Origin of the sequence: Arthrobacter sp. G.S.26 (assembly GCF_050847375.1) — a bacterium.
Classification (GTDB): Bacteria; Actinomycetota; Actinomycetes; order Actinomycetales; family Micrococcaceae; genus Arthrobacter.
The window spans coordinates 902,466-959,603 of the sequence record NZ_CP193752.1 but is presented as its reverse complement, the minus strand read 5'-3'; the positions used below and the strand labels follow the sequence as shown (position 1 = coordinate 959,603).

Genomic DNA, 57,138 nt, shown 5'->3' with positions numbered 1-57,138 from the left:
CAGGCGGGAGGACCAACGCCAAACCCACCGCAAAGATGGGCGAGAACGGCTGGATGGCAGTACCGAAGGCTCCGAAGAAGACCGCGATCGAAACCCCAGCGGAAACCAGCATGGACACAAATCCCACCGGGTTCACTGCGTAGAGCATGCCCCGGCGGAACTCCGGCACCTTCGGGGAGATCTTGAGCAGGTACTTATTGATGGCAATGTCGGACGCCACGGTGACCACCCAAGCCATGGCGCAGTTCGCGTAGAAACCGAGGATGGTGTTGAGGAAGCTGAACATGTTGGCTTCCATCAGCACCAGGGCGATCAGCAGGTTGACCACCACAAACACCATCCGCCCCGGGTACGTCTTGGTGATGCGGGTGAAGCTGTTGGTCCACGCGAGGGAGCCTGAGTAGGCGTTGGTGACGTTGATCTTGATCTGCGAGATGACCACCAGCACCACGGCCAAGGTCATGGCGAGCCAAGCCGGCATCATCTCCTGGTACACACCAAGGAACTGGTGCACGGGCTCGTTGGCTGTCGCGGACGCGGCCGGGTCCAGCGACGCAATCAGGTAGATGGCAATGAACATCCCCACAATCTGCTTGATGGCCCCAAAGATGACCCAGCCCGGTCCGGCCAGAATCACTGCCCGCCACCAGGCGCCCTTGTTCGCGGCGGTTTTGGGTGGCATAAAGCGGAGGTAGTCGATCTGCTCGGCGATCTGGGCCATGAGCGACAGGCACACGCCGGCAGCCAGCATCACGGACGCCAGGTTGGGCCCGCCGTCGCCCGACGCCCCGGTGTACGCGAAGAACCCGTCGATGCTCTCAGGGTGTGACATCAGCAGGTACCCCACCGGCACCACCATCAGCAGCAGCCACAAGGGCGTGGTCCACACCTGGAGCTTGGCCAGGGTGTTCATGCCATAGATCACCAACGGGATGATGATCACCGTGGATGCCGCGTACCCCAGCCATTGCGGAATACCGAGTCCCAACTCAAGGCCCTGGGCCATGATCGAGCCCTCCAACGCAAAGAAGATGAAGGTGAAGGTGGCGAAAATGATGTTGGTGACCACTGAGCCGTAGTAGCCAAAGCCGGAACCGCGGGTAATCAGGTCCAGGTCAATGTTGTAGCGCGCTGCGTAGTACGCCAGCGGAAAGCCCGTCGCGAAGATGATGATTGCAGCTACCGCGATGCCAAAAATGGCGTTCACAGTGCCGTAGGCGATGCCGATGTTGGCGCCGATGGAAAAGTCGGCGAGGTAGGCGATGCCGCCCAGCGCACTGGTCGCAACCACGCCGGCGCTCCACTTCCGGTAGGACCGCGGCGCGAACCGAAGCGTATAGTCCTCCAAGCTCTCTTTCGTGGCATTCAGCGCGGCCGCGTTCGTTACGGTTTCAGTCGCCGGTGAAGGCCCGACGCCGGAAGGTCCAGGAGGCATCACTGGTTCCAGCAGTTGCGTATTGGGTTTATCGCTGGTCATATTGCGCGTCGCTTTCGTCGCCGGATTGGGTCTGCTGCGACGTTATCCAGCGCGGGATACGGGCTGGTCACAGGCCTGTTTCGGCCGCGTTAAGAACTTCCGGGACGGGAGTCTCACTTTTGAGGGGCCCCGCAAAACAACCCAGGCGCTGGATTCGAATTTCATCAAAACCCTAGCCAATTTCTACAAGTCGTAGAAGAATGGGGGCATGATGTTTGAACATAAGGATGGCAATCCGGTCCTGGACCTCACCGACGACCAGTCCTGGCATCTGGTGGACAACACCAGGCACGGGCGGCTGGTGGTTTCCGTTGCCGGCGAACCAGATATCTTCCCCGTGAATTACGTGACCGCCGCGAGGAAGATCTACCTGCGGACCGCCCCGGGCAATAAGCTCGCCCAACTCACCATCAACGACGCCGTACTTTTTGAAGCCGATGGTGTCCTCTCCGACGAAGCCTGGTCCGTAGTGGTCCGGGGCAAGGCAAGGGTGCTGAACACCTCCGCCGACCTGGCTCCCGTGGAAGAGCTTGGCCTCCAGTCCTGGGTGCCAACACTGAAGGATTTCTATGTCGAGATCGTGCCGGCGTCCGTGAGCGGCAGGCATTTCCAGCTCGGCCAGCAGCCGGAACGAGAGATCTAAAGCCCCGTGACCACCTAACGGACTGGCCATGTCGGACAAGCTCACACCCCAGCAGCGCAGCTGGAACATGTCCAGAATCCGCGGCAAAAACACCAAGCCGGAGTTGCTGGTACGCCGGCTGGTGCACGCCAAAGGCTACCGGTTCCGTCTCCATGGGAGGTCCGGGTCGGTCCGGCTCCCTGGCAGGCCTGACCTTGTATTCGCAGGCCGGCGCAAGGTCATCTTCGTCAACGGCTGCTTCTGGCACTTCCACGACTGCCGCGTGGGCCAGCACGCACCGAAGGCCAACGCCGAATTCTGGGCGGCCAAGCGGTCCCGGACACGGGAGCGGGACGCGGAGCAGCGGAAACAACTCCAGGAGGCGGGCTGGGATGTCCTCACAGTGTGGGAATGCGAGCTCAGGGACAGCTCAGCGCTGGAGTCAACACTGGAGAATTTCCTGGATTCCCGGACCTGACGCCGCAATCTTGAGCCAATCTTGGGCTCCGGCGCCCAGGTTCTTGATGCGTGCCGGACACAATGGTGCTTGTGGTCCTGCGTGGGGATCACCAACCAGAGTCCGGAGCCCCGTAATCCCAGTAATCCCCGAGTGCCGGCTAGCTCCTTCGAGCCACGAGCGCGGCTTTCAGCGCAGTCGCCGACGATTCACTGCTGTTGATCCGCCAGTCCGCTTCCTTCTGCAGATGGAACCACACAAATCCCATAACGTCCGGCTGACTGGCAAGGTACGCCACCAGGTCCCTGTTCCAGGCCGCTTTGGAACCACCCAACTCACTGGCTGCAGTCTCCGCTACAAGTATCTGACTGCCCGGCGCCAACGTCCGGAGCTGGGCAATACCCGGGCTGAACAGGTCCTGCGGCGAGACCCAACTGCTCCAGGCGGCGGACGTCCCCCAGTTGTAGCCGTCCAGCGCCACAACGTCGACGTACCCGGCTCCCGGATACAACCCGGTAAGGTCCGTGGAACCCCAGTAGGGAACGTTGGGCGACCAGACCCATTGCACGTTCGCCGCACCCTGTGCCGCCACCACGTCATGGACGTGCCGCCACGCGGACACGTAGTCGCCGGCCTGATTGCTGTTGACGCCTTCAGCCCATGGGTACCAATTTCCGTTCATTTCGTGGGCGAACCGCAGCATCACCGGTTTGCCCCACGAGGCCAGCGACTGTCCCCATGCACGGATGTGGGCGTCAAAATCTCCCGCGGTGATCCGGTCGAGGGAAAAGGCGGGCTGCTCAACGCCGCCGCCCCAGGCCCACGGTTCCCAGGTGAGCAATGCCGTGGCGCCGCGGGCCGAAACCGCATCCAGCTCGGCCAGCGGCGGTGCCTGCAGGAAGTCTTTGTACATCAGGACCATGGAGGGGCTCTCCCCCGCCAGCACGCCCACAGCATCGAGTTCCGCCCCGGCGGAGGCCCCACCCTGAGTCGCCACACCAAAGCGGAGTTTCGCCGAGCTGATCACAGGAGGTTGCGGCTCGGTCACCACCGCGGGCTGCACAACAAACAGCGCCGACGCTTTAGTGGCCGACGTCTTGGCGGTGACTGTGAGGCTGCCGGTGGCTCCAGCGGGGATCACAATCCCCGTGCTGAATGAGCCTGTGCCGGATGTCTTGAAGGAAAATGAGCTGGCGCCCGCTGTGACGGTTCCACTGGTGGAGGCTTTGAAGCCCGTCCCGGTCGCCGTAACCGCGGAGCCGGCAGGACCGGACCCCGGACTTAGCGTGACCTGGGCAGCCGGCGCCGCAGCGGCCGGCGCGATGCCGGACACCCCGGACACCACCAGGACCGTCCCGGCAAGCAAGCCAGCAACAACGGTTTTCAGCGATCGGATCATGGCAGTTGTCCCCAGTCAGCCGGCAGCAAAAAGCCGCCATTTTTGGTGCGGAAAGCACTGGATTCGATATTAGGGGTAAAAGCCGCAGTCTTATCAAGAAACCCACAATTATTCGCTGAAAACCTGACCCGCCAAGGCCATCCACCTAACCTGAAGAAGAGCAAATGACACCATTGATTCCCTGGTTTCCCCGACGCCGACCACCACCGGAAAGGACCGTTTTGAGCACCTCAGATGACACCCCGCGGCCACTGGTGGACCAGTCCGTACTGGACCGGCTGCGGGAAGAGCTGGAGGACGACGGCGGCTACAGCAAGGTCTTTGTGGGCCACTTCATCGAATACCTTCCCCAGCGGATAAGCCGCCTGCGGCTCGCCCTCACCACGGGAGACCTCGAGGGCTCAGTGGACGCGGTCCTCAGCCTCAAAACGTCCAGCCAGATGGTGGGCGCGGAACGCCTGGCAGGACTGGCGCTGGACCTCGAAGGCGAAATCCGGCGGGGCGCCCGGAGCGGCGACATCGCGGTGGTGCTGCCAAACCTGGCAGCGACGTTCCTGCGGCCCATCGACCACTGCGGCCGGCAGACCATCCACAGGCTGCAGTCTCAGTGCTCGCCGGGAGCCAGGCGGTAACCCACACCGCGGACAGTTTGGAGCCAGCGCGGGCTTTGCGGCGAATCGCCCAGCTTTTTGCGCAGGTTGCCCATGTGGACTTCCACGGATCGTTCGTCGGATTCGCTGATGTAACTTCCGACGTCGTAATCCTCGTCCCGCAGCCGACGCACCAGATCCGCCTTGGTCCGGACAGTCCGGCCGGCTTCCAGCAGCGCGTGCAGGAGTTCGAATTCCGTCCTGGTCAGGTTCATTTCCGTCCCATCCACCAGCACAGTCCGGGACGCGTAGCTTAGGTCAAGGCCGTTGTGGCTGAAATTGCCCCGTTCGGGCCGCACGTGGTTGTTGGCGGACACCTCAGGCGCTGACGTGTCCGTTGCCTCCGCTGCGGACCTGGGCCGGCGCATCATCGCAGCAACGCGGGCCCGGAGCTCGCGGGGCCGGAACGGCTTGGTGAGGTAGTCATCGGCGCCGGATTCCAGGCCGATCAAAGTATCGAGTTCCTCGGTGCGGGCCGTCAGCATCACGATGTAGGCGTCCGAGAACTCACGGATCTGCCTCGACACTTCGAAACCGTCGATGTCGGGCAGGCCCAGGTCGAGTGTAATCACGTCGGGGTTCAGGGTTTTAGCCACCAGGACGCCTTCTGCGCCCGTGCTGGCTACCGTCACCTCAAAGCCGGCCTGGGTCAGCACAGTGCGGACCAGTTCCCGGATATCGTGATCATCCTCAATGACAAGTCCCACACGTGCTTCACTCATAGTGTCCCCTCAGCAGCCAACGTCTGAAGTATAGCCCGGTGCGGATATATCCTGCTTGTATGGTCCTGCAACTCCTGCCCCAGAAGCCCCACCGCCATGTCTGACCGCGAGCTATGGTCCGCCGGGCGCTTTTGGCGGCTTAGGCGGCCCTTCCATGAACTCCGCCTGACGGACCGCGTGGCCATGAGCCAGATGCCGCTGTTCATCACCACGCTGCTGACGGTCTTCCTGGTGTGGGCCTTCTTCCCGGGCACCATGGACAACCTGCTGTTCGGCTCCTTTGTCATCTCCCAGCTCCTCATCATGGCCCTCTGCTACCTGGTGCCGTGGGACCGGCTGCCGTACACCAGCTTCCTGGTCGTACCGCTGCTTGACTTCATTTCCATCGCGGTGGGCCGCGAAGGCGGCCAGGACAGCCTGACCGGCATCAGCCTGCTGGCGGTCTTCCCGGTGATCTGGCTGTGCGCCTCCAGCTACTACCCGAAAACGTCGGTCTGGCTCTCCTTCCTGGCGCCCCTCGCCATCATCTGGGTGCCGCTGTTCCTTAAGGGCGATGTGACGCCCCAAGGCCTGACCCGCGCCCTGCTGCTTCCGGTCATGATGCTGGGTATCGGTGTGTCCGTGAGCGTCCTGACGCGCAGCATGATGCGCCAACAAAAGGAGCTGCAGGACAAGGACGCGCTTTTGCAGGCCAACCTGAGGACCAGCCAGCGCCAGGAAGCCCTGCTCAACACGGTCCTGGACACCGTCCACCTGGGCGTACTCGCCGTGGACGCCGACGGGCACGACATCCTGATGAACCGCAAGCAGCGCGCCAACCATGAACTGGCCCGGCCCAGCACCATCGAAGACCCCAACGAGTCCCAGCTCCTGGTCTACGCGGCGGACAGGACCACCCTGATTCCCGTGGAAGACCGGCCGGTCCGCCGCGCTGTCCTCGGCGAGACCTTCACTGACTACCTCGTGTGGCTGGGCGAGGGAGCAGCGCAGCGGGCCTTTGTGACCACTGCCCGCGCGATGAAGGACGAAGACGGCAAATTTGCCGGTTCCGTCATTGCGTTCGGTGACGTCACAGACCTCGTCAATGCGCTCACGGCAAAGGATGACTTCGTCTCCAGCGTCTCCCATGAATTCCGTACTCCGCTGACATCCATCCTCGGATACGTTGAACTGCTGCTCTTCGACGAGCCGGACGAGTCACAGCGCGAAATGCTCGATATCGTCCGCCGGAACTCGGAGCGGCTCCTCACCCTGGTCTCGGATCTGCTGGCCAGCCGCAACGGGCAGCTGATTGTCACACCCCATGCGGTGAACGTGGCTGAGCTGGTGCGCAGCAGCGTCTCATCGGCCCTGCCCAAAGCCGCCGCCTCGGGTATTGTCCTGACGGCGGACGTCCCGGACACCCTGGAAGCCCACGTGGATGGCGCCAGGATCTCACAGGTCCTGGATAACCTGGTGTCGAATGCCATCAAATACTCGCCCGACGGCGGCAGCGTCCGGGTCAGCCTCGTGGAGGAGGACGGAAACGTGGCCTGCAGGGTCACGGACACTGGCATGGGGATGACCCCTGAGGACGCATCCGAGGTGTTTGCGAAGTTCTTCCGCACCAGCAACGTCCGCCGCACCGCCATTCCGGGCGTCGGGCTGGGCCTGCCCATCAGCAAGGCAATCGTGGAAGCCCACGGCGGTTCCATCGACGTGGACAGCACCCTGGGTGAGGGAACGGTGTTTACCTTCCGGGTACCGGTGTAACCCGGCGCCCGGAAGGGGCGGCCGCCTGGCTTAGAGGCCCGCAGCCCGTTTCCGGCCGAAGATGAAGTAGCCGGTAGGCCCGATGAAGTTCACAAACGCGGCCAGCCGCCAGGCCGCTTTGGGTCCGTTGATGAGTTCCGCGGGGCGGCGGGAAATGTCCCGTTGGGCTGCCAGGAGCAGCGCCACCTGCGCCACACCCACCACAATGGTTCCGGCCTTGCTGGCCGGCGACATTTCTTTCCAGGTCTTTTTCTTTGCCATGGTGCTCCTTCAGTGGATGGGATGGGGGTGCGGCTGCTAGTGCACGTAGGGCGCCAGCCGTTGCCGCTGCTCGGGAGTGAGTCGCTGGACCCGGCCGGTGGCCTCGTCCACAAACGCCAGGTGGCTGCTTGCCTTCACGCAGTCCTCGCCCGTCACCGGGTCCAGGACAAGGTAGTGGATATCAAAGCTGGCGCCCTTGACGGCGCCGATCCACACCTGGACCACGGCGGGGATGTTGCGGTACTCCAGCGTCCGGACATAACGGATTCTGTGGTCAACCACCAGCGCCATGGTGCCGTCCGGGACGTCGTTGAAGAGGGAAACCTGCGGGTCAACGCCTGGCTGGCCGGCTCCCCGGGGAGGGCCGAAGGCGGCGATCCGCGCCTCCTCCAGCATCCTCACGATCTGGACGTTGTTGATGTGCCCGTAAGCGTCCATGTCGCCCCAGCGCATGGGCACCGGGACTTCAATCCGGACCGGGGCTGCGGTGCCGGCGCTCAGCTGTGGACCGCCGTCGAGTCATCCACCGGGATTTCCCCGGCGTCCGAGCCTGCGAACTGCGACTGGTACAGCCGGTAGTAGGCGCCCTGGGCGGCGAGCAGCACCTTGTGGTTGCCCTGCTCCACGATCCGGCCGTTTTCCATCACCAGGATGGTGTCGGCGTCGCGGATGGTGGAGAGCCGGTGGGCAATAACGAAGCTGGTCCGGTCCGTCCGCAGCGCAGCCATGGCCTTCTGCACCAGCAGTTCGGTACGGGTGTCCACGGAGCTGGTGGCTTCGTCGAGGATGAGCAGCGATGGGTTGGCCACAAAAGCGCGGGCAATGGTGATCAGCTGCTTCTCGCCGGCACTGACGTTGTTGCCTTCCTCGTCGATGACCGTTTGGTAACCGTCCGGGAGCGCCCGCACGAACCGGTCAACAAACGTGGCTTTGGCCGCGGCGATGACTTCTTCCTCCGTGGCGTCCAGGTTTCCGTAGCGGATGTTGTCGTAGATGGAGCCGCCGAACAGCCACGCGTCCTGGAGCACCATGCCCACCTTGGACCGGAGCTCGGCCCGGCTGAGGTGCGTGATGTCCACGCCATCGAGGGTGATGGCGCCGGAGTTGAGCTCGTAGAAGCGCATCACCAGGTTCACCAGGGTGGTCTTGCCTGCACCCGTGGGACCCACGATGGCCACGGTATGGCCGGGCTCCGCGGTGAAGGACAGGTTCTCGATGAGTTTTTTGTCTTCCGTGTAGCTGAAGGTCACGTCCTTGAAGTCCACGTGTCCGTCAGTCTTTGGCGGCAGGTGCTCGGTGGCGGTCTCGCTGTCCTGCTCGTCAGCGTCCAGGAACTCGAACACCCGTTCCGCCGAGGCCACGCCGGACTGCAGCATGTTGGCCATGCCTGCCATCTGGCCCAGCGGCTGGGTGAATTCGCGGGAGTACTGGATGAAGGCGGTGGCATCACCCAGGGACATGGAGCCGGACGCCACCCTGAGGCCGCCCACCACGGCGATGCCCACGTAGCTGAGGTAGGAAACAAACTGCATGACCGGGAAGATGATGCCGGAGACGAACTGGGCGCCGAAGCTGGCCTTGTACAGGGCTTCGTTGCGTTCCTCGAAGCGGGCCAGCATATCGGCGTCGCGGCCGAAGACGCGGACCAGGTCGTGGCCGGAGAAGGACTCCTCGATCTGGCCGTTCAGGGCACCGGTGTTTTTCCACTGCGCGGCAAAGAGCTTCTGGCTGCGGACGCCGATGATGCCTGCGGCCACACCGGACAGGGGCAGGGCCACCAAGGCGATCAGGGCCAGCTGCCAGGACACGATGAACATCATGATGACGATGCCGATGACCGTGAGCAGCGAGTTGATCAGCTGCGCGAATGCCTGCTGGAGTGCCTGCTGGACGTTGTCGACGTCGTTGGTTACCCGGGAGAGGACGTCGCCGCGCTGGCGGGTGTCGAAGTAGTTCAGCGGAAGCCGGTTGAGCTTCTTTTCCGTGTCGTCACGGAGCCGGCGGATCACCTTCATCACGATCACGTTGAGCACGTAACCCTGCAGCCACAGGAAGATGTTGGCCACGAAGTACATCAGCAGGACCATGGCGATCAGCATGGTCAGTTTGTCGAAATTGATGCCCGTCCCGGGTACCAGCTCCATCCGCGAAACCATGTCCGCGAAATTGGCGTCCCCCGCCTGGCGGAGGCCCGCGACGAACTCGTCCTTACTGGCGCCGGCAGGCAGTTGCTTGCCCACCACACCGGCAAAGATCACGTCCATGGCCTGGCCCAGGATCTTGGGGGCGATGACATTCAGGACAACGGCGACCACCACCAGGGCCACCACGAGGTAGATGCCAAGGGCCTCCGGGCGCAGCAGCCCCATCAGCCTCTTGGCGGAAGGCCAGAAATGCTGGGCCTTTTTGGCGGGTATGCCGCCGAACATGTCCCCGTCGGCCTCTGACGGGGTGAATTCCTCTTCAACAAAATCGTCGTCATCCAGGTCCGGGGCCGTCACGGCCGATTCCGGCGCAGCCTGGTCTGCGGCGGTGGAGTCCTTTTTCCGGGGGCTCATGCCATTTCCTCCACGCTCAGCTGGGATTCAACAATTTCCTGGTAGGTGGGTGAGGTTTCCAGGAGTTCCTCGTGCGTGCCGCGGTCCACAATCCGGCCGTTGTCCAGGACCAGGATCTGGTCCGCTTCGGTGATGGTGGAGATCCGCTGGGCGACGATGATGACCGTGGCGTCCGCGGTGGTCTGTTTCAAGGCTGCGCGGAGCCGCGCATCCGTTGCCACGTCCAGTGCGGAGAAGGAATCGTCGAAGAGGTAGACCCTGGGTTTGGTGACCAGGGCCCGGGCGATGCACAGCCGTTGGCGCTGGCCGCCGGAAACGTTGGTTCCGCCCTGGGAGATCCTGGCGTCCAGCCCGTTCTTTTTCTCCCGCACAAACGATTCGCCCTGGGCCACGCGCAGCGCGTCCCACAGATCCTGGTCCGTGGCCTCGGTCTTGCCGAAGCGCAGGTTGTGCTCGATGGTTCCGGAGAAGAGGTAGGGCCGTTGCGGGACGAGGGCTACCCGCTTGGTGATTTCCTCCCGGTCCAGGGCACTGACGGGCACCCCGTCCAGGAGCACCTCGCCCTCGCCGGCGTCGTAGAGGCGCGGCAGGAGGGACAGCAGGGAGCTCTTGCCGGAGCCGGTGGAGCCGATGATGGCGATGGTTTGGCCGGGCCGGGCGGTGAAGCTGATGTTGCTCAACACGGGCGACTCGGCACCGGGGTAGGCGAAGGTGACGTTGCGGTACTCCACCACGCCTTCCAGCGCTGCCGGGGCTTCCGGACGTTCGGGATCGTGGATGGAGGGTTCGACGTCGAGCACCTCGCCGATGCGGTCCGCGCACACGGAGGCGCGCGGGATCATCATGGCCATAAACGTGCCCATCATCACCGCGACGAGGATCTGGAGCAGATACTGCAGGAACGCCGTCAAGGCGCCCACCTGCATATCGCCGGAGTCCACCCGCTGGCCACCGAACCACAGGACAGCGGCGGTGGACAGGTGCAGGATCATGCCGATGGCGGGGAACATCAGCACAAACAAGGCGCCGATTTTCAGGGAAACGTCGGTAAGTTCCTTGTTGGCTGCCCCGAAGCGCTCGGTTTCGTAGGGTTCGCGGACGAAGGCGCGGACCACGCGGATACCGATGATCTGTTCGCGCAGGACAGCGTTGATCCGGTCGATCTTCTTCTGCATGGAGCGGAACAGCGGCATCAGCCGGACCACCAGGTAGCCCACCACCACTGTGAGGAGCGGTACTGCGACCCACACCAGCCAGGACAGGTTGAGGTCCTCCCGGACCGCCATGATGATGCCGCCGATGCACATGATGGGGGTGGCCACCATGAAGTTCAGGCCCATCAGCACCAGCATCTGGACCTGCTGGACGTCATTGGTGCCGCGGGTGATCAGCGTGGGCGCGCCGAAGGTGCTGACGTCCTTGGCGGAGAAGCTGGTGACCTTGCGGAACACGGCCCGGCGCAGGTCGCGGCCGATTGCCATGGCCGTTTTGGACCCGAAGTACACGCCGGCGATGGCGGTGCCCACCTGCACAAAGGCTACGGCGAGCATCACGGCGCCGGTCCGCCAGATGAAGTCGGTGTCCCCGCGGGTGACGCCCTCATCGATGATCTGGGCGTTCAGGCTGGGAAGGTACAGGGCAGCCATGGTGGACGCCAGCTGGAATACAATGACGGCCACAAGATACGGCGTGTATGGCTTGGAAAACCGCCGTATGAGGGTGAGGAGCATGCCCACGGGTCCTTAGGAAGAATGTGAAAAGCAGGAGGCTTAAGTAGTAGCAGCCGGGGCTGACATCCTTAGCCTTCCCACTCTACGAAACTCTTTCCCGGGGCGGAACCGCCCCGGGAAAGATCATCCGACGGGAGTACCCGCGCGTGCGGTCAGTGCTTTGCTGCGGCGGGTTCCGGCGTTGTGCCCTAATCCTTGGCGGTGGCATCCGGCTGGATGTCCACGGTGCGGCGGAGCGGCTTCTCCTTGATGAACAGCACGGAGAGCAGCGCCAGCACCGTGACGCCGGCGGAGATCAGGAAGACCTCGGCCGTGGCGTCGCCGTAGGCCGCCCGCATGATCTCGCGGACCGGTTCGGGCATGTGGGCCAGGTCCAGGCTGCTGCCGGCGCCGCCGCCGGCCACCGGGATGCCGGCCGCGGCCAGTCCCTGGGAGGCGAGTTCGCTGACCCGGTTAGCCAGGACCGCGCCCAGCACCGAGACGCCGATGGCGCCGCCGACGGAGCGGAAGAAGGCCACGGAGGCGCTTGCCGTTCCGATGTCCGAGGCGCGGACGGTGTTCTGCACGGCCAGGACCAGGTTCTGCATCAGCATGCCGAGGCCCAGGCCCAGGACGGCGGTGAAGACGCCTGCGTGCCAGAGTTCCGTGGTGTGGTCCATGGTGCCCGCGAGGCCCAGGCCGCCGATCAGGAGGATGGATCCGGCCACCAGGAAGCCCTTCCATTTGCCGGTGCGGCTGATGAGCAGGCCCGATGCCACGGAACCGATCAGGTTGCCCGCGATCATGGGCAGGGTCAGGAGGCCGGCTTCGGTGGGGGTGGCACCGCGGGCCACCTGGAAGTACTGGCCCAGGAAGGTGGAGGAGCCGAACATGGCCACGCCAACAGCCACGGAGGCGATGATGGCCAGCGCGGTGGTCCGCTCGGAGATGATCTTGAGCGGGATGATGGGCTGTTCCACCTTGGATTCGACCAGGACCAGCAGGGCCAGCAGGAGGACGCCGCCGCCCACCATCAGGGCCGACTGCCAGGAGAACCAGTCGTAATAGTCCGCCTTGCCGGCGAAGGAAACCCAGATCAGGAGCAGGCTGACGCCCGAGGTCAGCAGGATGGAGCCGAGCCAGTCGATTTTGGCGTGCCGGCGGACGTGGCTGATTTTGAGGGTGACCTGCAGCAGGATCAGGGCGACGACAGCGAGCGGCACGCAGACGAAGAACGTCCAGCGCCAGCCCAGCGGGCTGTCCACGATGAATCCACCCAGCAGCGGGCCGCCGGCGGTGCCAACGGCCATCACGGCGCCCATGTAGCCGGAGTATTTGCCGCGGTTGCGCGGCGGGATCATGGTGCCGATGATGGCCTGCGCCAGGGCGGTCAGGCCACCCATCGCCACACCCTGGATGACGCGGGCGCCCAGCAGCAGCGGAATGGTCTGCGAGAGACCGGCCATCACGGAACCGGCAACGAAGATGATGATGCTGAGCTGGACCAGGACCTTCTTGTTGAAAAGGTCTGCAAGCTTGCCCCAGATGGGGGTGGTGGCGGCGTTGGCCAGCAGTGCTGCGGTGATGACCCAGGCGAAGTCCGTCTGGGTGCCGTGCAGGTCGGACATGATGGTGGGCAGCGCGTTGGCCACGATGGTGCTGCTGAGGATCGCGGTGAAGAACGCGGCGAGGAGGCCGGTGAGGGCCTCCATGATCTGCCGGTGCGTCATTTCCGGCGCGGCTTCGGTTGCTCCGGCAGGCGACGGCGGCTGGCCCGCCGGTTTGGTCTGGGTGGCAGTTTGGCTTGCCATGGATCTGCTCCTAAAGGGTGTTGATGGTGGTGCCGGCCGCCGTTGCCCGGGCTGAGTTCTTCAGTGATTGTGTGAGTTTGTGCAAGGTGGTGGCCGTGGTGCCGGCGTCTTCCTCGCTCCAGTCACGCAGGAGGTCCTGCAGCGCTGCTGCCCGTTGCTCCTCGATGTGCCGGAGCTTGTCCGCCCCCTGCGGGGTGAGCGCCACAAGCTGGGCCCGGCCATCGTCGGGATCCGGCCTGCGCACCACAAAGCCGTGGTCTTCGAGGTCGGCGATATGCCGGCTAAGGACCGGGGCGCTGACGCCCAGCCGCTCGGCAAGCCGCGTGGCCCGGGATTCCCCCTCCCCCACAAATCGCAGGACGCCCTGGAGCGCGACGCCTGTTTCCTGCCCCCGCACGTTGGCGGTGGCGATGCAGCGCACGGCCCGCTGGAGGTCGAAGATCTGGTACACCAGATCCGCTGCCGTGTCCGGAGCTACAGCCATGACTCGATTACTCCCTAGTTGCTTGCCTCAAGCAACCATATCTTAATTTGGTTGCTTTGGGAAACTATCATTGTGGGCTGCCCCGGAAATGCCGCAGGACCCCTGCCATCGGCAAGGGTCCTGCGGGGGTGGTGGGGAGCGTCAGTCGCCCAGGTGCGTCGGGGCGAACATCTTCAGCAGGGTTTCAACCACAACGACGTTGGGCCCGTCCCCGGCGAAGGATGCCTTCAGCGCGTCCCCCACATCCCCGGGGGCAACCCGCCGGGCCGGGACGCCGAACGCTTCGGCGAGTTTGACGAAGTCCGGCCGGGCCAGCTCGGTGGCCGTGGCCTGGCCGAATGCACCCACCATGTACTCGCGCAGGATGCCGTAGCCGCCGTCGTCGACAATCAGCCAGGTGACCGGCACGTTGTGCTGCTTGGCGGTGGCCAGCTCGGAAATGGAGTACATCGAGGAGCCGTCGCCGGATACCGCCAGGACCCGTGCGGGCCGGCCCAGCGTCTGCAGGCCCACGGCGCCGCCGATTGCCGCCGGGAAGCCATAGCCCAGTCCGCCCGCGCCCTGCGCGGAGTGGAACTGGCCCTCGCGCGCATCCCAGCAGCTCCAGCCCCAGTAGGCGGAGATGGTCATGTCCCAGAACGTTTGCATGTCCGCGGGGACAGCCTCCCGGATACCGGCCATAAACCCCAGTTCCTTGGCCAGGTCCTGGGATTCGAGCCGGGCCCGCACCTTGGCCAGCGCGTCCTTCACCACCGACGCCGGAGTTGCGCCGTGCCAGTTTGCCGGTACGGACCGGCCGGCGTCGAAGGCGGCGTCCAGGGCGGACAGCGCCTGGCCGGCGTCCGCCCGGATGCCCAGGCCGGGCCGGTTGGACTCCAGGACCCGGGGTTCCGCGTCGATCTGGATGATCCGGCCCCGCGGCGCGAACGTGAAGTAGTTGGAGGTGACCTCGCCCAGCGATGAGCCGATGACCACCAGGACATCGGCATCCTCCAGCACGTCGGTCATGTGCCGGTCCTCGATCCAGGACTGCAGCGACAAGTCATGGTTCCAGGGGAAGGCGCCGTTGCCGCCCGGCGTGCAGATCACCGGAGCCTGCAGTTTTTCGGCGAGGGACAGCAGCGTGGCCTCGGCCCGGCCGCGGCGCGTCCCGCCGCCGGCGATGATGGCCGGCCGTTCCGCAGCTTCCAGCCATTTAACGGCTTCCCGGACCAGCTCCACGCGGGGCGGGTTGTCGGCTGCCAGTGCCAATGCGTCCTCCACAGGCGGCACCATGATGGGGTCCAGCAGCACGTTCTGCGGGATTTCCAACCACACCGGACCCTGGGGGGAGGAGATCGCCTCGGTCCAGGCATCCTGGATGGCGGACGGGATGCCTGACGCGTGCTGGATCAGCCGCTGGCTTTTGGTGACGTTGGCTGCTGAGGCCTTCTGGTCATCGAGCTGGTGCAGCATGCCCTTGCGGCGGGCGCCGAGCCCTTCCAACGGAATCTGGCTGGCGACAACCACCATGGGCACTCCGGTGGCGTATGCCTCCTGGAGCCCGGCAAGTGACGTCAGCGCGCCGGGCCCGGTGGAGAGGAACAGGACCCCCACCTCGCCGGTGGCGCGGGAGTAGCCGTCGGCGGCGAACGCCGAGTTGTTCTCCACTCGGGACGAAACGAAGTGCAGGTTGCCGCGGCCCATGGCATCAAACAGGCCCAGCGCGTGCTGGCCCGGGATGCCAAAGACGGTTTTGGCGCCCAACGCTTCGAGGGTTTCCACCACCAGGTCACCGCCGTTGCGCACCGGACCGGGTGGCACGCCGGCAGCGTCAGCCGCCACAGCGGCTGGTACCCCGGCGGGGGTTGAACCTGCGGCTGGAAGCGTGGATCCGGCGTCGGCCATTGCCTTACTCCTTGCCGGCTGCAGCGAAGCCGGCAGGCTGGCGGGGTTCGCGGCCAAGCGCCTGGGCCGCGTAACCGGATTCCGCGCCGAACCGGTTGCCGGCCACGGTGTTGTCCGCCATCAGGGTCACCAGCTCGAAAGCCACGTGGCTTGCGGCCACGCCGGTGATTTCGGCGTGGTCGTACGCCGGGGCGACCTCGACAACGTCCGCGCCCACCAGGTTCATGCCGCGGAAGCCGCGGATGATTTCCAGGAGCTCCCGGCTGGTGATGCCGCCGGCCTCGGGCGTGCCGGTGCCGGGGGCGTGCGCGGGATCCAGGACGTCGATGTCCACCGAGATGTAGAGCGGGCGGTTGCCGATCCGGTCGCGGACCTTGGCCACCGTTTCCAGGACACCCTGGTAGTAGACGTCTGCGGAGGTAACGATGCCGAAGCCGAAGCGGTGGTCGTCGTCGAGGTCCTTTTTGCCGTAGAGGGGTCCGCGGGTGCCGATGTGGCTGATGGCTTCCGTGTCCAGGATGCCTTCCTCCACGGCGCGGCGGAACGGGGTGCCGTGGGTGTATTCGGCGCCGAAGTAGGTGTCCCAGGTGTCCAGGTGCGCATCGAAGTGCAGCATGGCGATGGGCCCGCCGGCGCGTTCGGCAGCCGCGCGCAGCAGGGGCAGGGCGATGGTGTGGTCCCCGCCCAGGGTGACGAGCTTGCTGCCGCCGGCGGTGAGGTCGAGCGCGTTCTGCTGGACCGTTTCGATGGCCTCGTTGATGTTGAAGGGGTTGACGGCCATGTCGCCGGCGTCCGCCACCTGGATGTTTTCGAAGGGGCTGACGTCCCACGCCGGGTTGTACGGGCGCAGCAGCCGGCTGGCCTCGCGGACGTGGTTGGCGCCGAACCGGGCACCGGGGCGGTAGGAGACGCCGGAGTCGAAGGGAACACCCACAACGGTGACATCAGCCTTGGCCACTTGGTCCAGCCGTGGCAGCCGGGCATAGGTCGCGGCGCCGGCGTAGCGGGGAATTCGGGATGAATCGATGGGACCAAGGTTGCCGTTGGCTTCGATGCGCAGCTCTTCCATGGGAGGGGCTCTCCTTCGCGGAGTTGGGGACTGATGTGATTGCCATCATACGCCACAGTTGTCTAATGGGCATCAAGTGTTTACAGAAAATTGGCTAAGCGTCCGACGACGGCAGCCCCGGAAACGGAAATGGCCGGGGCGGGTGCCGCAGCACCCACCCCGGCCATGGCCGGATTTTTCCGGCGTCGTCAGCCGGCCTGCCGGGCCCGCGAGCGCCACAGCAGCCAGATGAAGTACGGCGTGCCCAGTACGGCAGTGAGCAGCCCGGCGCCCAGTTGGGCGGGGGCAATGACGGTCCGGCCCAGCACGTCCGCGGCTCCCACCAGGATGGCGCCCAGCAGGATCGCCGTGAACAGGACCCGCGTGTGGCGCCGGCCCACCAGGGCCCGGGCGGCGTGCGGCGCGATCAGCCCCACAAACCCCACGGCCCCCACCGCCGCAATGGACAGCGCCGTGAGGATCACGCTGACCACCAGGAACAGCAGCCGGGCGCGTGCCAGCGGGACGCCCAGCAGCCGCGGGGTGTCCTCGTCCAGGCTCAGGATGTCCAGTTCACGGTGCCGGAACGCCGCCATCGGCACAAAGACCAACAGCCCGGCGGCCAGGGGAAGGACGTCCAGGAAGGTGCGACCGTAGGTGGAACCGGCCAGCCAGGTGAGGGCCTTGGTGGCGTTGAACGGATCCGTCAGCACAATCACCAGGCTGACCAAGGCCAGGGTGCCGGCGGAGACGCCCACCCCGATCAGCACCAGCCGGTTCTGCTGGTAGCCGCCCCGGGCTGCCAGCCCGAACACCAGGGCCGCCGCGAGCGCCGCCCCGGCCAGCGCCGCCAGGGAAATTCCCCATGGGCTGACCAGGGGGACGGTGGAGACCACCAGGACTGCGGCCAGTCCGGCGCCCCCGGAGACTCCCAGCAGGCCCGGTTCGGCCAGCGGGTTGCGGGTGATGGACTGGATCAGCGTTCCCGCCAGGGCCAGGGCCGCTCCCGCGGCCATGGCTGCGGCCACGCGGGGCGCCCGGGTATCCAGGACAAAGCCCACCATTTTGCCGCTCTCCCCCGCCAGCCAGTTCAGGACATCCCCGAGCAGCAGCTTGGCATCGCCCAGCAGCAGGGAGCCTGCCAGCACAGCCAGGGCCACAGCAGCCAGGACGGCGACCGTCAGCAGGTACCGCCAGCGCGGCGGCAGGGGGTGGTGGTCCGTAGGGGTCACGGACCCGGAGTCCTTGGCCCGGAAAGCCAGGACGATCAGGAACACGGCCCCCACCAGCGAGGTGATGACGCCCGTGGGCACCCGCACCGATGCGTCGGCGCCCACCACCGCGCGGAGCGCAACGTCCGAGGCGAGGATCAGGTTGGCGCCCATCAGGCCGGCAAGGGGCAGGAAAAAAACAGCCCGGCCCAGCCGCTGGACCCGGTTGGCCAGGGGCCGGACCAGGGCAGGCGCGCACAGCCCCACAAAACCGATGGGCCCGGCCAGGGTGACGGCCGCGGCCGACAACAGGACGGCGAGCAGGACTGCGCCAACCCGCGTGGACCGGACGTTGACGCCCAGGCTCCGGGCGGCGTCGTCCCCCAGGCCCAGCGCGTCCATGCGCCGGCCCAGCAGGAGCAGCCCGGCCAGGCCGACCACCAGCAGCGGCGCCACCTGGACCACGCCGGAGGTGCCGCCCTGGCTGATGCTGCCCTGGCCCCACTGGTAGAGGCCTTCGGTGGCCTGCGGATACAGCAGGAGCAGGGCGGACGTCATGGAGCCGAGGCCCAGGGCCAGGGCGCTGCCGGCCAGGACCAGCCGCAGCGCACCGGTTCCCAGCCCCGAGAGGCCCAGGACCACTGCGGCGGCTGCCAGGCCGCCAACAAAAGCCACTGCAGAGGATGCCAGCAGCGGGAGGCTGAAGCCGGTGACGGAGGCGATGCCCAGGGCAAAGTAGGCGCCGGCGTTGACCGCCAGCGTGTCCGGCGAGGCCAGGACGTTGCGGCTGATGGACTGCAGGGCGGCGCCGGCCACGCCCAGGGCCAGGCCCACAACGATGCCTGCCAGCATCCGCGGGAGCCGCGAGGCCATCACCACGGCGGCCGAATCCTGGTCCGCCGAGCCCAGGAACACGTTCCAGAGTTCCACCGGACCAACGGCCGCGGTGCCCTGGGTGAGGTCGATCAACGCGAGCGCTGCGCACAGGGCCAGCGCGCCGGCCAGGACCCCGGCCACGGCCCCGTTACCGCCGGAGCGCCGCCGGACGGGCGCCTCGGCGGTAACAGCGGCGCTCATGCGATCACTTGGTAAGGGCCGTAATGGCAGCATCGACGTAGGCCGTCATGGACGCCGGGCCACCGAACATCCAGATGCCGTCGGACAGGCGGTGGACGTTGCCGGCGGTGACGAACGGCAGGGACTGCCAGATCGGGTTGGCGCCGAGGACGTCGGCGAACGGGTCGCCGTCCACCTTGTTGGTGATGTAGAGGAATTCAACGTCGCTGAGGCTGGTCAGGCCTTCGACATCGGTGGATGCCAGGCCATAGTCCTTGTCGCCTTCCAGGGTCCACGCATTGTCGAGGCCCAGTTCCGCGGTGACGTCGCCGATCAGGGAGCCCTTGGTGTAGGGCCGGATGCCTACCTGGTTGCCCTGGGCGTAGCCGTCAGCGAAGGCGACCTTGGCTCCGGCGAGCCCTGCGGCCGCGAGCGTTTCGCGGCCCTTGGCCACGGCGTCGTCGAATGCTGCCTTGACCCCGGTGGCTTTGTCCTCCGTGCCGGTGGCCTTGGCGATCAGGTCCAGGTTGGTGTTCATCTGGGCGATCTGGCCTTCGCCGTTGGCGGAGCGGACCTGCAGGACCGGGGCGATCTTGCGCAGCTGCTCGACGGCGGCGGCAGGCAGGTCGGTGGTGGCCACGATCAGGTCGGGCGCCAGGGACGCGACGGTGTCCACGCTGGGCTCACCGCGGGTGCCGATGTCCTTGGGCTCGTTGTCGAGGGGAACGGCGGCGGCCCAGGCGCTGTAGCCGGGGACATCGGCAACACCTACGGGGTCAACGCCGAGGGAGACGAGGTTTTCCACGACGTTCCATTCGGTGCCCACCACTTTGGTGGCGGGGGCGTCGAGGGTGATGGTGGTGCCGCTGGCGTCGGTCAGCTCGATGCCGGCTCCGGAGGCCGAGGGGTTGTCGGCAGGTTCCGTGGTTCCACAGGCGGAGAGGGCCAGCGCCGCTGCAACAGCGGCGGAGGCCAGGATTGGCTTCTTCATGGGGATGTAACCAGTCTTTCGGTACGGGTGTGGTGCTTGCCGATGGCGCGGGTGCGCAACCGGCCGGTGCTTGGATCGGTGTCGACCTCGATCCGGATTCCGTAGACCCCGCTCAGAAGCGCGGAGGTGAGAACGGAGGCTGGTGTGCCGGACGCAATGACACGCCCCTGGCCCAGTAATACGACCCGGTCGGCGAGCGCCGCGGCCTGGTCAAGATCGTGCAGGACCACGCCCACGGCGATGTCCTGCTGGTCGGCGAGGTCCCGGATGAGGTCCAGGAGTTCCACCTGGTAGCGGAGGTCCAGGTAGGTGGTGGGTTCGTCCAGCAGCAGCACGCCGGTTTCCTGCGCCAGGCAGCTGGCCAGCCAGACGCGCTGCAGCTGGCCGCCGGAGAGCTGGTCAACGCCGCGGTCCGCCACTCCGCCGGTGCCGGTCAGGGCCAGGCACTTATTCACGACGGCGGCACCGGCCGGATCGGCCTTGCCCCAGCGGCCGCGGTGCGGGTAGCGGCCGAACTCGACAACGTCGCGAAAGCTCAGGACGGCGGGCGTGGGCCGGCTTTGGGTCAGGAGGGCCACGTGGCGGGCGAACTCGCGCGCCGAGAGGGAGAGTGCGTCGGCGGCTTCGTCACCGGGGCTCCCGCCCAGGGTCAGCGTCCCGGTCCTGGGGTCCTGCAGGCGGGCCAGCGTGCGCAGCAGGGTTGACTTGCCGCTGCCGTTGGGGCCCACCAGGGCGGTGACCTGGCCGGGCACCAGGGTCAGCGACGCATCGTGGACAACATCCGTGCCGCCATAGGCAACGGTGATGCCGGCGCCCTTCAAGGCGTGCGGGATCGCGGGGCTGGACTTAGGGTTCACATACTAAGGCTAGCCTATCCTTAGGGTCCACCCGACCACGTTACGCGGAGTTGTCCCTGTTCAGCGGCTGGCCGCCGGGACCAGCACCCAGAGGACCTCGACCGGCTGGTCGGTGGGGTTCACCCAGGTGTGGGGCTCGCGGCCCGGGAACGTGACGGTGTCCCCCGCATCGAGGTCGTATTCCTCATTGGTCAGGATGAGCCGGATGCTGCCGCTGATCACGTGCAGCACGTCGACGTCGCAGTCCACGGCATACAGTTCGGACTCGCCGCGGCCGTGCGGCTCAATAACGGCCTGGATGATCTGGAGGCGGCGTTCGGACCGGGCCGTCAGGAGCCGCTCAACGATGCCTTGGCCGCCCAAGGAAATCCGCGGCCCGTCGTTGCGTTTGGTCAGGTGCGTCTCGGGGGCCGCAAAAAGCTCGCCGATGGAGATCGACAGGACCTGGCACAGGGTGACCAGCGAGGCCACCGACGGGGAGGTCAGGTCGCGCTCAACCCGGCTCAGGAAGCCCTTGGTCAGGCCGGTGGCATCGGCCACCTGTTCGATGGTGAGCCGCTGGGACTGCCGGGCCGCCCGGATCCTCGAGCCGATGGCCACCGGAACGTTGCTCGGTTCAACTGGCAGTGCCTTCATGTACGAACCTTTCATGGCCGGCCACCCGGCCCCACTCTGGAGCAATACTAATGGCCTGCTGCCACTGTGACGCTTCCATGGCGGGCGCGCCACGGCGCCTCAGGGCGCCCTTGACTGTTACGGCCGTCACAGCCTACGCTTTTGAAAACACTTGTTGCCTATCAGGCAATATTTGCGACTCCGCTCTCATCCGCACCCCCAGCAGCGGCGCCCCGGCTTTCCCCGCCCCGGCCCGCTTAACAACCTGCTCCGAGGAGCCAACATGGATGCAAACGTCATCAACATCGCCATTGTGGTGGTGTACCTACTCGCCATGCTTGCCTTCGGCTGGTGGGGCAAGTCCCGCACCAAGTCCAACAGCGACTTCCTGGTGGCCGGCCGCCGCCTCGGCCCATTCCTCTATACCGGCACCATGGCCGCGGTGGTCCTGGGCGGTGCGTCCACCGTGGGCGGCGTGGGACTGGGCTACAAGTTCGGCATCTCCGGCATGTGGCTGGTGGTGGCCATCGGCGCGGGCGTCCTGCTCCTGAGCCTGCTCTTTGCCCCCATCATCCAGAAGCTGAAGATCTACACGGTCTCGCAGATGCTGACCCTGCGCTACGGCAGCAAGGCCACCCAGGCCTCCGGCATCGTGATGCTGGCGTACACGCTGATGCTGTGCGCCACGTCCACCGGCGCCTACGCCACCATTTTTGTGGTGCTGTTCGGCATGGACCGGGCCTTGGCCATCGCCGTCGGCGGCGCCATTGTGCTGGTCTACTCCACCGTGGGCGGCATGTGGTCCATCACCCTGGCGGACCAGGTCCAGTTCGTCATCAAGACCGTGGGCATTTTTTTCCTGATGCTGCCCTTCACGCTGAACGCCGCCGGCGGCCTGGACGGCATCCGCAGCCGCGTTGATGCGAGCTTCTTCCAGATCGACGGCATCGGTGTCCAGACCATCATCACGTACTTCGTGGTGTACACCCTGGGCCTGCTGATCGGCCAGGACATCTGGCAGCGCGTCTTCACGGCCAAGACCCCCACCGTTGCCCGCTGGGGCGGTGCCACCGCCGGCATCTACTGCATCCTTTACGGCGTGGCCGGCGCCCTGATCGGTATGGCCGCCAGCGTGGCGCTCGCCAACATCGAAATCGCCGCCAAGGACGACGTCTACGCGGAAGTGGCCCAGAACCTGCTCCCTGTGGGCATCGGCGGACTGGTCCTGGCCGCCGCAGTGGCAGCCATGATGTCCACCGCTTCCGGCGCCCTGATCGCCGCAGCGACAGTGGCCCGCGCCGACGTCCTGCCGTTTGTGGCCAGCTGGTTCGGCAAGGACATCAACACGGACGACACCGACAACCCGGAGCACGATGTCCGGGCCAACCGCATCTGGGTCCTGACCCTGGGCATCATCGCCATTGTGATCGCCATCGTCACCAAGGACGTGGTGGCGGCCCTCACCATCGCGTACGACATCCTGGTGGGCGGGCTCCTGGTGGCCATCCTCGGCGGCCTCGTGTGGAAGCGCGGCACCGGGATCGCCGCCGCCGCCTCCATGGCCGTCGGCTCGGTGGTCACCCTCGGCACCATGATCGTCCTGGAAATCAACGCCAAAGCTCCACTGGACGGCATCTACGCCAACGAGCCGATCTACTACGGGCTGGTTGCCTCGGCAGTCGTCTACGTTGTGGTGTCCCTGGCCACGAGGCCCACGGACCCGCACGTTATGCGGAACTGGCAGCGGCGCGTCGCCGGCCAGGACAGCGAGCCGGCGCCCGCAGACGCGGTCACCACCTCCTGATACCGGGTCGCACGACGGCGGCACCTCCTTTTGTTTCCCAGCGGAAGGAGGTGCCGCCGTCGTCAGTCCTGCCCGGTTGGTCCCGCACGTGGCAGTCCTGCCGGGTCAGTCCTGCTCGTCCCCGCGGACTTCGTCCGGGTCCATCGGGACCTCCCGGTCTTCGGCGTCGTTGACCGGCCGGGACCGGACCGCGGGCTCTTCCGCATCGGGGAAGGGATCTTCCGGGTCCAGGGCGGCGTCGGCGGGCGTTTCCCCGGCATAGTCGTAAGCGGGGTCCGCCTCCACGGCGTCGAGGTGCGGCATGTCCGGGTGCTGTCCGCTGGTGCTCATCACAGAACCTCCACTGATTGACGGTGTGGCACATCGGGTGGGCGCCGGCCGCGCCGCCCAATTCATCTCAGCACCACGCCCGGGGGCGGTCAAGGGGTCCCCGGCTGGCGTGCCGGCGGCTTCCCCACATGATGGAAAAGTTACGGCGGACCGAAACCCCGGAGCTAGGGTTGCCAGCCGAAAAACCGCGGAAATCCGCAGTAAACTGGCGTGGCAATGGAGCCGAAACCGTGCCCCATCCAGCCCAGGAGTCCTCCGTGCCGCAGCACGCCACACCCAATCACCAACCGGCCCCCGCCGGATCCGCGGGCACCCCGGAAACCCCGGTTACCCCGGTTCCGTCGGCCGCCGACATCAGGCGCTGGCGCCAGTACCTCGCCGACGAACGGGCCGAGGCCGCCGTCTACCGCGACCTGGCCCAGAACCGCCAGGGCGAGGAGCGGGCCATCCTCCTGGCCCTGGCCGAAGCGGAAGGCCGGCACGAAGCGCACTGGCTGGGCCTGCTCGGGGACAACGCGGGCCGCACCCGGCCGGCATCGGTCCGCAGCCAGCTGCTGGGCTTCCTGGCCCGCCACTTCGGTTCGGTCTTTGTCCTGGCACTCGCCCAGCGGGCCGAGGGCCGCTCGCCCTACGCCAAGGACCCCAACGCCACCGAAGCCATGGCCGCTGACGAACAGATCCATGAGGAAGTGGTCCGCGGACTGGCCACCCGCGGCCGCAACCGGCTGGCAGGCACCTTCCGGGCTGCCGTCTTCGGGGCCAACGACGGACTGGTCAGCAACCTCTCGCTGGTAATGGGCATGGCCGCATCCGGCGTGGCCAGCAGCGTGGTGCTGCTCAGCGGCATCGCCGGGCTCCTTGCGGGTGCCATGTCCATGGGTGCGGGCGAGTTCATCTCCGTCCGGTCCCAGCGCGAACTGCTTGACGCCACCCGGCCCACCCAGGTCACCCTGGCTGCAGCACCGAAGCTCGACCTGGAACACAACGAACTCCTGCTGGTCTACCTGGCCCGCGGCATGTCCCAGGAAGCAGCCCAACACCGGGTGGCCGAGCGGATGGGACAGCTCTCCTGCGACTGCGACCCCAGCCTTTCGCTGCACCCGGAAGAGCCGGCGGAAGAGGACCAACACGAGGCCGTGGGCACTGCTTGGGGCGCCGCCCTCTCCAGCTTCTGCTTCTTTGCCTCCGGGGCCATCATTCCCATCCTGCCGTTCCTGTTCGGCCTGACCGGAGTTGCTGCGCTGGTTGTGGCGGGCGCCCTGGTGGGCCTTGCCCTGCTGGGTACCGGTGGCATCGTGGGACTGCTTTCGGGGACGTCGCCGCTGACCCGGGGGCTGCGCCAGCTGGGCATCGGGCTCGGTGCCGCCGCCGTCACCTACGTCCTGGGGCTCGCCTTCGGCACCGTGGTGGGCTAGTTTTGGTGCATCCAACGACGGAAGGCTGACCATGCAGCGCCGGCCCCCACGCCATGCGGAGCCCACGTCGGGCCGCAGCGGGACGCCGCGACCACGCTACCGGCTGGTGCTGGTCGCAGGGCTATGCGTGGCGGGCGTTTTTGGGGCCGCAGTGGTGCTGGACGATCCACGGGTCAAGCAGTTCCTGGACCTCCGGATCGGGCCCGGCACCCGGCAGGGCGCGGGACCGGGCGAAGGCGCCGTGCCGGGCGACGCCGAAGCCCCGCCGGCCGCAGAGGTCAGTACTGCGGCCCCGCCTGCCGGCGTCGAGGAGGCAGCCGAACCGCTCCTCACCCCGGCCCCGCCCGCCGTCGGAAGCGATGCCTACCATTTCCTGCTGGTCAACGGGGACGGCACACCTGTGGGCTACTCCCCCTGCCGCCCTCTGCACTATGTGGTCAACACGGACCTCGAACCCGACGGTGCGGCCGAGCTGGTGCCGAGGGCCATCGAGACCATTTCGGCAGCAACCGGCATCTCTTTTGTCTACGACGGCACCACTGACGAGCAGCCGTCGGCGCAGCGGCCGCCGTTCCAACCCGACGGGTACGGCGCCCGCTGGGCACCGCTTTTGATCGCGTGGACCACCCCCGAGGTGGCGCCGCAGCTGAAGGGTCCCGTGATCGGCACCGGGGGCAGCACCCACTTCAGTTTCGACGGCGGCCCCAAGACCTTTGTGACCGGCGGCCTGGACCTTGACGCCCCGCAGATCGCCGATGAACTGCTCAACCCTGACGGCGACAAATACGCCACTGCCGTCATCCTGCATGAGCTGGGCCATGTGATGGGCCTGGACCACGTTGATGACCCCGCCCAGCTGATGTATCCGGAGATCGGCACCCCGGAAGGCCTGTCCGACGGCGACCGCAACGGCCTGTATGAACTCAGCAAGGCTGCCTGCCGCAAGGACCTCTGACCCGCCCTGGTGGCATGTCCTGGAAAAGTCCTGATGTCACGACAGGTCAAATTGCCTGGTCACCGGCAGGGCAGGCCTTGACCCGCCGTCCGTCCCTGCTACCATCAGGGAAGAAACTATGTCCTATCAAGAGAACATATACCGGCAAAGCAGCCGCCTGCAGCAGCCGCCGCACGGCGTCCGGCCGCAACCAAGGAACAGGAACGTACCGTGGCGAACAACCTGGGTGTCAGCATCGACCGCTCCTCTCCCGTGCCCCTCTACCACCAGGTGGTGCAGGGAATTGAGGCCGCCATCCACAGCGGCATCCTCGAACCGGGCAGCCGGCTGGACAACGAGATCGACCTGGCAGCCCAACTGAACCTTTCGCGCCCCACCATGCGCAAGGCCATGGACGAACTGGTCCGCTCGGGCCTGCTGGTCCGCAAGCGCGGCGTCGGCACCCAGGTGGTCTCCAGCCAGGTCCGCCGGCCGCTGGAACTGTCCAGCCTGTTTGATGACCTCACCAACAACGGCAAAAAACCCACCACTGATGTGTTGAGCTTTTCCCACGTGGATGCGGACGAAGCCACCCTGGCCACGCTCCAGCTGCCGGCCGGCTCCAAGGTCTACCACTTCACCAGGCTGCGGAAAGTCGGGGGCAAACCCCTGGCCCTGATGGAAAACTGGGTCCGCGACGACATTGTGGGCATGGACGAAGCCCTGCTGGCAGCTGAGGGCCTCTACGCCGTGCTGCGCCGCGGCGGCGTCAACTTCCGGCTGGCCAACCAGCGGATCGGCGCCATGATCGCCAATGATTACCAGGCCTCGATGCTGGACACCAAAGCCGGCCACGCACTGGTGACCATGGAACGCACCGCAGTGGATGACACCGGCAGGCGGGTTGAAACCGGGCACCACGTGTACCGCGCCGATTCCTACAGTTTCGAAATGACTCTCGTACAGCGCTGATTTTTTAGGAGCACTCTCCATGACCAACTGGGTCTATCCCCTGGGCACCGCCACCGACGGCCCCTGGGACGTCTCGATCGGCACGTCAGATTCCACCCTTTCCGTTGCCGGCTGGGCCCATACGGGCCTGAAGGTTGCCACGCTGGCCGCGGGCACCGCCGTCGTTCTCCCTGCGGCGGACGAGGAACGCATTGTGGTGCCCCTCAACGGCGCCTTCAGCGTGACCGTTGACGGCACACAGTACGAACTGGCCGGCCGCGCTTCGGTATTCCACGGCCCCAGCGACGTCCTCTACTCCGGCACGGCGCGGGAAGTAACCATCACCTCGGCCGACGGCGGCCGTGTTGCCGTGGCCACCGCCCCGGCCGGAGCCCACTATCCCACCCGACTGGTGACGGCGGCCGAAACGCCCGTGGAACTGCGCGGCGCCGGCAACTGCTCACGCCAGGTGCATAACTTCGGCACGCCGGCCGCCCTGCAAGCAGACCGGTTTATCGTCTGCGAAGTCCTCACCCCCGCGGGAAACTGGTCCTCCTACCCGCCGCACAAGCACGATGAGGAAAAGGACGGCGAAACCTCCCTCGAGGAGATCTACTACTTCGAGACCCGGGTGGCCGCCAGCTCCGTAGCGCCGGCCGACGCCGATGCGATCGGTTACCAGCGGGTCTATGCCTCGGACGAACGGCCCATCGACGTCTCCGCCGAGGTCCGCACCGGCGACGTGGTGCTGGTCCCTTACGGCTGGCACGGCCCGGCCATGGCTGCGCCCGGTTACGACCTCTACTACCTCAACGTGATGGCCGGTCCCGGCCCGGTCCGGGAATGGCTCATCAGCGATGACCCGCACCACGGTTGGGTCCGTCAGGGCTGGGCCGCGCAGGACGTGGATCCCCGGCTGCCGTTCGGCGCCTGACTCCCGCTTGTTTGCAGCCCGCATACCGCGGCGGCCCCAGGCGGCAATGGCATAGTGGAGTCTTGTGAAAGAGACTTCCGGGGTCCCCCGGCCCGCGACCATGGCGGATGTGGCGCGCAACGCCGGGGTGAGCCGCGCCCTGGTTTCCCTGGTGATGCGGGATTCGCCCAAAGTTTCGCCGGCCAGGCGGGCCGCCGTTGAGGCCAGCGCCAGTGCCCTGGGCTATTCGCCGAACAGGCTGGCCAGCCGGCTGGCCAGCCGCCGCACCAGGACGATCGGGGTGCTGTTCCTCGACCTGCACAACTCCGTTTTTGCCGACATTTACGACGGCATCACCGAAGCTCTGGAAAGCAGCGGCAACCAGGTGATGGTTGCTGTGGGATCCGCCGATCCCCGGACAGAAATCGAAGCGGTCAGGAACTTCGTTGACCTCCGCGTGGACGGCGTCATCCTGGCCGGCTACACCGGTTCGGCCAGCGACCTGGCGGCGGCCCTGCGCGGGACGGACGCCGTGGTGATCACCCGGGACCTTGAATTGCCGGGCGTCGACTCCGTCATGACGAACGACTTCCGCTCCGGCGCGCTGGCCGTGGAGCACCTGCACGGGCTGGGGCACCGGCGGATCGCCCACGTGGACATCTCCGAGTGGATTCCCTACACCGCCCGCCGGGAGGGGTACCTGCACGCCATGAAGGACCTCGGCCTGGCGCCCCTCCTGGTCCACAGCGACATGACCGAGCGCGGCGGCCGGGCCGTGATGGAACAGTTCCTTGCGTCCGGCGCGGAGCTGCCCACAGCTGTCTTTGCGCACAACGACCTCACGGCCATCGGCGTGATGGAAGCACTCATGGCGGCCGGGCTGCGGGTGCCGGAGGATGTTGCGGTGGTGGGGTGCGACAACATCGAGGTGGCCGCGTCACCCCTGATCGGGCTGACATCGATTGACCAGCACCCCGCCGAACTCGGCCGGCTGGCGGCCCGGGCAATGCTGGACCGGATCGATGGTGCCGACGGCGCTGGCGTTCCCGCAGTGTCCCGGAAGCTGGAGCCGGTACTGCTGGTGCGCCGCTCCTCGGATCCGGCCGCCGGGAAACCCATGCCGGGAAGGCTGCCGCCGGAGGAGCCGCAGCCGGGAGGGCTGTAAAAAAGCTGTAGCCGGGGACAGCCGGACTGCCCGGTCAGCGCCGGGTTACGGCCAGGTCTGCGGCCCCGTCAGCCAGTTGGCCGGCGTCGTGCTGGACCCCCTGGTGCGGGCGGCCGTCGTCGTCTGCTTCGCCGGCGACCTTCCCGGCGTCGCGAGCCTCAGCAGCGCTGTCCCCGGCGTCCTGGGCGCTGCCCCGCTTGGCGGCCGCTGCTGCAAACGCCATCACCGCCAGGCCCAGGATGGTGATGCCGGCACCGGCCCAGATGGGTGAGGTGTAGCCCAGCCCTGCGGTGATGGTGACCCCGCCCAGCCAGGCACCCAGGGCGTTGCCTACATTGAACGCGCCGATGTTGGCGCCCGAGGCCAGGGTGGGGGCCGTGCTGGCGTACTTCATCACGCGCATCTGCAGGCCGGGAACCGTGGCAAAGCCAAAGCCGCCCATCAGCACCAGGGACACCACAGTCAGGACCTGGTTGCCGGCCGTCAGCGCGAAGGCCACCAGCACCACGGACAGGACAGCCAGGACCACCACGAGGGTGCGGTCCACGTTGCGGTCGGCCGCCCGGCCGCCCACGGTGTTTCCCACAAACAGGCCCACCCCGAAGACGATCAGGAGCCACGGCACAGTAGTGGCGGCGAAGCCGGAGACCTCAGTCAGCGTGTAGGCGATGTAGGTGAAGGCGCCAAACATGCCGCCGTAGCCAAGGACAGTCACCAGGATGGACAACCAGACCTGGCCGGAACGGAACGCCCGCAGCTCACCGCGCAGGCCGCCGGCTTCCGCCGGTGTGCCCGGCGTCCTGGGAACCAGGAGCAGGATGCCGGTCAGGGCGATCACCCCAATACCTGTGATGGCCCAGAACGTTGCCCGCCACCCTGCAGCCTGGCCCAGCAGGGTGCCGAAGGGAACGCCCAGCACGTTGGCCGCGGTCAGCCCGGTGAACATCAGTGCTATGGCCGCGGCCTTCCTGGTGGGGGCCACCATGTCCGCGGCCACCACCGCGCCGATGCCAAAGAACGCGCCGTGGGCAAGGGCCGCGAGGATCCGGCCTGCCATCATGGGCCAGTATTCCGGAGCGGTGGCGGAGAGCAGGTTGCCGGCAATGAACAGGACCAGCAGGGCGGCCAGCACCGGTTTACGGTCAAACCGCGAGAGGGCCGCCGTAAGTCCCAGCGCGCCCACCACCACGGCCAGCGCGTACCCGGAGATGAACCAGCCGGCCGCGGCCTCACTCACAGCGAAGTCTGCCGCCACTTCGGGCAGCAGGCCCATGATGACAAATTCGGTGAGTCCGATCCCGAACCCTCCCAGGGCGAGGGCTAGCAGGCCAACAGGCATGGCGGTGCTCCTTTGAGCTGTACGTTGGGTGGAAAGGCGCTAAGATAGTTGCAGGCGCGGTATTTATTGTTGCACAAGCAACTATCCCGCGCAAGCAACTACTACTCTGTCCAACCGTGGCCAGCCGGGCCGCAGCAAAGGAGCCACACCATGGGCATCAAGGACGACGCCGTCGAGGTCAGGGCGCAGGGTTGGCGCACCCTGGCGGCCCTGCACGGGCTGATCGAAGGTGAGCTGGAACGCTCATTGCAGGCCGAATCGAAACTGTCCGTTGTCGAATTCACCGTCCTGGATGCCTTGAGCCGGCAGGATGGCTGGCACATGCGGATGCAGCAACTGTCCCGGGCCACGGCCTTGAGTCCCAGCGCCACCACCCGCCTGGTGAACCGGCTGGAGGACCGGGGGCTCCTGACCAGGATCCTGTGCGATGATGACCGCCGGGGCATCTATACCGAGCTCACCGGGAGCGGCAGCAGCCTCCTCGCGGAAGCGCGGCCCGTGCACGATGCAACCCTGGAACGGGCACTCGGCGAAGCCCAGGCGGTTCCGGAACTGGCTCCGCTGGTGGACGCGCTCCCCCGGCTGCACTCAGGGGTCCCGTCGGGCACACAAAACTCCCCCTAAGCGTGACTTAGGGGGAGCCTGCTGGTGTCGCTGTTACAGCTGGACGGCGGCGGAAGTGTCGAGCCGCACCGGGGCCCCTGTAGCCAGGGATTCCTGGGCTGCGTCGGCCACCCTGGAGGCCGCCACAGCATCCTCGGGGGTGCAGGGGTTATCCCTGCGGCCCAGGACCAGGTCCACAAACGCAAGCATTTCGGCGCGATATGCCTGATGGAAGCGGTCGGCGAAGGTTCGGTGCGGTTCACCGGCGGGAAAAGCCTCGCCGGCTTCGGCAGACTTCAGCGCTGCCTGACCATCCAGTCCCACCATCATTGAGCCGGCTGACCCTTGGATCTCCAACCGGACATCGTGTCCTGCGCCGTTGTAGCGGCTCGCCGAGACGCTGCCCAGGGTGCCGTCGTCGAACGTCACGATGGCCAGCGCGGAGTCCACGTCGCCCACCGTCCCGATGGCGGGGTCGCCGTTGTTGGAGCCCTTTGCGTACACCTCGGTGATCTCCCGGCCGGTCAGCCAGCGCAGGATGTCGAAGTCGTGGACCGAGACATCACGGAACAGCCCTCCGGACGTGGCAAGGAAATCGACGGGCGGCGGCGCCATGTCGCAGGTCACGGCGCGCAGGGAATGGATCCAGCCAAGATCACCGGCCTGGTAGGCGCGCCGCGCCGCGAGGTAGCCGGCATCAAAACGGCGCTGATGCCCAATCTGCACCACGCCGCCCTTTTCCCGGACATAGTCCAGCACCGGCAGCGAGTCCGCGACGTTCATGGCGACGGGCTTCTCGCAGAACACCGGGATGCCCGCGTCCACTCCGGCTGTGATCAGCTCAGGGTGGGTGCCCGTTCCGGTGGCGATGACGAGCCCGTCAAGACCGGAGCTGACCAGGGCCGCCACGGACGGCACGAATTCGGCCCCGAGTCCATCGGCCACCTTGCGGGCGTGGTCTTGGGCGACGTCCGTGAGCCGCAGCTCCAGCTGAATCCCGTCGCGGTCCAGGCCGGCCCGGAGGCCCGCGATGTTGGTGGCGTGCATAACTCCAATGCGGCCCACGCCCACCAGGCCAAGAATGACTTTTTTCATGCTGTCGCCTCCGTGGCGTTGCTGGGATGCCGGCGGAGCGACGCAGGCCGGGTCAATACGACACCTTGGTGAACGCGCCGTCGCTGTGCAAAGAGCGGGTCATGGCCTGCGCCACCAGCGCCGCATTCAGGCCGTCGCGGGCCGTAGCCAGGGGCGCGGGCTCTGCGCTGCGGAGCGCGGATACCCAGGCCTGCAGCTGGAGCCGGTAGGCGTCGGCAAACCTTGGACGCCAGTCTTCGGGAATGCCGGCACTCAACCGGCCATCCTGCCGGCTGGCGAGGGCAGGAGGTTCCGGCAGCGCCAGGGTCCCGGCCTCCGAGACGATCTCGCACTCGGTGGTGTAGCCGTACTGGGCGTTGAGGAAGAGTTCCAGGGTCACCAGGGTGCCGTCCGCCGTGCGCATGAGCATCAGCGCGGGATCCCTCAGCCCTGCGGGGCTGTGCCGGGAACTGCGGCCTGACTGCCAGGACACCTCGGTGATCGGCGACCCCAGCAGCCAGGGGATCACGTCAAGTTCGTGGATCGCCGAGTTGGTGATCGCCGACCCGGTGCTGGCGCCGGGCCCGGATGATGCGGTCCGGCTGGTGCACCGGACCATCAGCGGTTCGCCCTGCGACCTGGCCGCCACGGCTTCGCGAAGCAGGACGTAGCCGGGATCAAACCGGCGCATGAACCCCAGCGACAGCAGCGAGGCGCCGGTTGCTGCCACGATGTCGTCATCTGCCGCCACCACGTCCCGGCTTTCCAGCAGGGTGGGGGCCAGCGGCTTTTCGCAGAGCACCGGGGTCATCGCCTCGAAGCATTCGAGCACCAGGCCCGCGTGCGTGGAATCGTGGGAGGCCACCACCACGGCGTCGACGTCGCTGGAGTTGATCAGTTCGGAGGGATCCGTGGTGGACCGCGCCGTGTGCGGTGCCGCCGCGGCAGCCCGGGCCGCGTCAAGATCGGCAACAAAGGTGACTTCGGCCCCGCTGATCGTGGTGGAGAGATTTCGGATGTGGTCGGCGCCCATAACGCCGGCGCCAATGACGCCAACCCGGATCGGCATGCTGTTCCCTTCTGTTGTGGGGTTGGTCCGGTCAGCGGTGTTCGTTGACGTCGGCGACGTCGGCCTGGACTTCCTTAACGATGTCGTTGTGGCCGCCGAGCTGCTGGAGTTCGTGGGCGAGTTCGGCGAGTTCGGCGCCGCCGGCCATCTGGGCGGTGAGCTCGTCCAGGGTGATGTCTTTTTTGTCGTAGTACCCGATCGAGGTGCCGCGCTTGAGGAGCAGAAACCTGTCTCCGACGGGGAACGCGTGGTGCGGGTTGTGGGTAATGAAGATGACACCCAGTCCACGGTCGCGGGCCTGGAGGATGTAGCGGAGCACCACCCCTGATTGTTTGACGCCCAGGGCCGCGGTGGGTTCGTCGAGGATCAAAACTTTCGCGCCAAAGTACACGGCTCGGGCGATCGCTACGCATTGGCGTTCACCGCCGGAAAGCTGACCGATGGGTTGCTCAACGTCACGCAGGTCAATGCCCATCTCGGCGAGTTCATGCTTGGTGACGTCCTTCATCTTTTGGACGTCCATGCTCTTGAAGGGCCCGAACCCGCGGGTGATCTCTGAGCCGAGGAAAAAGTTGCGCCAGATCGGCATCAAGGGGACCACGGCGAGGTCCTGGTAGACCGTGGCGATCCCGGCGTCCAGGGCATCCCGGGGGGACGTGAACTTCCGCTCCTCCCCCGTGATCTTCAATGTCCCGGCGTCGTGCTGGTGCAGGCCCGCGATGATCTTGATCAGCGTTGATTTGCCTGCACCGTTATCGCCCAGGACACAGGTGACCCGGCCGTTATCCACGGCCATCGTGACATCGCGAAGGGCAACGATGTTTCCGTAGTTTTTTCCTACCGCGTCCAGGGACAACAGGTGTACCGGGGTGTGCGTGAGCGGGTCCTGCTCGTTCTGCAGCAGGGTCTGCTGATCAATTTTGTTGGCATTCATGGGTCCGGGTCCTTACTTCAGCTCTGCGCGGCGTTTGACGATCAGGTTCACGATGGTGGCCAGCAGCAGCATCAGGCCCAGGAAGAATTTGAACCAGTCGGGATTCCACTGGGCGTAGACGATGCCTTTGTTGGCCATGCCGAAGATAAAGGCGCCGATTGCCCCGCCGACGGCTGATCCGTAACCGCCGGTCAGCAGGCATCCGCCGATCACTGCGGCGATGATGTAGAGGAATTCGTTGCCCACGCCCTCCCCTGACTGGACGGCGTCAAACGCGAAGAGGTTATGCATGCCCAGGACCCAGCCGCAGAATCCCACGGCCATAAACAGGCCGATCTTGGTGGCTTTGACCGGCACGCCCACGGCGCGGGCGGCGTTTTCGTCACCTCCGACGGCGAAGATCCAGTTGCCCACTTTGGTGCGGAGCAGGACCCAGGACGCCACCGCGACCAAGGCAATCCAGATGAAGACCGTGTTCTTGACATCGACCCCGCCGATTGTTGTGGACGAGGCAAACACTGCCCGGGCTGAATCGAATCCGTCCATGGTGGAAATGGAGGGCGATGAAACGCCACCGCCGATCAGGCGGGTCAGGCCCAGGTTCAGGCCGGTCAGCATCAGGAATGTGGCCAGGGTCACGATGAAGCTGGGCAGTTTGGTCTTCATCAGTATCCACCCGTTGATGTAACCGATACCCAAGGAGACAACCAGGGCCAGCAGGACGCCGACCCACACGTTGACACTGAAGTACCAGGAAAACATTGACGCGGTCAATGCCGAGCTGATCACTGCAACGCCCGTGGAGAGGTCAAACTCCCCGCCGATCATCAGCAGGGAGACTCCCACGGCCATAATGCCGATGGTGGAGCTTCCGTAGAGGATCGTAGCGATCGACGCCGGCTGGATGAAGGTCTGGGATACGGAGGCAAAAAAGACAAACAGGACAATCGCCCCCACCAGGGCGCCGACCTCCGGCCTGCCCAGAATCTTTTGGAACGGATTCCGCTTGGCGACGCGCTCGTCGGTGATTGTGGGTTTTAGTGCTAACTGGGTCATGGGTTTCTCCTACTGAAGCCGGGTTCCGGGGCCGAAGCCCCGGAACCCGGCGGCTTTCCTTCTAGCGAAGGCCGTCCTGGGCGAATTTGAGGACGGCGGGAGCCGCTGCCTTGTCAACAATCGATGGTCCGGTCAGAACCGGCTGACCGCCACCGACGTGGATGCCGGCCCGCTTGGCCTGCCAGAGCGCATCGACGGCACCATAGCCCTGCAGCCACGGCTGCTGGTCCACGGTGAACTGGACCTTGCCGTCAATGATGGCCTGCGCCAGGTCACCGTTCATGTCGAAGGAAGCCACCTTGACCTTGTCCTGGAGGTTCAATGCCTCTACTGCCTTGTCAATAGTGAGGGTAAAGGGGGCGCCCAGCCCAATGATGGCGTCAGCATCAGGCGTCGCCTGGAGCTTGGCGGTGACAGTGGAGGAAACCTGAGTCATGTCTGTGCCCTGAACAAAGAGGTTCTCCGTGGCCGGGATCTTCGACTTGACGCCCGCGCAGCGGGAGTCAAGCGCCACGTTGCCCTGTTCCATGATGACGCAGATAGGTCGCTTGACCCCCAGCGAGGTCAGCTTGTCGCCTACAGCGGCGCCGGCGAGGTTCTCGTCCGAGCCGAAGTGGGTGAACGCGCCGAGGTTTTTCCAAACGTCCGCGCCGGAGTTGAGGCTGACGATGGGAATGCCCGCGTCCTTGGCCTTCTTCAGGACGTCCTTGAGGGCATCCGGTTTGGCCAGTGTCACGGCGATGCCGTCCACCTTCTGGTCGATGGCCTGCTGGATCAGCTGAGCCTGCCGGCCGCCTTCAGGGTCCGAGGTGTAGAGCAGCTCAACGTTGTCTTTCGCCGACGCCTCTTCGGCGCCTTTTCGGAGAATATCCCAGAAGGTATCACCCGGGGCGGCGTGGGTAATCAGTGCGATTTTGATCCGGTCCGTCGTGGCAACCTGGCCGCCGCCTGCATTGGTGCCCGCATCAACCGGCTTGCCCCCGGTGCTGGAACAGGCGCTCAGGGCCAGCATGGGAACAACTGCAGCCATGACTGCCGCCTTACGCCAGGAAAGCGTCTTCACGATAAATCTCCTTCGATTTTTCCGGCTGGACTGGCGCATCCTTGCGCCGGTTCACTTGCCGTCTTCATTGATCATGGTGACTGGGACCACACATGTCAATAGTTTGTACTGACATAAGAATGTACTTACGTAAGCAAATTTGTGAAGAGGCTGAAAATGACATCAAAAGTATGCTTTTAGCGCGCTCTATCCCTTATATGGCGCAGAACGCAGAACGACCGCCCGTCGGGTGACGGGCGGTCGTTTTGCGCTGGAAAACGAATCGGAAAGGGCTACTGGCGCTCTTTCACCACAAGATTCCGGAAGTAGTGCTCCAGGTCCTCGAGGCTCTTGTCCTTGGTTTCCGGCACGTACCTGGCGGCAAAGGCGATGGCACCGACGCCAAGGACGGCAAACACAAAAAACGTGTTGGACAAGCCGATGGCAGCCAGGAGTTGCGGGAAGCCGAAGCCCACCAGGAAGTTGACGATCCACAGCAGGAATGCGGAGGCGCCCATGCCGAGGCCGCGGATCTTCAGCGGGAAGATCTCCGAGAGCATCAGCCACGTCACCGGTGAGATGGCACCCTGCTGGAATGCCAAGAAGGTCACCGTCAGGGCCAGGATCACATAGCCCCTGGCGGAACCCTCCGGCAGGATCAGCGAGAACACTCCGATCAGCACCAGTGCAGCGGTGGTTCCTATCTGCCCGGTGATCAGCATGCGGCGCCTGCCTACCCTGCCCAGCAGCCAGATGCCCACAAACGTGGCAAGGACGGAAATCACGCCGTTGGCAATGTTGGCCGTCAGGGCTGCTTCACGGCCGAAGCCGGACTGCGCCAGGATCTGCGTGCCGTAATACATGATGGAGTTCACGCCGGTGATCTGCTGGATCACCGCCAGGCCCAGGCCCACAAAGAAGATCCGGCGGAGCCAGGGAATACCCAGGTCCTTCCACGTGCCCATTTTGGACTTGTAGTCCTCCACGGCCATGGCTTTGACCTCTTCGAACTCCGCCCGGGCCTCGGCTTGGGACCTGATGCGTTGCAGCACACTGAGGGTCTCACCGAAGCTGCCCATCGAGGCCAGCCAGCGGGGGCTTTCCGGCATGAAGTTCATGCCGATCCACAGGGCGATGGCTGGAAGTGTGGCAATGACCAGCATCCAGCGCCAGATGCCGCCGGCTTCCCCGAAGGTATTGCCCAGGTAGGCGTTGAAGATGAATGCCAGCAGCTGGCCGGTGACGATCATCAGCTCGTTCTGCGTGACGATCCGCCCCCGCCGGTCACTGGGCGAGACTTCGGCCAGGTAGACGGGGACCGTGACAGACGCTCCGCCTACCGCCAGGCCCAGGATGAACCTGGCCGCGATCATGACCTCGGTGGTGGGCGAGAAGGTGCAGGCCAGGGTGCCGATGAGGAACACCACGGCCAGGACCATGATCATCTTGCGGCGGCCGTTCCGGTCGGCCAGCCGGCCGCCCAGCAGCGCACCGAAGGCGGCGCCGAACAGGAGGGAGGAGGTGACCAGCCCTTCGGTCAGCGGCGTCAGGCCCAGGTCCTCCTGCATGTACGGCAACGCACCGTTGATGACGCCGGTGTCGTAGCCGAACAGCAGGCCGCCGAAGGTGGAGATGATGGTGACCGTCCGGAGCGCCCGCTTGTGGTTGCCGGGCTGTTTGGTTGTGGTCTCCACGGGGATGGGGGACGTCATACGCTCACCTTTTGGATGTACTGGTTGATGGTGTCCAGCTGGTAGCGGGAGACCTCATCCGCGTGGTCGTCCTCCGCAAAGACACTGGAGACCATCACGGTATCGTCCCGGTCGAGGAAGCCGATTTCCTTCAGGCCGCCGAAGAACTCGTCCCAGTTGACGTCGCCGTCGCCCACTTTAAGGTGCTGGTGCACCCGGACCGGGTTTCCGGGTGGGTTGGTGATGTAGCGCAGCCCGTGCGAGGCGTGGTGGTCCATGGTGTCGGCGACGTGGACCAGGCGGAGCTTGTCGCCCGCTGCCCGCATGATTTCCAGGGGCGCGTCCTTCATGTGGAAGCTGTGCGACGCCACGTACACCAGGCCCACATTTTTGGAGTTCAGGCCCCGGATCACCCGGATCGCGGCCAGGCCTTCCTCAACGAAGTCGTCCGGGTGTGGGTCGATCAGCAGATCGATGCCTTCCCGTTCGATGATCGGCAGCAGTTCCTCCATGGAGCGGTAAAACGCCCGCTCGGATTCCTCGGCCTTTTCCGGCCGGCCGCTGAACTCGGTGTTCATGGTGCTGACGCCGAGGTCCACGGTGATCTGGATGGCACGCTTCCAGTACCGCACCGCGGCTTCCCGCGCGTCCTCGTCGGGCCCGGACCAGCGCAGGACCGGCAGCACGGAGGCAATCTCAATGTCCGCGTCCCGGCAGGCCTTCCGGAGCTGGCCCACCAGTTCATCATCCGCTTTGGGGTGGTTGTAAAACGGAATCAGGTCCTGGTGCGGAGTCATCTGCAGGTACTTGTAGCCGAGGTCCGCCACCACCTTCGGAAATTCAAGCAGGGTGTGCGAGTGGTGGTACGGCGTGGGGTCAAGGGCGATTTTCACAAAAACACTCCATTGTGGATCAGTTGGCGTGGCGGTCGAAGGACTAGTTGTAGAGGTCCGGCTTGGCCGCGAGCTTGACGGCAACCTTGTCGCCGTTCTTCTGCGCCTCGACGCCGGCTTCGCAGCAGGCAGCCGTCGCGTACCCGTCCCAGGCGGTGGGGCCGCCGATGCCGCCCTCAAGTGCCGCGTCCACCCAGGCCTGGATTTCGACGTCGTATGCGGCGCCGAAGCGCTCTTCGAAGCCGGGCGTGACGTTGCCTCCCCAGCGCCCGGCGCTGCGGGTGTAGGGTCCCTTGTCCCCGCCGATGCTGACGATGCCGTCCTCGAAGGACGCCTGGGTGGCAACTTCGTAGCCGAACCGGGCGTTGACGTAGATTTCGACGTCGGCCAGGACACCTGATTCGGTTTCGATCAGGACGTGCTGGGGATCGTGCTGGCCGGCGGGGGCATTTTTGGTGGCCTTGCCCATCCGGACCTGGACGCTGGTGATTTCCTCGCCGGTGAAGAACCGGATGGCATCAAATTCGTGCACCACGGAGTCGTTGATCAGCATCTCGTTGGTGAAGCCGGGCGGGGTGGTGGGGTTGCGGTGCTGGTGGTGCAGCATCAGCAGCTCACCGAGTTCGTGGTCGCGGATGATCTTGCCCAGGGACGCGTACTCGGCGTCGAAGCGGCGCATAAAGCCCACCTGGACGCGCTTGTGGCCCAGCGCCACTTCGGCTTCGACGATCTTCAGCGAGGATTCGGCGTCGGGGGTCAGCGGCTTTTCGCAGAGGATGGGGATGTCCTTCGCGATGGCCTTGAGGAGGATGTCCTCGTGCAGGAACCCGGGGGTGGCGATCAGGACGGCGTTGACGTCGCCGTTGTTGAGCGCTTCCCCGGCATCGGCCAGGGCCACGGCGCCGGGAATGCCTTCGATGGCTGCCTGGGCACGGGCCAGGTCAACGTCGACGACGGCGGCCACTTCGGCGCCGTGGATGCGGGTGTTGAGGCGCTGGATGTGGTCAGCGCCCATGCGTCCGGCACCGATGACGGCTACGCGCAGGGATTCAGTCATTGTTTTGTCCTTCGGAGTAAGTAGGGGTTCAGTTCACGACGGTGCGGGAACCGCACGAGAGCAGGTAGTTGCGGGTGCGCTTGGCGATGGGCATCGGCACATCGAAGGCCACGGGGTACATGTCCTGTTCCACGATCCCGAAAATGGGGCGGTTCAGGGCTTCCACGGCTTCGATGACGGCGCGCAGGTCCGGCAGCCCGTTGGGCGGCTCGGTCATCACGCCGGCCAGGTTGGCGGCCGCCCACGTCATGTTCTCGTCGTTGACCTTTTTGAGTATCTCCGGGTTGATCTGCTTCAGATGCAGGTAGCCGATCCGGTCCGGGAAGTTCTTGATCAGTTCAAGGCTGGAGGCACCGCAGTATTCCGCGTGGCCGGTATCCAGGCACAGGTTCAAATACTTGGCGTCCGTGGCGGCGAGCAGGTGTTCGATGTCTGCCTGCGCGCCCACGTGGGAGTCGGCGTGCGAGTGGAACTGCTGGTTCAGGCCGAAGTCCTCCAGCAGGGTCTTGCCCAGCCGGTTGTGCCCGGCGAACAAGTCGGCCCAGGCCTTTTCGGTGAGTTCGCCGCTTTCCACGGCCTCGCCGGTGACGTCGTCGCGCCACATGGCCGGGATGACCACGATGTGCTCGCCACCCATGGCAGCGGTCAGTTCCGCCACCTTGCGGGCCGGCTCCCAGGCGGTTTCCCACTGGTCAAGGCCACGGTGGAAAGCGGTGAAAACGGTACCGGCGGTGACCTTCAGGTCGCGCTGCTTCAGCTCCTCCGCCAGGCGGGTGGGGTCGTTGGGCAGGTAGCCGTAGGGGCCCAGTTCGATCCACTTGTAGCCGGACTCGGCTACTTCGTCCAGGAAACGCTCCCAGGGGGTCTGCTGCGGGTCATCCGCGAACCAGACACCCCAGGAGTCCGGCGCGGTGCCGATGATCAGTTTGTTCTCTACGTCGGTCATGACAGCGGTGTCTTTCTCTGGTGGGACGTGCGCCGGGGCGTCAGTTGGAGGGGAAGTTGTAGGAGGCGCCGGAGGCGGTTTTGGGTTCCGGCCAGCGGGAGGTGACGACTTTTCCGCGGGTGTAGAAGGAGACGCCTTCTGGACCGTAGATGTGCTTGTCGCCGAAGAGCGAGGCTTTCCAGCCGCCGAAGGAGTGGTACGCCACCGGGACGGGCAGGGGCACGTTGATGCCGATCATGCCGACGGTCACGGAGCGCTGGAAGGTGCGGGCGTGGGCGCCGGAGGAGGTGAAAATCGCGGTGCCGTTGCCATAGGGGTTGGCGTTGATGAGGTTGATGCCGGCGGTGAGGTCCGGGACGCGGACCACCACGAGGACGGGTCCGAAGATTTCCTCGTTGTAGGCGGTCATTTCGGTGTTGACGTGGTCGATCACGGTAGGGCCGACCCAGAAGCCTTCTTCGTGGCCGGGGACAACGAGGTCGCGGCCATCCACCACCATGGCGGCGCCGGCGGTTTCGGCTTCGGTGACGATCCGGATGATGCGTTCCCGGGAGGCGGGGGTGATGACCGGGCCCATTTCGGCGTCGGGTGCGGTGCCGTTGTTGACCTTGACGGCTTCGGCGCGTTCCTGGACCTTGCTGACCAGTGCGTCGGCGGCGTCGCCAACGGCGACGGCCACGGAGATCGCCATGCAGCGTTCCCCGGCGGAGCCGAAGGCAGCGGCAGCGAGGTGGTCGGCGGCGTTGTCAAGGTCGGCGTCGGGCATGATGATGGCGTGGTTCTTCGCCCCGCCGAGGGCCTGGACGCGCTTGCCGTGCCTGGTCGCTGTTTCGTGGACGTACTGGGCGATCGGGGTGGAGCCGACGAAGGAGATGCCGTCCACGTCGGGGTGGGTCAGGAGGCCGTCGACGGTTTCCTTGTCGCCGTGCAGGACCTGGAAGACCCCGTCGGGAAGGCCGGCGTCCTTCCAGAGTTTCGCGAGGAGCATCGAGGCGGAGGGGTCACGTTCGGAGGGCTTAAGGATAAAGGCGTTACCGGTGGCAATGGCCATGGGTGCCATCCAGAGCGGAACCATCACGGGGAAGTTGAACGGGGTTATCCCGGCGACCACGCCGAGGGGTTCGCGGAAAGAGAAGACGTCGATGCCGGTGGAGACCTGGTCGGAATAGTCGCCCTTGAGCAGGGTGGGGATCCCGCAGGCGAACTCGATGACTTCCAGGCCGCGGCCGATCTCGCCTTTGGCGTCGGAAAGGACCTTGCCGTGTTCGGCCGTGATCAGTTCGGCGAGTTCGTCCACGTGCGCGGCGACGAGCTCACGGAACTTGAAGAGCACGGCGGTGCGCTTGGCCAGGGAGATGTCGCCCCAGCTGTCCGCGGCCTTGCGGGCGGCGGCGACGGTGGTGTCCAGGTCGGCACGGTTGGCCAGGCGGAGTTCGCCGGACACGGCACCGGTGGCCGGGTTGTAGACCGGCTGGGTGCGGGTGCCAACGCCGGCGGTCTGGGCGCCGTTGATGAAGTGGTTGATGGTGGTGGTCTGCGTGGAGGTGAGCGTCATGGGACTCTTCCTTGAGTGGTGGGAGGTTCGTATGCTGAAGTGCTGCCGGCCGGGTTCAGCCGAGGAATGTGCGTTGCCGGCTCTTGTGCTCGACGTAGGTCTGGAAGGCCGCTTTGGTGGAGTCCAGTTCGGAGACCTGGGATACGGGAACGTCCCACCAGGACTCGGAGGATGGGGCGTCCAGGAGCGGATCGGATTCGATGTGGATCAGGATGGGTCCGCCGCGTTCGGGGGCGGCCTTGGCGTCCCCGATGGCTTGTTCGAGCTGGGCAATGACCTTTTCGCCCGGCTCGATCCGGATGACCTTCACGCCCAGGGATTCGGCGTTCAAGGCAAGGTCAACAGGCAGGATCTCGCCGTCGTCGAACGAATGCTGCTCATTGTCCAGGACCCGGTACTGGGTCCCGAAGCGCTGGGACCCCAGGGACTCGGACAGGGAACCGATGGAGGCGTAGCCGTGGTTCTGGATCAGGACCACAATCAGCTTGATCCGTTCGGCGACGGCGGTGACGAGTTCGGTGTGCATCATCAGGTAGGAGCCGTCGCCCACCATGACCACCACGTCGCGGTCCGCGCCGCCGGCCGCGGCTTCGGCCAGGGCGGCACGTTTCACGCCCAGGCCGCCGGGGATTTCGTAGCCCATGCAGGAGTACGCGTATTCCACGTGGTAGCCGAACGGGTCACGGACCCGCCACATCTTGTGCAGGTCCCCCGGCAGTGACCCGGCAGCGCAGATCACCACATCCTGGGGGTCCATCGCCTTGTTGGTGGCGCCGATGATGGCGTTCTGGCTGACCAGCGGCGCGTAGTCCTGGGCGAACGCTTCGTCCACGGTGGCGTCCCAGCGTTTCTTCTCCGCTGCGACCTGCGCTTCCAGGTCGGCGCCCACGCGGTAGCCGCCCAGGGCTGCGTTGAGTTTGACCAGTGCCTTGCGGGCATCCGCGACGATCGGCAGGGACGTGCCGTGCTTGTACGCATCGATGGCTGCCACGTTGATGTTGATGAACCTGACGTCCGGGTTCGCGAAGGCTGTCCGGGATGCAGTGGTGAAGTCCTCGTAGCGGGTTCCGATCCCGATGATCAGGTCGGCTTCGGCAGCGATGGCGTTTGCCGCCGTCGTACCGGTTGAGCCGATGGCGCCAAGGGAGAACTTGTGGTCCCATGGCAGGACGCCGACCCCGGCCTGCGTGTTGCCCACCGGGATGCCGGTCAGTTCGGCGAACTTCGCGAGTTCCTCGTTGGCGTAGGCGTACAGGACGCCGCCGCCGGCGATGATCAGCGGGCGCTTGGCCGCGCGGATGGCCGCCACGGCGCGGCGGATGTCGTCGTCGTCTGCTTCGGGGCGGCGGATCCGCCATTCGCGTTCGGCCAGGAACTCCTCCGGGACGTCGAAGGCCTCGGCCTGGACATCCTGCGGCAGGGAGATGGTGACGGCGCCGGTTTCGGCGGGGTCGGTCAGGACGCGCAGGCCGTGGTGGAACGCGGAGAACAGCTGCTCCGGGCGGGTCACCCGGTCGAAGAACTTGGACAGCGGCCGGAAGGCGTCGTTGACGGTGAGGTCATACGCGTAGGGCTGTTCGAGCTGCTGCAGGACCGGGTCGGCGGCGCGCGTGGCGAAGGTGTCGGAGGGCAGCAGCAGGACCGGGAGCCGGTTGGTGGTGGCCAGGGCGGCGCCGGTCAGAAGGTTCGAGGAGCCGGGGCCGATCGAGGTGCTGATGGCGAACGTCTGGCGGCGGCGGGTGTGCCGGGCGTAGCCCACTGCCTGGTGGACCTGGGCCTGCTCGTTGCGGCCCTGGTAGTAGGGCATGATGGCCGGGTCAAGGTGCTGGTACTGCTTGAGCGCCTGCCCAACACCGGCCACGTTGCCGTGCCCGAAAATGCCGAAGGTCCCCGGGATCAGGCGTTCGCGGTAGTCCACGCCGTTGACGGAATCGACGGTGTACTGCTTGGACAGGTATTCGACGACGGCCTGCGCCACCGTCATCCGGCGGGAACCTGTTGTCCCGGTTCCTGTGATGGTTGCCATGAGGGCCTACTCCGATGCTTCGGCGGTGTGGACTGATGTGGTGTGGTGCAGGAGGGAAGCGGCGGCCGCAACGGCGCCTGCCACATCGCCGTCCTGCGGGTAGAGCAAGGTGCGGCCCACTGTCAGGCCCTGTACGCCGGGCAACGCCAGCGCTGCCTGCCAGGTGGCAAACACCTCGTCCTGGGTCCCGGCAGGGTCCCCGCCCAGCAGGACGGTGGGCAACGTGGTGGCCGCCATCACGCGTTCCATTTCGGCCACGACGGGCAGCTTCATCCAGGTGTAGGCGCTGGTGGAGCCCAGGCCCTGCGCGATGCCAACGGATTTGACCACGGCGTCGGCGGACAGGTCGTTGCGTACCCGGCCCTGCCCGTTGCGGACCGACAGGAACGGTTCCACCATGGCGATGAGTCTGCGTTCCGCGAGGGAGTCGATGGCCTTGGCCGTGGACTCGAGGGTAACCACCGTGTCCGGGTCGCCCAGGCAGATGCGGGTCAGCATCTTCCCGCCATCAGCACCCAGAGCCGCCAGCGCCGCAGCGGTGTGGCCGGTGAAACGGTCATCAAGCTCGTTGACCAGGCCGGCCAGGCCGCCCCGGTTCATCGAACCGAAAACGAGTTTGCCCTCCAGTGCGCCCAGGAGCAGCAGGTCGTCCATGATGTCCGGGGAGGCCAGCACCCCGTCAACGGCCGGGTTGGCCAAGGCGATCTGGAGCCGGTCCAGCAGCAGGCGGCGGTCCGCCATCGCTACAGGGTCGGGACCAACGGCCAAGGCGCCGCGGGCCGGATGGTCCGCTGCCACGATGAAGTTCTGCCGGCCGTATTTCAGGCCGGGGTGGCGGCGCCGGGCCTTCGCGGCGCGGGCCACAGCGTCCGGGTCTTCCAACCGCAGGGTGCTCAGGTGCGCGTAGCGGCGGGGATCATCATCGACCGCGGTGGTGGGGACGGACGTGACGGTCACAGCGTTGCTCCTTCGGTGGCGAACCGGCCGGGGACCAGGCGTCCGCGTTCGGCCAGCAGCGAGGTGACCTCGTCCGGCGTCGGCATGGCATCGGCGCAGGACAGCCGTGAGGCGACGATGGCCCCGGCAGCGTTGGCGTAATCCAGGACTTCAGCCAGCGGCCACCCGGAGAGCAGGCCGTGGCAGAAGGCACCGCCAAACGAGTCGCCGGCACCGAGCCCGTTTACGGTCTCCACGGGAACCGGGGCGGAGACAACACGCTCCGTGCGGGTCTTTGCCATCACGCCCTCCGGGCCGAGCTTGACCACGGCGATTTCGACGCCGGCAGCGAGCAGCCGGTCGGCCTGCTCATCCGGGGTGCCCTCGCCCACGGCGACAGCGCATTCCTTGTCGTTGCCGATCGCCACGGTGGCGTGCGGCAGGATCTTTGCGACCTCCGAGCGGGCCTCTTCTTCCGATGCCCAGAACATGGGCCGGTAGTCGAGGTCCAGGATGGTGAACTGGCCCTCCTTCAGGCCTGTGCGGGGGCGGGCTTCGTGGGCGGCGGCGTGGGCGCTGCGGCTGGGCTCCTGGCACAGGCCGGTCACCGTGGACCAGAAGATACCGGCATCGCGGATGGCGTCAAGGTCGAGCCCGGAGGCCTCGATCTGGAGGTCCGGCGCGGTGGGGAACCGGCCGTAGAAGTACAGCGGGAACTCGTCGGTGGCCGGCTTGATCGCGCAGAACGTCACGGCCGTGGGAAGATCCGGTACCGGGGAGACAAAGGCGTCGTCCACATTGAACTTATGCAGCTCACGGTGCAGGAAGTTACCGAACGCGTCATCGCCCGTCCTGGTGATCACCCCGGCCTTCCGGCCATGCCGCGCAGCAGCAACTGCCACATTCGACGGCGATCCACCAAGGTACTTCCCGAAGGACGTAACGTCCTCCAGGTCCACCCCGATATCGTTCGGGTAGATATCAACGCTGATGCGCCCGATCGTAAGAAGCTCATGGGTCACGGTAATCGTGGACCTTTCTGGTGTGAAACTCTGGACCTCTGAAACTGCAGGAGCTCCGGAACTGGCAGGCCGTGGCGGGGGCCACACGCACTACTTTGCCTTAGATCGAATGTCCTGTCAAAGGTTTGTACTGACATGCTTACAACGAACATTTCGGCGGCCGGAAAAGTCCACCGGAACCGCCGGCGTGCTACTTTGCCGGGACCGCCAATTCGCCGGTGACATACTGCGCGCGACCGAATCCAAACGACCAGTCGCCGGCCGTATTTTCCACATAGCCGATAAAAACGTCCTCACCGGCGACGCCCACCGTGGCGAGTTTTCCGGCCACTGCAGCGAACAGCCGCTGCTTGGCCTCCTGCGAACGGCCGCCCTGCGTGAAGATCTGGATCATCACCACTCCCCCGGTCCGCTCGAAGCCCAGGCCTGCATCCTGGGCAACGATCTGGCCTGCAGGATGCTCGGTCAGGATATGGAAATAGTCCCGCTCCGGAATGCCGTACTCGCCAAGGATGGCGTCGTGGATCCCGCGGCTGAGCCGCTGCAGATCCTGGCGGCTGCGTCCTTCATTAACATCAATGCGTACCAGTGGCACTTTTTCTCCTTCAGCAAAGTTTGTACTGACATACTAACAAACTTGCCATGATTGCCACAAGGCTCGAAACCCTTGCGATGGTCCACCGCCGGGCGTACTCTTAATCAATCAAGTAGTTGATAAACAAACCAGTTGATTAGAAAGCAGGTTCCAGTGGACGCCAGGGACGAAGCTCTCGACTCGGCCTTTATGGCCCTGGCGGATCCCGTCCGGCGCGGCATCATCGCCCGGCTGAGCCGGGGGGCGGCCACAGTGAACGAACTCGCGGAACCGTTCGACATTTCCAAGCAGGCAGTTTCGCGGCACATCCAGGTGCTTGAGCAGGCGCAGCTTGTCACCCGCAGCAGGGACGCCCAACGGCGACCCGTCCACCTGAATCCCGCACGGCTCGAGGCGCTTACCGCGTGGATCGACCAGTACAGGCTGGTCCGCGAAGCGCAATTCCGCAGCCTGGACGCCGTACTCCAAACCAACGCCGCCAGCCGCGGCACCCAGGAGAAGGAACCATCATGAGCAATCCACTCAACCTCACCATTCCCGAAGGCCTGCCCTTCATCGACTCCGAGCGGGAGTTTGATTTCCCCGTCGCCGACGTCTTCCGGGCGCACAAGGAGCCGGACCTGATTGCCCAGTGGCTCGGGCCGCGCGGGCTCAAGATGAAAATCGACCACTACGATTTCCGCACCGGCGGCAGCTACAGCTACCTGCACACAGGGCCCGACGGCGTGGCGTACCAGTTCAGCGGCGTTTTCCATACCGTCAGGGAAAATGACTTCGCCATCCAGACGTTTGAATTCGGCGGCTACCCTGACGTGGTCAGCATCGAGTTCATGACGTTTGAGGACCTCGGGAACGGCCGTACCCGGCTGAGGGGCCATTCGGTTTATCCGTCCCTCGAGGCCCGCGACGGCATGGCGCAGTCCGGCATGGAGGGCGGCATGACGGAAGGCTACGAACGCCTGGACGAGCTGCTCAGCGGCGCAAAAGTCTAGGCGCCGGCGGCACGGAGACCAGCGTACGACGACGGTCCGGTCACCTCCGCTGGGAAGGTGACCGGACCGCCGTCGTACTTAAACAAAAACGCGGGGCCACCTGCCGTCCAAGAGGATGGCAGATGGCCCCGCGCTCTGTGCTGTGAACCTAGAGGGCTGCGAAGACTTCGCGCAGCAGCGTGGCGGTCTCGGACGGCGTCTTGCCGACCTTTACGCCGGCGGCCTCGAGGGCTTCCTTCTTGGCCTGGGCGGTGCCGGCCGAGCCGGAGACGATGGCGCCTGCGTGGCCCATGGTCTTGCCTTCGGGAGCGGTGAACCCGGCCACGTAGCCTACAACGGGCTTGGTGACGTGGGCCTTGATGTAATCGGCTGCACGCTCTTCGGCGTCGCCGCCGATTTCACCGATCATCACGATGGCCTTGGTCTCGGGGTCGGCTTCGAACGCGGCCAGGGCGTCGATGTGCGTGGTGCCGATGACGGGGTCGCCGCCGATGCCGATGGCAGTGGAGAAGCCCAGGTCGCGCAGTTCGTACATCATCTGGTAGGTCAACGTACCGGACTTGGACACCAGGCCGATGGGGCCCTTGCCGGTGATGTTTGCCGGGGTGATGCCCACGAGGGCTTCGCCGGGGGTAATGATGCCGGGGCAGTTAGGTCCGATGATGCGGGTGACCTGGTTGCCTTCTGCGTCCACCTTGGACTGGGCCAGGGCCCAGAACTCTGCAGAGTCCTGCACGGGAACACCCTCGGTGATGACCACTACGAGGCCGATGCCGGCTTCGATGGCTTCAACAACGGCGTCCTTGGTGAATGCCGGCGGAACGAAGACGATGGAGACGTCTGCGCCGGTTTCGGCGATGGCTTCCTTGACGGTGCCGAAGACGGTGATTTCCTTCTCGCCGTGCAGGACCGTGGTGCCGGCCTTGCGGGCGTTGACGCCGCCAACAATGTTGGTGCCGGCCTTGAGCATCAGGGCGGTGTGCTTGGTGCCTTCGCCGCCGGTGATGCCCTGGACGATGACCTTGGAGTCTTTATTGAGGTAGATAGACATTGTCGCGTCCCTTACTTCGCTGCGTTGGCGAGTTCGGCGGCCTTGTCGGCGCCCTCGTCCATGGTGGCGGCCAAGGTAACCAGCGGGTGGTTGGCCTCGGTGAGGATGCGGCGGCCTTCTTCGACGTTGTTGCCGTCGAGGCGGACCACCAGCGGCTTGTTGGCGGAGGCGCCCAGTTCGGCCAGCGCGCCGACGATGCCCTTGGCCACGGCGTCACATGCGGTGATGCCACCGAAGACGTTCACAAAGACGGCCTTGACCTGCTCGTCGCCCAGGATGACGTCCAGGCCTGCGGCCATGACCTCGGCGGAAGCTCCACCGCCGATGTCCAGGAAGTTGGCGGGCTTGACGTTGCCGTGGCTTTCGCCGGCGTAGGCCACAACGTCGAGGGTGGACATGACCAGGCCTGCACCGTTGCCGATGATGCCCACTTCGCCGTCCAGCTTGACGTAGTTGAGGTCCTGGGCCTTGGCCTTGGCCTCGAGGGGATCCGCAGCGTCCTTGTCTTCAAGGGCGGCGTGCTTGGGGTGGCGGAAGTCGGCGTTCTCGTCCAGCGAGACCTTGCCGTCCAGTGCCACGATGTCGCCGGCACCGGTGCGGACCAGCGGGTTGACCTCCACCAGGGTGGCGTCTTCCTTCTTGAAGACATCCCAGAGCTTGAGGATGACCGCGGCGACCTTGCCGCGCAGTTCCTCTGAGAAGCCCGCAGCGGCGACGATCTCGTCGGCCTTGGCCTGGTCGATGCCCACAGCGGGATCGACCGCGATCCTGGCCAGCGCGTCAGGGCGTTCGACGGCGAGCTGTTCGATTTCCATGCCGCCTTCAACCGAGCACATGGCCAGGTAGTTGCGGTTGGCACGGTCCAGGAGGACGGAGAAGTAGAATTCCTCGGCAATGTCGGCACCCTGGGCAATCATCACCTTGTTGACGGTGTGGCCCTTGATGTCCATGCCCAGGATGTTGGTGGAGTGCTCAAACGCCTCATCGGCGGTCTTGGCAACCTTCACGCCGCCGGCCTTACCGCGGCCACCGGCCTTGACCTGTGCTTTGACAACAGTCACGCCGCCGATTTTCTCGGCAGCTGCTTTTGCTTCTTCTGGGGTGTACGCCACGATGCCGGCAAGCACGGGTACACCGTGCGCCTCGAACATATCGCGCGCCTGGTATTCAAACAGGTCCACGGTTTAGTGTCCTTCTACGTCGAAGTAGTTTCTGTACAGTCGGGCACCATCGCAGATGATGACCGGGCTGCGGAATGCACGCACCGGCGGCCTGTTGGAAACAAGCCACGCGGCGTAATGCTCCATGGGGAACTCTAGTCCTTTGATGGGACCGGGCCGTTCCAGACTACCCCTTATGTGAGGAAGCACACTATTCTATGGGACGTAGAAAAACCGCGTGAATACGCGGAATTTCAGGGCTTGGCGGGCGCCGGAGAGGGGGTACCGGCGGGAGCCTGGATCAACTCGTATTTCCCGGGCGAAACGAAGAATCCGACGCCTGCCGAAATGTTTCCGCACGCCACCCCGCCGTTGTAGGCGGAGCAGCGCAGCCCGTTCCGTTCCAGGTTTTGGCCGTCCGCCAGGACGGGCAGTTCGGCCATCACGCCGGCCTTGGAACCGCGGGGTCCGTAGGCAGCCTCCAGCTGTGTGACGCCGGAGCGGCATTCACCGTAGCCCGCCTTGTCAGGGGACAGCAGCGCGACCCCACCCAGGTACCCCAGGCCCGTACCGGCGCAGTCGTCCTTGACGTCCTCCGGCAGGGGCGCCGGATAGGTGGCCAGTTCGCAATGGGCCACGGGGACGATGGCGAGTTTGTTGTTGGCGGCGTCGCTGTAGTTGTTCTGCTCGTACGGCAGGTCAAGGTGCTCGCCCCGGGCTGAGGTGAGGGCGCAGGCCACGGTCCGGTCAGCGGTGCTGAAAGCCAGGGCGTCCTGTCCGGACCCGAAAGGTTCCGGGTCAGCCAGTGGCGCCTGTTCCAGCTGCGCCAGGGGTGGCAGTGGAGCGGGCGGGACGTAGCCGGGGTCCTCGGTGGTGACCGAGCACGCCGAAACCCCCAGCAGCACCAGTGCGGCCAGGAACCCCAATACAGTCCGTCGCATGGCCTCCATTATGCCCGGCGCGGCGGCCAGGGGATGCCCGTCGGCCCGGGACAATCGCTCAGGTAGCCGCTTGCGGAACGGCACTTTCCACAACGTCCGCAGCCACATCCGCTGGATCTGCCGCGGCTGGTTGCTCCTGCACTGTCAGGGCCCGCTGCCGCCAGCCCGGGTCGCCGAGGATCCGGGTGACTGCTGCGGCAATGGCTGCAGGTGCGGGCCGTTCCGTGCGGAGGTTGATGCCAACCCGCGCATATTCCACCCGGGCGTTGACATCGCTTTTGCCTTCATTGATGCCGGCCACCACCAAGGGCACGCCTTTGGACAGGCTCAGCTGGACGCCGCCGAATCCGCCGTTGGAGACGAAGACGTCAGTGAATTCGAGGACGCGCGGGAAATCGACGTAGTCGCGGATCACCACGTTGGGCTGCGGGTAGCGTGCCTGGAGGGCTTCGGTTCCGCGTCCGCCGGTGGCAACAATCACCAGCATGGCAAGGTCTTTGAGGGCTTCGAGGGCCGGCACCATAAGCTTGTCCGGGTCCACATTGTCCACGGTCCCCTGCGTGACCAGCACAGTTGCGGCGTACCCGGTGGGCCAGTCTTCTTCCCCCGCACCGGGCTGCGGTGCCCGGTACGGCAGCAGCGAGCCAACGTACCTGACCTTCGGGTTCGCGTGCCGGCGGGGAAAGTCGAAGGACTCCGTACCGGTCTGGATGATTGCGGCCGAACAGCGGTACGGTTCATCGGTCAGCCGTCCCTCCCGGGGTACCGGCTGGCCATAGGCGGCGTGTTGCCGGCGATAGCTCTGGTTGGCCGGCCGCAGGATGACGTTGTCGGACAACAGGCCTGCGGCGGCCTGCACCATCCGTTCGACAGGGTTGCTTGGCGGCCGGAAGCCGAAAAAGAGCGGGGGTACCAACGGATCGCTCTCCAGGTTGGGAACCGCCACAAAATTGATCACCGGGGTGCCCAGCAGATGGGACAGCAGGCGGTGGACGAACATGGTGGCATCCACCACAGCCACGTCGAAGGGAAAGTCCGCGCGAATCCCGCTGATGTCCTCGAAGAAATTGGTGATGTTGCTGGCGAAGACCTTCTCCCCGTCGAAGCCGATTGCCCGCGGGCCTTTCAGCCTGGCGCGCTCCGGGTAAAGCTCCGTAAGGTTATCGGCCCGGTGTTCGATGGCCCGTGTGAACGGGAGCAGGGGGATGCCCAGGTCGCGCAGCTTCGCTGTGAAGACGGGACCGGTGTACCAGCGAACGTCGTGCCCGCGCTCCTTGAGGCGCATTGCCAGGCCCGTCATGGGGTTGAAATGGCCGTCAATCGCCTGGCTGGCAAAAAGGACTTTCATCGTCCCGCTCCGTTGTGAGCCGAAATCCTGCGTCGAAGTGCTGTGGCGGCGCAGGTTCCTGAAGAATAGCGCTGCCTCCGCGGCCGGACAAGGCTGCGCATTGACTCATAGGAAAGGTCCGTGGAGCGGGATACGTTGCCTCACCTGAAAAGGTCCGGGAATGCCGTGGTGCGGACATCCTTGAGGGATGGGTTTGACGATGAGCCAGCGCAAGGCGGTCACGTTAGTCAAGGCGCGGGCTTATGTCCGGGCGAACCGTGCCGGGAAGGTGCGGATCCTGGATGAGTTGGTGGAGCTGACGGGCTGGAACCGTGATTATGCGCGGAGGGCGTTGCGGCAGGCGCTGGAACTGCGGCCGGTCCGTGCCCGTCCGCCCCGTGCCCCGGTGTACGGGCCGAAAGTTATCGACGCGCTCGTGGTGTGCTGGGCGGTGCTCAGGGCGCCGGCGGGCAAGCGGCTGGCGCCGATGTTGCCGGTGCTGGTGCCGTTGCTGCGGCGGGACGGGGAGTTGGCCTTGACGGATGAGGATGCGGGGCTGCTGATGCGGATGAGTGCGGCCACGATCGACCGGCGGCTGGTGCCGGAGCGGGCGAAGCTGGTGCTGCGGGGACGGTCCCATACCAAGCCTGGGTCGTTGTTGAAGTCCCAGATCCCGGTCCGGACCTGGGCGGACTGGGATGATGCGGTGCCCGGGTTCGTGGAAATCGATCTGGTCGGCCACGAAGGAGGCGTCGCGTCCGGGGAGTTCTGTTTCACCCTGACAGTTACTGATATCGCCACGGGGTGGACGGTCAACAGGTCGGTGCCGAACAAGGCCCAGAAGTGGGTGCTTATGGCGCTGGAGTACGCGCTGGCCCGGTTTCCGTTCCCGGTCGTGGGGATTGATTCGGATAACGGATCCGAGTTCATCAATGACCATCTGCTCGCTTACTGCCACGCCCACCAGATCACGTTCACCCGGTCCCGGCCGGGGAACAAGAACGACGGGGCCCACGTAGAACAGAAGAACTGGGCCAGAGTCCGTGAACTTGTCGGCTACTACCGGTATGACACGACTGCGGAACTGGAGAAACTCAACGCCATCTGGGAACTGGATGCGCTCTTCACGAACTATCTGCTGCCACAGCAGAAGCTCATCTCAAAGGAACGCCACGGCGCAAGGGTGGTCAAGAAGCACGACGCCGCACTCACCCCGCATCAGCGCGCAGGCAGGGACCCGGGCATCCGTAAACGTCCCGTGATTGCCATGAACGCCCAGTTCAAACGCCTCAAACCCGCAACCTTGTCGCGGCAGATCCTGGCCCTGACCGGTCAGCTCGAGACCCTGACCCAAGCCAAAGCCGCACCCCGGGACTACAAGATCAACACCTGGTTCAACCCCTCACTGAACCGGACCATTTCACATGAGGCAACGACTCACCGTTCCCGGACCTATTGACATGAGGCAACAGGGGCTGCCAACTCGGCGGCGGGGGAGCCTACGCGTCCAGTTTGGTCAGTGGCGCGTAGCGGAGCAGCAACCGCTTCTCGCCGACGTCAAACTTCACCTTGGCAACGGTTTTATCCCCTGTTCCTTCCAGGGCCAGGACCGTGCCGTTGCCGAAGCTGGTGTGGTTGACCTTGTCCCCCACACTGACGGCGATGACTTCCTTTTGCGGCTGCACCCGGTTTTTCGCGATGATCGCGGGAACATCGGCATTGAACCCTGCCGAAGAGTCGGCGGCGGCCCCGCGGGACGTCCCGGCGCCCCAGAACGAGCCGTTGTAGCGCCCCGAGCCGATGGCTCCGCCGCTGACGAAGGATTGCCTGCTGCTTCCTTCCCGCTTCCAGTCAACGAGGTCGGCGGGGATTTCCTCCAGGAACTGGCTGGCGGGGTTGTACTGGCTTTGGCCCCACATGCTGCGGACCTCCGACCGGGTCACGTACAGGCGCTTGCGGGCCCGGGTGAGGCCCACGTAGGCCAGCCGGCGTTCCTCGGCCAACTCCTTGGGGTCGGTGGCGGAGCGCTGGTGCGGGAAGAGGCCGTGCTCCATACCGGTCAGGAAGACCACCGGGAACTCGAGCCCCTTGGCCGTGTGGAGGGTCATGAGGGTCACCACGCCCAGGCGTTTGGCCTCGGCCACGGCGGCGTCGATGTCGGCACCGGGCGCGTCCGGGATCTGGTCCGCGTCCGCCACGAGGGAAACCTGTTCCAGGAAGGCGCCCAGGGAGCCTTCCGGATTTTCCTGTTCGTATTCGCGCACCACGGCCACCAGTTCGGCGAGGTTTTCCACCCTGGACTCGTCCTGCGGATCGGTGCTGGCGCGCAGGGTTGCCAGGTAGCCGGTCTGCTCCAGGACAGCTTCGAGGGCTGCTGCGGCACCGGAGCCGGCGGCCACCTCGGCGAGGTCGTCCAGGAGTTTCACAAACCCCAGCACGGCGTTGACAGAGCGGGTGGCCATGGCGGGGGCCTGTTCGGCGCGGCGGGCTGCGGCCATGAACGAGATGCGTTCGCGGCTGGCGAGGGCCGCCACCGCGCCTTCCGCGCGGTCGCCGATGCCGCGTTTGGGTTCGTTGAGCACCCGGCGGAGGTTGACGTCGTCGTCCGGGTTCACCAGGACGCGGAGGTAGGCCAGGGCGTCCTTGATTTCCTTGCGCTCGTAGAAGCGGGTTCCGCCCACCACTTTGTACGGCAGGCCCACCCTGACCAGGACATCCTCGATGGACCGGGACTGGGCGTTGGTGCGGTAGAAAATGGCGACATCGCCGGGGCGGAGGTTGTCCTCGTCCTGGAGCCGGTCGATCTCCTTGGCGATGAACTGGGCCTCGGCGTGTTCGTTTTCGCCCACGTAGCCGATGATTTTGTGGCCTTCGCCTTCAGCGGTCCACAGTTTTTTGTCCGGCCGGTTGGGGTTGCGGGAGATCACCGAGTTGGCCGCGCTGAGGATGTTCTGGGTGGAGCGGTAGTTCTGCTCCAGCTTGATGGTCCGGGCCTGCGGGTAGTCCTTCTCGAACTCCACGATGTTGCGGATGTCGGCGCCGCGGAAGGCGTAGATGGATTGGTCGGAATCGCCGACGACGGTGAGTTCGGACGCTCCCGGGCCCTCACCCACGATTTCCCGGACCAGGGCGTACTGGGCGTGGTTGGTGTCCTGGTATTCGTCCACCAGGACATGCCGGAACCTTCGGCGGTAGGAGTCGGCGAGCGCCGGGAAAGCCCGGAACATAAAGACGGTCTCGGCGATGAGGTCATCGAAGTCCATGGCGTTGGCTTGGCGCAACCGCTGCGTGTAGCCCTTGTAGACGTCCGCAACGGCACGTTCAAAGGGGTCGTTGTGGTTGGCGTCGGAAGCATACGAATCGGCGTCGATGAGTTCGTTCTTAAGCGCGGAGATTTTGTGCTGGATGGCTTTGGGCGCGAACTTCTTGGGATCGAGGTCGTGCGCCTTGGACACCTGCGTGACCAGGCGGAGGGAATCCGCGGAGTCGTAGATGGAGAAGTTGGATTTGAGGCCCACGTTGGCCGCCTCCTGCCGGAGGATCCGCACGCAGGAGGAATGGAACGTGGAGATCCACATGATCTTGGCGCGGCCGCCCACCAGCACTTCGATGCGTTCGCGCATTTCGGCGGCAGCCTTGTTGGTGAAGGTGATGGCCAGGATCTCGCCGTGGTGGGCCCGGCCCGTGGCGATCAGGTAGGCGATCCTGTTGCTGAGCACGCGGGTTTTGCCGGACCCGGCACCAGCCACGATCAGCAGCGCCGACCCGGCGTGCCTGACGGCTTCGTCCTGCTCCGGGTTCAGCCCTTCCAGCAGCTTGGCTGGGTCCAGGCCGTGGTGTCCGTGGCGCTGCCCGGCCGCGTTGCCGCCGGCGTTGTGCCGGTCTCCGGCGGGCAGGCTGCCGCCCGGTCCGGCCACCGTGGACGTCCCCTCGGGGACCACCCTGGTGCGGGTTGACGCTGCGGGGGCGGCCTTGAAAGGTCCGTCGGAGTAGGGGTCAAACAACATATCCATGGTGCCTACAAGTCTAGGCGGTGGGACTGACACCCACTTCCAGCCTGTGGATGACGCGGCCGGAACGGGACCCCGGCTAGGCCACCGACGCGGATTCGAGGGCCGCACGCAGCTCGCGGACCGCCGTCGTTCCGCCTGCCACAAACCATTCCAGCCCGTTGACCCGGACGGTGTCCACGGCCCCGCCGGCCGCGCGGACAATCGCCTTTCCGGGCAGCCAGTCCCACTCCGGGCAGCTGTGCTGGAACCAGCACCCCAGCTGCCCGTCGGCCACGCGGCCCAGGTCGCAGGAGCCGGACCCCAGCATGCGGAGGGCAGCGGCGGTGGTGGCGGCAGCGTGCCAGGGCATGGCGCACATGGGGTCCATCAGCCAGTTGGGGTGGATGTAGGTGGCGGCGCCGAGTTCGGCTGCCGGCGTGGCGTTGCGCTGTCCGCCGTTGTCCTGGAACACGGTCAGGACCTCGCCGTTCAGGGTGGCCGGGCGCGCAGTGCCGCCCAGCCACAACTTGTCCTCCTCAGGCTGGAAGATGGCGCCCAACACCACGTCGGAGGAGTCCTTCAGCGCGATGGCGGAGCACCAGTAAGTGGAGCCGTGCAGGAAGTTGTACGTGCCGTCCACGGGGTCGATCACCCAGGTCCGGCCGCTGGTGCCCGGCACGGAGGCGCCTTCCTCCCCCAGGATCCCGTCCTGGGGCCGGCAGCGCTGCAGCTGCCCCAGCACATAGGCCTCCGCGGCG

The 57,138-nt window shown here is 65.7% G+C and carries 52 protein-coding genes (2 of these 52 running past the window's edge); 15 read left to right on the top strand and 37 right to left on the bottom strand.

Annotated features, from left to right (window positions below; genetic code table 11):
* Positions 1–1,477, bottom strand: partial view of a purine-cytosine permease family protein gene (locus ACRB8A_RS04435; RefSeq protein ID WP_432245671.1) — the 5' portion only. Its footprint begins 251 nt before the window's first position; the window shows 1,477 of its 1,728 coding nt (coding positions 1–1,477); its start codon is at positions 1,475–1,477; the stop codon falls past the left edge of the window.
* On the opposite strand from ACRB8A_RS04435, the gene ACRB8A_RS04430 reads away from it, so the two are divergent.
* The 3 genes from ACRB8A_RS04430 to ACRB8A_RS04420 are packed head-to-tail and all read left to right on the top strand — an operon-like array spanning position 1,359 to position 2,577.
* Positions 1,359–1,673 (top strand): hypothetical protein, encoded by a 315-nt coding sequence (locus ACRB8A_RS04430; protein WP_197273501.1) that lies wholly within the window; start codon positions 1,359–1,361, stop codon positions 1,671–1,673. The two genes, ACRB8A_RS04435 and ACRB8A_RS04430, sit on opposite strands and share 119 nt — an antisense overlap.
* Before the next feature lie 12 nt (positions 1,674–1,685).
* Complete coding sequence (locus tag ACRB8A_RS04425) at positions 1,686–2,120, top strand: pyridoxamine 5'-phosphate oxidase family protein (RefSeq protein WP_050683928.1); 435 nt, start codon at positions 1,686–1,688, stop codon at positions 2,118–2,120.
* A gap of 28 nt (positions 2,121–2,148) precedes the next feature.
* On the top strand, positions 2,149–2,577 hold the full coding sequence (locus ACRB8A_RS04420; RefSeq protein ID WP_050683929.1) for a very short patch repair endonuclease: 429 nt from the start codon (positions 2,149–2,151) through the stop codon (positions 2,575–2,577).
* A 139-nt stretch (positions 2,578–2,716) separates the two neighbouring features.
* Here the strand turns inward: ACRB8A_RS04420 and ACRB8A_RS04415 are convergent, their stop codons facing one another.
* The gene (locus tag ACRB8A_RS04415; RefSeq protein WP_285241428.1) at positions 2,717–3,955 is read right to left on the bottom strand and encodes a glycoside hydrolase family 26 protein; all 1,239 of its coding nucleotides are present in this window, start codon (positions 3,953–3,955) and stop codon (positions 2,717–2,719) included.
* Between the two features lie 221 nt (positions 3,956–4,176).
* Between ACRB8A_RS04415 and ACRB8A_RS04410 the strand changes: the two genes are divergently transcribed.
* Positions 4,177–4,587 (top strand): Hpt domain-containing protein, encoded by a 411-nt coding sequence (locus tag ACRB8A_RS04410; protein ID WP_050683931.1) that lies wholly within the window; start codon positions 4,177–4,179, stop codon positions 4,585–4,587.
* Here the strand turns inward: ACRB8A_RS04410 and ACRB8A_RS04405 are convergent.
* Positions 4,560–5,327: a response regulator transcription factor gene (locus tag ACRB8A_RS04405; RefSeq protein WP_197273498.1), complete on the bottom strand. Its 768-nt coding sequence runs from the start codon at positions 5,325–5,327 to the stop codon at positions 4,560–4,562. The genes ACRB8A_RS04410 and ACRB8A_RS04405 overlap by 28 nt on opposite strands.
* A 96-nt stretch (positions 5,328–5,423) precedes the next feature.
* Between ACRB8A_RS04405 and ACRB8A_RS04400 the strand changes: the two genes are divergently transcribed.
* Positions 5,424–7,079: a sensor histidine kinase gene (locus ACRB8A_RS04400; RefSeq protein ID WP_432245670.1), complete on the top strand. Its 1,656-nt coding sequence runs from the start codon at positions 5,424–5,426 to the stop codon at positions 7,077–7,079.
* Between the two features lie 30 nt (positions 7,080–7,109).
* Here the strand turns inward: ACRB8A_RS04400 and ACRB8A_RS04395 are convergent, their stop codons facing one another.
* The 12 genes from ACRB8A_RS04395 to ACRB8A_RS04340 all read right to left on the bottom strand — a co-directional run bounded on the left by ACRB8A_RS04395 (position 7,110) and on the right by ACRB8A_RS04340 (position 21,588).
* Positions 7,110–7,340, bottom strand: a complete 231-nt coding sequence (locus ACRB8A_RS04395; protein WP_050683934.1) for a PLDc N-terminal domain-containing protein — start codon at positions 7,338–7,340, stop codon at positions 7,110–7,112.
* Positions 7,341–7,376: 36 nt separating this feature from the next.
* Positions 7,377–7,793 (bottom strand): acyl-CoA thioesterase, encoded by a 417-nt coding sequence (locus ACRB8A_RS04390; protein WP_050683935.1) that lies wholly within the window; start codon positions 7,791–7,793, stop codon positions 7,377–7,379.
* Positions 7,794–7,837: 44 nt separating this feature from the next.
* Positions 7,838–9,898, bottom strand: a complete 2,061-nt coding sequence (locus tag ACRB8A_RS04385; RefSeq protein ID WP_285241430.1) for an ABC transporter ATP-binding protein — start codon at positions 9,896–9,898, stop codon at positions 7,838–7,840.
* Positions 9,895–11,628: an ABC transporter ATP-binding protein gene (locus ACRB8A_RS04380; protein WP_432245669.1), complete on the bottom strand. Its 1,734-nt coding sequence runs from the start codon at positions 11,626–11,628 to the stop codon at positions 9,895–9,897. The genes ACRB8A_RS04385 and ACRB8A_RS04380 overlap by 4 nt, the downstream gene beginning before the upstream one ends.
* Positions 11,629–11,816: 188 nt before the next feature.
* Positions 11,817–13,418, bottom strand: a complete 1,602-nt coding sequence (locus ACRB8A_RS04375) for an MFS transporter (protein WP_432245668.1) — start codon at positions 13,416–13,418, stop codon at positions 11,817–11,819.
* Between the two features lie 10 nt (positions 13,419–13,428).
* Entirely contained in the window at positions 13,429–13,902 is a 474-nt protein-coding gene (locus ACRB8A_RS04370) for a MarR family winged helix-turn-helix transcriptional regulator (protein ID WP_050683938.1), read from the bottom strand.
* 141 nt (positions 13,903–14,043) lie between these two features.
* Positions 14,044–15,789 (bottom strand): thiamine pyrophosphate-binding protein, encoded by a 1,746-nt coding sequence (locus tag ACRB8A_RS04365; RefSeq protein WP_231685989.1) that lies wholly within the window; start codon positions 15,787–15,789, stop codon positions 14,044–14,046.
* 4 nt (positions 15,790–15,793) lie between these two features.
* Complete coding sequence (gene speB / locus ACRB8A_RS04360) at positions 15,794–16,858, bottom strand: agmatinase (protein ID WP_285241433.1); 1,065 nt, start codon at positions 16,856–16,858, stop codon at positions 15,794–15,796.
* Between the two features lie 188 nt (positions 16,859–17,046).
* On the bottom strand, positions 17,047–19,125 hold the full coding sequence (locus ACRB8A_RS04355) for an iron ABC transporter permease (RefSeq protein WP_432245667.1): 2,079 nt from the start codon (positions 19,123–19,125) through the stop codon (positions 17,047–17,049).
* A gap of 4 nt (positions 19,126–19,129) precedes the next feature.
* A complete protein-coding gene (locus tag ACRB8A_RS04350; protein WP_285241435.1) occupies positions 19,130–20,095 on the bottom strand; it encodes an iron-siderophore ABC transporter substrate-binding protein in 966 nt (321 codons plus the stop codon).
* Entirely contained in the window at positions 20,092–20,952 is an 861-nt protein-coding gene (locus tag ACRB8A_RS04345) for an ABC transporter ATP-binding protein (protein WP_432245666.1), read from the bottom strand. The genes ACRB8A_RS04350 and ACRB8A_RS04345 overlap by 4 nt, the downstream gene beginning before the upstream one ends.
* Before the next feature lie 60 nt (positions 20,953–21,012).
* Positions 21,013–21,588 carry a cupin domain-containing protein gene (locus tag ACRB8A_RS04340; protein ID WP_050683941.1) on the bottom strand — a complete coding sequence of 192 codons (576 nt, stop codon included), beginning with the start codon at positions 21,586–21,588 and terminating at the stop codon, positions 21,013–21,015.
* Positions 21,589–21,850: 262 nt separating this feature from the next.
* On the opposite strand from ACRB8A_RS04340, the gene ACRB8A_RS04335 reads away from it, so the two are divergent.
* On the top strand, positions 21,851–23,371 hold the full coding sequence (locus tag ACRB8A_RS04335; RefSeq protein WP_285241436.1) for a sodium:solute symporter: 1,521 nt from the start codon (positions 21,851–21,853) through the stop codon (positions 23,369–23,371).
* Positions 23,372–23,476: 105 nt separating this feature from the next.
* On the opposite strand, the gene ACRB8A_RS04330 is transcribed toward ACRB8A_RS04335, so the two are convergent.
* On the bottom strand, positions 23,477–23,701 hold the full coding sequence (locus ACRB8A_RS04330) for a hypothetical protein (protein WP_050683943.1): 225 nt from the start codon (positions 23,699–23,701) through the stop codon (positions 23,477–23,479).
* A 230-nt stretch (positions 23,702–23,931) separates the two neighbouring features.
* Here ACRB8A_RS04330 and ACRB8A_RS04325 point away from each other — a divergent pair, with 230 nt between their 5' ends.
* The 5 genes from ACRB8A_RS04325 (at position 23,932) to ACRB8A_RS04305 (ending at position 29,079) form a co-directional block, all read left to right on the top strand.
* Positions 23,932–25,116 carry a VIT1/CCC1 transporter family protein gene (locus ACRB8A_RS04325; protein WP_432245665.1) on the top strand — a complete coding sequence of 395 codons (1,185 nt, stop codon included), beginning with the start codon at positions 23,932–23,934 and terminating at the stop codon, positions 25,114–25,116.
* A gap of 31 nt (positions 25,117–25,147) precedes the next feature.
* Positions 25,148–26,071, top strand: a complete 924-nt coding sequence (locus ACRB8A_RS04320) for a matrixin family metalloprotease (protein WP_050683944.1) — start codon at positions 25,148–25,150, stop codon at positions 26,069–26,071.
* A gap of 210 nt (positions 26,072–26,281) precedes the next feature.
* Positions 26,282–27,022 (top strand): GntR family transcriptional regulator, encoded by a 741-nt coding sequence (locus ACRB8A_RS04315; protein WP_432245664.1) that lies wholly within the window; start codon positions 26,282–26,284, stop codon positions 27,020–27,022.
* Positions 27,023–27,041: 19 nt separating this feature from the next.
* Positions 27,042–27,935, top strand: coding sequence for a 5-deoxy-glucuronate isomerase (iolB, locus tag ACRB8A_RS04310; protein ID WP_432245663.1), 894 nt, complete (start codon positions 27,042–27,044; stop codon positions 27,933–27,935).
* Positions 27,936–27,999: 64 nt separating this feature from the next.
* A complete protein-coding gene (locus tag ACRB8A_RS04305) occupies positions 28,000–29,079 on the top strand; it encodes a LacI family DNA-binding transcriptional regulator (RefSeq protein ID WP_432245662.1) in 1,080 nt (359 codons plus the stop codon).
* A 34-nt stretch (positions 29,080–29,113) separates the two neighbouring features.
* Here the strand turns inward: ACRB8A_RS04305 and ACRB8A_RS04300 are convergent, their stop codons facing one another.
* Positions 29,114–30,418 (bottom strand): MFS transporter, encoded by a 1,305-nt coding sequence (locus tag ACRB8A_RS04300; protein WP_432245661.1) that lies wholly within the window; start codon positions 30,416–30,418, stop codon positions 29,114–29,116.
* A 150-nt stretch (positions 30,419–30,568) separates the two neighbouring features.
* On the opposite strand from ACRB8A_RS04300, the gene ACRB8A_RS04295 reads away from it, so the two are divergent.
* Positions 30,569–31,042: a MarR family winged helix-turn-helix transcriptional regulator gene (locus ACRB8A_RS04295; protein WP_432245660.1), complete on the top strand. Its 474-nt coding sequence runs from the start codon at positions 30,569–30,571 to the stop codon at positions 31,040–31,042.
* A 33-nt stretch (positions 31,043–31,075) separates the two neighbouring features.
* Here the strand turns inward: ACRB8A_RS04295 and ACRB8A_RS04290 are convergent, their stop codons facing one another.
* The 14 genes from ACRB8A_RS04290 to ACRB8A_RS04225 form a co-directional block, all read right to left on the bottom strand.
* Positions 31,076–32,116 (bottom strand): Gfo/Idh/MocA family protein, encoded by a 1,041-nt coding sequence (locus ACRB8A_RS04290; protein ID WP_432245659.1) that lies wholly within the window; start codon positions 32,114–32,116, stop codon positions 31,076–31,078.
* 52 nt (positions 32,117–32,168) lie between these two features.
* Positions 32,169–33,164: a Gfo/Idh/MocA family oxidoreductase gene (locus ACRB8A_RS04285; protein ID WP_432245658.1), complete on the bottom strand. Its 996-nt coding sequence runs from the start codon at positions 33,162–33,164 to the stop codon at positions 32,169–32,171.
* A 31-nt stretch (positions 33,165–33,195) separates the two neighbouring features.
* A complete protein-coding gene (locus ACRB8A_RS04280; protein WP_432245657.1) occupies positions 33,196–34,098 on the bottom strand; it encodes an ATP-binding cassette domain-containing protein in 903 nt (300 codons plus the stop codon).
* A gap of 12 nt (positions 34,099–34,110) precedes the next feature.
* Complete coding sequence (locus tag ACRB8A_RS04275; protein ID WP_432245656.1) at positions 34,111–35,154, bottom strand: ABC transporter permease; 1,044 nt, start codon at positions 35,152–35,154, stop codon at positions 34,111–34,113.
* A gap of 61 nt (positions 35,155–35,215) precedes the next feature.
* On the bottom strand, positions 35,216–36,217 hold the full coding sequence (locus tag ACRB8A_RS04270; protein ID WP_432245655.1) for a substrate-binding domain-containing protein: 1,002 nt from the start codon (positions 36,215–36,217) through the stop codon (positions 35,216–35,218).
* A 272-nt stretch (positions 36,218–36,489) separates the two neighbouring features.
* The gene (locus ACRB8A_RS04265; RefSeq protein ID WP_432245654.1) at positions 36,490–37,908 is read right to left on the bottom strand and encodes a sugar porter family MFS transporter; all 1,419 of its coding nucleotides are present in this window, start codon (positions 37,906–37,908) and stop codon (positions 36,490–36,492) included.
* Positions 37,905–38,780: a sugar phosphate isomerase/epimerase family protein gene (locus ACRB8A_RS04260; RefSeq protein ID WP_050683954.1), complete on the bottom strand. Its 876-nt coding sequence runs from the start codon at positions 38,778–38,780 to the stop codon at positions 37,905–37,907. The genes ACRB8A_RS04265 and ACRB8A_RS04260 overlap by 4 nt, the downstream gene beginning before the upstream one ends.
* A 43-nt stretch (positions 38,781–38,823) precedes the next feature.
* Entirely contained in the window at positions 38,824–39,837 is a 1,014-nt protein-coding gene (locus ACRB8A_RS04255) for a Gfo/Idh/MocA family protein (protein WP_432245653.1), read from the bottom strand.
* A gap of 28 nt (positions 39,838–39,865) precedes the next feature.
* A complete protein-coding gene (locus tag ACRB8A_RS04250) occupies positions 39,866–40,783 on the bottom strand; it encodes a sugar phosphate isomerase/epimerase family protein (RefSeq protein WP_050683956.1) in 918 nt (305 codons plus the stop codon).
* Between the two features lie 40 nt (positions 40,784–40,823).
* Positions 40,824–42,338, bottom strand: a complete 1,515-nt coding sequence (locus tag ACRB8A_RS04245) for a CoA-acylating methylmalonate-semialdehyde dehydrogenase (protein WP_050683957.1) — start codon at positions 42,336–42,338, stop codon at positions 40,824–40,826.
* Positions 42,339–42,393: 55 nt separating this feature from the next.
* On the bottom strand, positions 42,394–44,322 hold the full coding sequence (gene iolD / locus ACRB8A_RS04240; RefSeq protein ID WP_056596110.1) for a 3D-(3,5/4)-trihydroxycyclohexane-1,2-dione acylhydrolase (decyclizing): 1,929 nt from the start codon (positions 44,320–44,322) through the stop codon (positions 42,394–42,396).
* A 48-nt stretch (positions 44,323–44,370) separates the two neighbouring features.
* Positions 44,371–45,321 (bottom strand): Cgl0159 family (beta/alpha)8-fold protein, encoded by a 951-nt coding sequence (locus ACRB8A_RS04235; RefSeq protein ID WP_050683959.1) that lies wholly within the window; start codon positions 45,319–45,321, stop codon positions 44,371–44,373.
* Positions 45,318–46,322, bottom strand: a complete 1,005-nt coding sequence (gene iolC, locus ACRB8A_RS04230; protein ID WP_050683960.1) for a 5-dehydro-2-deoxygluconokinase — start codon at positions 46,320–46,322, stop codon at positions 45,318–45,320. Before iolC ends, ACRB8A_RS04235 begins: the two co-directional genes overlap by 4 nt.
* A 190-nt stretch (positions 46,323–46,512) precedes the next feature.
* Positions 46,513–46,917: a tautomerase family protein gene (locus tag ACRB8A_RS04225; protein WP_050683961.1), complete on the bottom strand. Its 405-nt coding sequence runs from the start codon at positions 46,915–46,917 to the stop codon at positions 46,513–46,515.
* Between the two features lie 189 nt (positions 46,918–47,106).
* Between ACRB8A_RS04225 and ACRB8A_RS04220 the strand changes: the two genes are divergently transcribed.
* Positions 47,107–47,430 carry a metalloregulator ArsR/SmtB family transcription factor gene (locus ACRB8A_RS04220; protein WP_082178144.1) on the top strand — a complete coding sequence of 108 codons (324 nt, stop codon included), beginning with the start codon at positions 47,107–47,109 and terminating at the stop codon, positions 47,428–47,430.
* Positions 47,427–47,909, top strand: a complete 483-nt coding sequence (locus ACRB8A_RS04215; RefSeq protein ID WP_050683963.1) for an SRPBCC family protein — start codon at positions 47,427–47,429, stop codon at positions 47,907–47,909. Before ACRB8A_RS04220 ends, ACRB8A_RS04215 begins: the two co-directional genes overlap by 4 nt.
* A 148-nt stretch (positions 47,910–48,057) precedes the next feature.
* Here ACRB8A_RS04215 and sucD read toward each other — a convergent pair whose 3' ends face one another.
* From sucD to ACRB8A_RS04195, 4 genes are all read right to left on the bottom strand, one after another.
* Entirely contained in the window at positions 48,058–48,960 is a 903-nt protein-coding gene (gene sucD, locus ACRB8A_RS04210) for a succinate--CoA ligase subunit alpha (RefSeq protein WP_050683964.1), read from the bottom strand.
* An 11-nt stretch (positions 48,961–48,971) separates the two neighbouring features.
* Entirely contained in the window at positions 48,972–50,141 is a 1,170-nt protein-coding gene (sucC, locus tag ACRB8A_RS04205; protein WP_285241446.1) for an ADP-forming succinate--CoA ligase subunit beta, read from the bottom strand.
* Positions 50,142–50,374: 233 nt separating this feature from the next.
* Complete coding sequence (locus tag ACRB8A_RS04200) at positions 50,375–51,070, bottom strand: hypothetical protein (RefSeq protein WP_056596325.1); 696 nt, start codon at positions 51,068–51,070, stop codon at positions 50,375–50,377.
* A gap of 49 nt (positions 51,071–51,119) precedes the next feature.
* Positions 51,120–52,409, bottom strand: a complete 1,290-nt coding sequence (locus tag ACRB8A_RS04195; protein WP_056596098.1) for a glycosyltransferase — start codon at positions 52,407–52,409, stop codon at positions 51,120–51,122.
* Positions 52,410–52,608: 199 nt separating this feature from the next.
* Here ACRB8A_RS04195 and ACRB8A_RS04190 point away from each other — a divergent pair, with 199 nt between their 5' ends.
* Positions 52,609–53,847 carry an integrase catalytic domain-containing protein gene (locus tag ACRB8A_RS04190; RefSeq protein ID WP_285241673.1) on the top strand — a complete coding sequence of 413 codons (1,239 nt, stop codon included), beginning with the start codon at positions 52,609–52,611 and terminating at the stop codon, positions 53,845–53,847.
* A 40-nt stretch (positions 53,848–53,887) separates the two neighbouring features.
* Here the strand turns inward: ACRB8A_RS04190 and pcrA are convergent, their stop codons facing one another.
* Both pcrA and ACRB8A_RS04180 read right to left on the bottom strand, forming a co-directional pair.
* Positions 53,888–56,401, bottom strand: coding sequence for a DNA helicase PcrA (gene pcrA, locus ACRB8A_RS04185; RefSeq protein WP_432245652.1), 2,514 nt, complete (start codon positions 56,399–56,401; stop codon positions 53,888–53,890).
* A gap of 76 nt (positions 56,402–56,477) precedes the next feature.
* On the bottom strand, positions 56,478–57,138 hold the 3' portion of the coding sequence (locus ACRB8A_RS04180) for an inositol monophosphatase family protein (RefSeq protein ID WP_432245651.1). 170 nt of this gene lie beyond the right edge of the window; 661 of the gene's 831 nt are visible here — the last part of the coding sequence; its start codon lies off the right edge, out of view; its stop codon occupies positions 56,478–56,480.

Coding starts and splice junctions, on each gene's coding strand:
- ACRB8A_RS04425 (WP_050683928.1), top strand. CDS start 1,686: ATGATGTTTGAACATAAGGATGGCAATCCGGTCCTGGACCTCACCGAC.
- ACRB8A_RS04420 (WP_050683929.1), top strand. CDS start 2,149: ATGTCGGACAAGCTCACACCCCAGCAGCGCAGCTGGAACATGTCCAGA.
- ACRB8A_RS04415 (WP_285241428.1), bottom strand. CDS start 3,955: ATGATCCGATCGCTGAAAACCGTTGTTGCTGGCTTGCTTGCCGGGACG.
- ACRB8A_RS04405 (WP_197273498.1), bottom strand. CDS start 5,327: ATGAGTGAAGCACGTGTGGGACTTGTCATTGAGGATGATCACGATATC.
- ACRB8A_RS04400 (WP_432245670.1), top strand. CDS start 5,424: ATGTCTGACCGCGAGCTATGGTCCGCCGGGCGCTTTTGGCGGCTTAGG.
- ACRB8A_RS04395 (WP_050683934.1), bottom strand. CDS start 7,340: ATGGCAAAGAAAAAGACCTGGAAAGAAATGTCGCCGGCCAGCAAGGCC.
- ACRB8A_RS04390 (WP_050683935.1), bottom strand. CDS start 7,793: ATGCGCTGGGGCGACATGGACGCTTACGGGCACATCAACAACGTCCAG.
- ACRB8A_RS04385 (WP_285241430.1), bottom strand. CDS start 9,898: ATGAGCCCCCGGAAAAAGGACTCCACCGCCGCAGACCAGGCTGCGCCG.
- ACRB8A_RS04380 (WP_432245669.1), bottom strand. CDS start 11,628: ATGCTCCTCACCCTCATACGGCGGTTTTCCAAGCCATACACGCCGTAT.
- ACRB8A_RS04375 (WP_432245668.1), bottom strand. CDS start 13,418: ATGGCAAGCCAAACTGCCACCCAGACCAAACCGGCGGGCCAGCCGCCG.
- ACRB8A_RS04370 (WP_050683938.1), bottom strand. CDS start 13,902: ATGGCTGTAGCTCCGGACACGGCAGCGGATCTGGTGTACCAGATCTTC.
- ACRB8A_RS04365 (WP_231685989.1), bottom strand. CDS start 15,789: ATGGCCGACGCCGGATCCACGCTTCCAGCCGCAGGTTCAACCCCCGCC.
- speB (WP_285241433.1), bottom strand. CDS start 16,858: ATGGAAGAGCTGCGCATCGAAGCCAACGGCAACCTTGGTCCCATCGAT.
- ACRB8A_RS04355 (WP_432245667.1), bottom strand. CDS start 19,125: ATGAGCGCCGCTGTTACCGCCGAGGCGCCCGTCCGGCGGCGCTCCGGC.
- ACRB8A_RS04350 (WP_285241435.1), bottom strand. CDS start 20,095: ATGAAGAAGCCAATCCTGGCCTCCGCCGCTGTTGCAGCGGCGCTGGCC.
- ACRB8A_RS04340 (WP_050683941.1), bottom strand. CDS start 21,588: ATGAAGGCACTGCCAGTTGAACCGAGCAACGTTCCGGTGGCCATCGGC.
- ACRB8A_RS04335 (WP_285241436.1), top strand. CDS start 21,851: ATGGATGCAAACGTCATCAACATCGCCATTGTGGTGGTGTACCTACTC.
- ACRB8A_RS04330 (WP_050683943.1), bottom strand. CDS start 23,701: ATGAGCACCAGCGGACAGCACCCGGACATGCCGCACCTCGACGCCGTG.
- ACRB8A_RS04320 (WP_050683944.1), top strand. CDS start 25,148: ATGCAGCGCCGGCCCCCACGCCATGCGGAGCCCACGTCGGGCCGCAGC.
- iolB (WP_432245663.1), top strand. CDS start 27,042: ATGACCAACTGGGTCTATCCCCTGGGCACCGCCACCGACGGCCCCTGG.
- ACRB8A_RS04300 (WP_432245661.1), bottom strand. CDS start 30,418: ATGCCTGTTGGCCTGCTAGCCCTCGCCCTGGGAGGGTTCGGGATCGGA.
- ACRB8A_RS04295 (WP_432245660.1), top strand. CDS start 30,569: ATGGGCATCAAGGACGACGCCGTCGAGGTCAGGGCGCAGGGTTGGCGC.
- ACRB8A_RS04290 (WP_432245659.1), bottom strand. CDS start 32,116: ATGAAAAAAGTCATTCTTGGCCTGGTGGGCGTGGGCCGCATTGGAGTT.
- ACRB8A_RS04285 (WP_432245658.1), bottom strand. CDS start 33,164: ATGCCGATCCGGGTTGGCGTCATTGGCGCCGGCGTTATGGGCGCCGAC.
- ACRB8A_RS04280 (WP_432245657.1), bottom strand. CDS start 34,098: ATGAATGCCAACAAAATTGATCAGCAGACCCTGCTGCAGAACGAGCAG.
- ACRB8A_RS04275 (WP_432245656.1), bottom strand. CDS start 35,154: ATGACCCAGTTAGCACTAAAACCCACAATCACCGACGAGCGCGTCGCC.
- ACRB8A_RS04265 (WP_432245654.1), bottom strand. CDS start 37,908: ATGACGTCCCCCATCCCCGTGGAGACCACAACCAAACAGCCCGGCAAC.
- ACRB8A_RS04255 (WP_432245653.1), bottom strand. CDS start 39,837: ATGACTGAATCCCTGCGCGTAGCCGTCATCGGTGCCGGACGCATGGGC.
- ACRB8A_RS04250 (WP_050683956.1), bottom strand. CDS start 40,783: ATGACCGACGTAGAGAACAAACTGATCATCGGCACCGCGCCGGACTCC.
- ACRB8A_RS04245 (WP_050683957.1), bottom strand. CDS start 42,338: ATGACGCTCACCTCCACGCAGACCACCACCATCAACCACTTCATCAAC.
- iolD (WP_056596110.1), bottom strand. CDS start 44,322: ATGACGGTGGCGCAGGCCGTCGTCGAATACCTGTCCAAGCAGTACACC.
- ACRB8A_RS04220 (WP_082178144.1), top strand. CDS start 47,107: ATGGCCCTGGCGGATCCCGTCCGGCGCGGCATCATCGCCCGGCTGAGC.
- ACRB8A_RS04215 (WP_050683963.1), top strand. CDS start 47,427: ATGAGCAATCCACTCAACCTCACCATTCCCGAAGGCCTGCCCTTCATC.
- sucD (WP_050683964.1), bottom strand. CDS start 48,960: ATGTCTATCTACCTCAATAAAGACTCCAAGGTCATCGTCCAGGGCATC.
- ACRB8A_RS04200 (WP_056596325.1), bottom strand. CDS start 51,070: ATGGAGGCCATGCGACGGACTGTATTGGGGTTCCTGGCCGCACTGGTG.
- ACRB8A_RS04195 (WP_056596098.1), bottom strand. CDS start 52,409: ATGAAAGTCCTTTTTGCCAGCCAGGCGATTGACGGCCATTTCAACCCC.
- ACRB8A_RS04190 (WP_285241673.1), top strand. CDS start 52,609: ATGAGCCAGCGCAAGGCGGTCACGTTAGTCAAGGCGCGGGCTTATGTC.
- pcrA (WP_432245652.1), bottom strand. CDS start 56,401: ATGGATATGTTGTTTGACCCCTACTCCGACGGACCTTTCAAGGCCGCC.